General features: G+C 47.9%; 46 protein-coding genes and 7 pseudogenes (1 of these 53 running past the window's edge). 20 read left to right on the top strand and 33 right to left on the bottom strand.

Annotated features, from left to right (window positions below):
- Positions 1-219: 219 nt before the first annotated feature.
- A pseudogene (locus tag PT300_06735) lies at positions 220-873 on the bottom strand (Rpn family recombination-promoting nuclease/putative transposase).
- Positions 874-1111: 238 nt separating this feature from the next.
- Positions 1112-2122, bottom strand: coding sequence for a LacI family DNA-binding transcriptional regulator (locus tag PT300_06730; protein MDF7680307.1), 1011 nt, complete (start codon positions 2120-2122; stop codon positions 1112-1114).
- A 232-nt stretch (positions 2123-2354) separates the two neighbouring features.
- Between PT300_06730 and PT300_06725 the strand changes: the two genes are divergently transcribed.
- The 3 genes from PT300_06725 to galR all read left to right on the top strand — a co-directional run bounded on the left by PT300_06725 (position 2355) and on the right by galR (position 5893).
- Entirely contained in the window at positions 2355-3614 is a 1260-nt protein-coding gene (locus tag PT300_06725; GenBank protein MDF7680306.1) for an oligosaccharide MFS transporter, read from the top strand.
- Between the two features lie 15 nt (positions 3615-3629).
- Complete coding sequence (locus PT300_06720; GenBank protein MDF7680305.1) at positions 3630-4748, top strand: DUF2961 domain-containing protein; 1119 nt, start codon at positions 3630-3632, stop codon at positions 4746-4748.
- Positions 4749-4885: 137 nt separating this feature from the next.
- Positions 4886-5893: an HTH-type transcriptional regulator GalR gene (gene galR, locus PT300_06715; GenBank protein ID MDF7680304.1), complete on the top strand. Its 1008-nt coding sequence runs from the start codon at positions 4886-4888 to the stop codon at positions 5891-5893.
- A 15-nt stretch (positions 5894-5908) separates the two neighbouring features.
- Here galR and lysA read toward each other — a convergent pair whose 3' ends face one another.
- Positions 5909-7171, bottom strand: coding sequence for a diaminopimelate decarboxylase (gene lysA / locus PT300_06710; GenBank protein MDF7680303.1), 1263 nt, complete (start codon positions 7169-7171; stop codon positions 5909-5911).
- 131 nt (positions 7172-7302) lie between these two features.
- Here lysA and PT300_06705 point away from each other — a divergent pair, with 131 nt between their 5' ends.
- The gene (locus PT300_06705; protein ID MDF7680302.1) at positions 7303-8229 is read left to right on the top strand and encodes a LysR family transcriptional regulator; all 927 of its coding nucleotides are present in this window, start codon (positions 7303-7305) and stop codon (positions 8227-8229) included.
- Positions 8230-8264: 35 nt separating this feature from the next.
- On the opposite strand, the gene PT300_06700 is transcribed toward PT300_06705, so the two are convergent.
- The 3 genes and pseudogenes from PT300_06700 to PT300_06690 form a co-directional block, all read right to left on the bottom strand.
- Positions 8265-9647, bottom strand: coding sequence for a carbohydrate porin (locus PT300_06700; protein ID MDF7680301.1), 1383 nt, complete (start codon positions 9645-9647; stop codon positions 8265-8267).
- Between the two features lie 106 nt (positions 9648-9753).
- Positions 9754-11187, bottom strand: coding sequence for a glycoside hydrolase family 32 protein (locus PT300_06695; protein MDF7680300.1), 1434 nt, complete (start codon positions 11185-11187; stop codon positions 9754-9756).
- A gap of 18 nt (positions 11188-11205) precedes the next feature.
- Positions 11206-12452: pseudogene (locus tag PT300_06690) on the bottom strand (MFS transporter).
- Between the two features lie 421 nt (positions 12453-12873).
- On the opposite strand from PT300_06690, the gene PT300_06685 reads away from it, so the two are divergent.
- Positions 12874-13869 (top strand): LacI family DNA-binding transcriptional regulator, encoded by a 996-nt coding sequence (locus PT300_06685; GenBank protein MDF7680299.1) that lies wholly within the window; start codon positions 12874-12876, stop codon positions 13867-13869.
- Positions 13870-14036: 167 nt separating this feature from the next.
- Here the strand turns inward: PT300_06685 and PT300_06680 are convergent, their stop codons facing one another.
- Positions 14037-14438 (bottom strand): PTS sugar transporter subunit IIA, encoded by a 402-nt coding sequence (locus PT300_06680; GenBank protein MDF7680298.1) that lies wholly within the window; start codon positions 14436-14438, stop codon positions 14037-14039.
- A gap of 641 nt (positions 14439-15079) precedes the next feature.
- Between PT300_06680 and PT300_06675 the strand changes: the two genes are divergently transcribed.
- A complete protein-coding gene (locus PT300_06675) occupies positions 15080-15526 on the top strand; it encodes a DUF3290 domain-containing protein (GenBank protein ID MDF7680297.1) in 447 nt (148 codons plus the stop codon).
- 9 nt (positions 15527-15535) lie between these two features.
- The gene (locus tag PT300_06670) at positions 15536-16171 is read left to right on the top strand and encodes a DUF421 domain-containing protein (GenBank protein ID MDF7680296.1); all 636 of its coding nucleotides are present in this window, start codon (positions 15536-15538) and stop codon (positions 16169-16171) included.
- An 84-nt stretch (positions 16172-16255) separates the two neighbouring features.
- On the opposite strand, the gene PT300_06665 is transcribed toward PT300_06670, so the two are convergent.
- Positions 16256-18142, bottom strand: coding sequence for a hypothetical protein (locus PT300_06665; protein ID MDF7680295.1), 1887 nt, complete (start codon positions 18140-18142; stop codon positions 16256-16258).
- Positions 18143-18789: 647 nt separating this feature from the next.
- Here PT300_06665 and PT300_06660 point away from each other — a divergent pair.
- A pseudogene (locus PT300_06660) lies at positions 18790-19481 on the top strand (IS1 family transposase).
- Positions 19482-19602: 121 nt separating this feature from the next.
- Here the strand turns inward: PT300_06660 and PT300_06655 are convergent.
- The 8 genes from PT300_06655 to PT300_06620 form a co-directional block, all read right to left on the bottom strand.
- The gene (locus PT300_06655) at positions 19603-20442 is read right to left on the bottom strand and encodes a fimbrial protein (protein ID MDF7680294.1); all 840 of its coding nucleotides are present in this window, start codon (positions 20440-20442) and stop codon (positions 19603-19605) included.
- A gap of 826 nt (positions 20443-21268) precedes the next feature.
- Positions 21269-22228 carry a fimbrial protein gene (locus tag PT300_06650; protein MDF7680293.1) on the bottom strand — a complete coding sequence of 320 codons (960 nt, stop codon included), beginning with the start codon at positions 22226-22228 and terminating at the stop codon, positions 21269-21271.
- A gap of 184 nt (positions 22229-22412) precedes the next feature.
- Positions 22413-22919, bottom strand: coding sequence for a fimbrial protein (locus PT300_06645; protein MDF7680292.1), 507 nt, complete (start codon positions 22917-22919; stop codon positions 22413-22415).
- Positions 22920-22931: 12 nt separating this feature from the next.
- Complete coding sequence (locus PT300_06640) at positions 22932-23450, bottom strand: fimbrial protein (GenBank protein ID MDF7680291.1); 519 nt, start codon at positions 23448-23450, stop codon at positions 22932-22934.
- Between the two features lie 11 nt (positions 23451-23461).
- Positions 23462-26068 (bottom strand): fimbrial biogenesis usher protein, encoded by a 2607-nt coding sequence (locus tag PT300_06635; protein ID MDF7680290.1) that lies wholly within the window; start codon positions 26066-26068, stop codon positions 23462-23464.
- Positions 26069-26122: 54 nt separating this feature from the next.
- Positions 26123-26848 (bottom strand): fimbria/pilus periplasmic chaperone, encoded by a 726-nt coding sequence (locus tag PT300_06630; protein ID MDF7680289.1) that lies wholly within the window; start codon positions 26846-26848, stop codon positions 26123-26125.
- 62 nt (positions 26849-26910) lie between these two features.
- Positions 26911-27450, bottom strand: coding sequence for a fimbrial protein (locus tag PT300_06625; GenBank protein ID MDF7680288.1), 540 nt, complete (start codon positions 27448-27450; stop codon positions 26911-26913).
- Positions 27451-27526: 76 nt separating this feature from the next.
- The gene (locus PT300_06620; GenBank protein MDF7680287.1) at positions 27527-28072 is read right to left on the bottom strand and encodes a fimbrial protein; all 546 of its coding nucleotides are present in this window, start codon (positions 28070-28072) and stop codon (positions 27527-27529) included.
- A gap of 821 nt (positions 28073-28893) precedes the next feature.
- Between PT300_06620 and PT300_06615 the strand changes: the two genes are divergently transcribed.
- From PT300_06615 to mrcB, 8 genes are all read left to right on the top strand, one after another.
- Positions 28894-29588 (top strand): IS1 family transposase gene (locus PT300_06615; GenBank protein ID MDF7680286.1). Its coding sequence is split into 2 segments (ribosomal slippage): positions 28894-29152 and positions 29152-29588, totalling 696 coding nucleotides; the frame shifts between segments, so codons are not numbered across the junction.
- Between the two features lie 511 nt (positions 29589-30099).
- Positions 30100-30909, top strand: a complete 810-nt coding sequence (locus tag PT300_06610; GenBank protein ID MDF7680285.1) for an ABC transporter substrate-binding protein — start codon at positions 30100-30102, stop codon at positions 30907-30909.
- Between the two features lies 1 nt (position 30910).
- On the top strand, positions 30911-31729 hold the full coding sequence (locus PT300_06605; GenBank protein ID MDF7680284.1) for an amino acid ABC transporter ATP-binding protein: 819 nt from the start codon (positions 30911-30913) through the stop codon (positions 31727-31729).
- Complete coding sequence (locus PT300_06600) at positions 31726-32478, top strand: amino acid ABC transporter permease (GenBank protein ID MDF7680283.1); 753 nt, start codon at positions 31726-31728, stop codon at positions 32476-32478. The genes PT300_06605 and PT300_06600 overlap by 4 nt, the downstream gene beginning before the upstream one ends.
- Entirely contained in the window at positions 32468-33157 is a 690-nt protein-coding gene (locus tag PT300_06595; GenBank protein ID MDF7680282.1) for an amino acid ABC transporter permease, read from the top strand. Before PT300_06600 ends, PT300_06595 begins: the two co-directional genes overlap by 11 nt.
- 230 nt (positions 33158-33387) lie before the next feature.
- The gene (locus PT300_06590) at positions 33388-34587 is read left to right on the top strand and encodes an MFS transporter (GenBank protein MDF7680281.1); all 1200 of its coding nucleotides are present in this window, start codon (positions 33388-33390) and stop codon (positions 34585-34587) included.
- Positions 34588-34598: 11 nt separating this feature from the next.
- Entirely contained in the window at positions 34599-35780 is a 1182-nt protein-coding gene (locus PT300_06585; GenBank protein ID MDF7680280.1) for an amidohydrolase, read from the top strand.
- 314 nt (positions 35781-36094) lie between these two features.
- Positions 36095-38644: a bifunctional glycosyl transferase/transpeptidase gene (gene mrcB, locus PT300_06580; protein ID MDF7680279.1), complete on the top strand. Its 2550-nt coding sequence runs from the start codon at positions 36095-36097 to the stop codon at positions 38642-38644.
- A 50-nt stretch (positions 38645-38694) separates the two neighbouring features.
- On the opposite strand, the gene hemL is transcribed toward mrcB, so the two are convergent.
- Entirely contained in the window at positions 38695-39975 is a 1281-nt protein-coding gene (gene hemL / locus PT300_06575) for a glutamate-1-semialdehyde 2,1-aminomutase (GenBank protein ID MDF7680278.1), read from the bottom strand.
- 298 nt (positions 39976-40273) lie between these two features.
- On the opposite strand from hemL, the pseudogene clcA reads away from it, so the two are divergent.
- Together clcA and erpA are read left to right on the top strand one after the other, a co-directional pair.
- A pseudogene (clcA, locus tag PT300_06570) lies at positions 40274-41680 on the top strand (H(+)/Cl(-) exchange transporter ClcA).
- An 84-nt stretch (positions 41681-41764) separates the two neighbouring features.
- On the top strand, positions 41765-42109 hold the full coding sequence (gene erpA / locus PT300_06565) for an iron-sulfur cluster insertion protein ErpA (GenBank protein ID MDF7680277.1): 345 nt from the start codon (positions 41765-41767) through the stop codon (positions 42107-42109).
- 24 nt (positions 42110-42133) lie between these two features.
- Here the strand turns inward: erpA and btuF are convergent, their stop codons facing one another.
- A complete protein-coding gene (gene btuF / locus PT300_06560; protein ID MDF7680276.1) occupies positions 42134-42934 on the bottom strand; it encodes a vitamin B12 ABC transporter substrate-binding protein BtuF in 801 nt (266 codons plus the stop codon).
- A complete protein-coding gene (gene mtnN / locus PT300_06555; protein ID MDF7680275.1) occupies positions 42927-43625 on the bottom strand; it encodes a 5'-methylthioadenosine/S-adenosylhomocysteine nucleosidase in 699 nt (232 codons plus the stop codon). The genes btuF and mtnN overlap by 8 nt, the downstream gene beginning before the upstream one ends.
- An 83-nt stretch (positions 43626-43708) precedes the next feature.
- Between mtnN and dgt the strand changes: the two genes are divergently transcribed.
- Positions 43709-45220, top strand: a complete 1512-nt coding sequence (gene dgt, locus PT300_06550; GenBank protein MDF7680274.1) for a dGTPase — start codon at positions 43709-43711, stop codon at positions 45218-45220.
- A 160-nt stretch (positions 45221-45380) separates the two neighbouring features.
- Positions 45381-46802 carry a serine endoprotease DegP gene (gene degP / locus PT300_06545; protein ID MDF7680273.1) on the top strand — a complete coding sequence of 474 codons (1422 nt, stop codon included), beginning with the start codon at positions 45381-45383 and terminating at the stop codon, positions 46800-46802.
- 80 nt (positions 46803-46882) lie between these two features.
- Here the strand turns inward: degP and dapD are convergent, their stop codons facing one another.
- From dapD to vgrG, 14 genes and pseudogenes are all read right to left on the bottom strand, one after another.
- Positions 46883-47707 (bottom strand): 2,3,4,5-tetrahydropyridine-2,6-dicarboxylate N-succinyltransferase, encoded by an 825-nt coding sequence (gene dapD, locus PT300_06540; GenBank protein ID MDF7680272.1) that lies wholly within the window; start codon positions 47705-47707, stop codon positions 46883-46885.
- 3 nt (positions 47708-47710) lie between these two features.
- Positions 47711-50401, bottom strand: a complete 2691-nt coding sequence (gene glnD / locus PT300_06535; GenBank protein ID MDF7680271.1) for a bifunctional uridylyltransferase/uridylyl-removing protein GlnD — start codon at positions 50399-50401, stop codon at positions 47711-47713.
- Positions 50402-50463: 62 nt separating this feature from the next.
- Positions 50464-51258: a type I methionyl aminopeptidase gene (map, locus tag PT300_06530; GenBank protein ID MDF7680270.1), complete on the bottom strand. Its 795-nt coding sequence runs from the start codon at positions 51256-51258 to the stop codon at positions 50464-50466.
- Positions 51259-51570: 312 nt separating this feature from the next.
- A complete protein-coding gene (locus tag PT300_06525) occupies positions 51571-51855 on the bottom strand; it encodes a bacteriocin immunity protein (GenBank protein ID MDF7680269.1) in 285 nt (94 codons plus the stop codon).
- Positions 51842-52162, bottom strand: coding sequence for an HNH endonuclease (locus tag PT300_06520; protein MDF7680268.1), 321 nt, complete (start codon positions 52160-52162; stop codon positions 51842-51844). Before PT300_06520 ends, PT300_06525 begins: the two co-directional genes overlap by 14 nt.
- Before the next feature lie 106 nt (positions 52163-52268).
- Positions 52269-52532 (bottom strand): bacteriocin immunity protein, encoded by a 264-nt coding sequence (locus PT300_06515; protein MDF7680267.1) that lies wholly within the window; start codon positions 52530-52532, stop codon positions 52269-52271.
- Positions 52533-53173: pseudogene (locus tag PT300_06510) on the bottom strand (S-type pyocin domain-containing protein).
- A pseudogene (locus tag PT300_06505) lies at positions 53173-53925 on the bottom strand (contractile injection system protein, VgrG/Pvc8 family). The pseudogenes PT300_06510 and PT300_06505 overlap by 1 nt, the downstream one beginning before the upstream one ends.
- A complete protein-coding gene (locus tag PT300_06500) occupies positions 53924-54274 on the bottom strand; it encodes an Imm52 family immunity protein (GenBank protein ID MDF7680266.1) in 351 nt (116 codons plus the stop codon). Before PT300_06500 ends, PT300_06505 begins: the two are co-directional and overlap by 2 nt.
- 529 nt (positions 54275-54803) lie before the next feature.
- Positions 54804-55004, bottom strand: a complete 201-nt coding sequence (locus PT300_06495; GenBank protein MDF7680265.1) for a Tox-REase-5 domain-containing protein — start codon at positions 55002-55004, stop codon at positions 54804-54806.
- A gap of 82 nt (positions 55005-55086) precedes the next feature.
- Positions 55087-55449 (bottom strand): DUF6201 family protein, encoded by a 363-nt coding sequence (locus PT300_06490; GenBank protein ID MDF7680264.1) that lies wholly within the window; start codon positions 55447-55449, stop codon positions 55087-55089.
- Positions 55446-55628, bottom strand: coding sequence for a DUF6402 family protein (locus PT300_06485; GenBank protein MDF7680263.1), 183 nt, complete (start codon positions 55626-55628; stop codon positions 55446-55448). The genes PT300_06490 and PT300_06485 overlap by 4 nt, the downstream gene beginning before the upstream one ends.
- Before the next feature lie 105 nt (positions 55629-55733).
- Entirely contained in the window at positions 55734-56063 is a 330-nt protein-coding gene (locus PT300_06480) for a hypothetical protein (protein ID MDF7680262.1), read from the bottom strand.
- Positions 56060-57671: pseudogene (gene vgrG, locus PT300_06475) on the bottom strand (type VI secretion system tip protein VgrG) (it continues 1863 nt past the right edge of the window). Before vgrG ends, PT300_06480 begins: the two are co-directional and overlap by 4 nt.

The following is a 57671-nucleotide window of genomic DNA, read 5'->3' as shown; positions in this document are numbered from 1 at the left end:
GTTAACCTTGCCAGACAGCCAACTTTCTATCTGTGTGATGCTCACAAATAACAAACATACCTCACGGTTGTCCGCCATATTTACTGGAAAGCGATGTCTCTGAGGCTTATCCACCTTCCGTTACCAGAAAGAAGATCTCAGATAGGCTACTACTGATGGGACAGTAGGTTTTATAGAATTTACTCTTAAAACAATATGTTAAGCGACTTCTCGTCGCACCTGTACGATATAGTGTACCAGTGATACCACCTGCGATGAAGACAGATATCCGCTCAGTAAAACTGACACCAGCCGATCGACCAGTTCTGCCAGGTCACGCTGATGAATATGTTTCTGCGGCAGGGTCAGAGCCGCCATACTGCGATGACCCGCGATTTCATCATCCGGAATAACGGTAACATCAGCCAGCGGGAAGGCACTGCTATAGAGTTTGACTGCCAGCACGGGATCGTCAAAATCATCCAGCCATCGGGTTGAATAGGGATAGGGGCTGCGCTTACCGGTATAGAACAGAACCGGTATCACCAGCGGCAATTTTTTATGCCCTGCCGCCAGATGACGCTGCATAGTAGCCACCGCATAGCGGAGCAGGCGGAAAGCCATATGTTTGTCGGGCGTTGACTGGTGTTCGATCAGAACATGAATGTAGCCGTCGCCTGTTGTTGTTTTCAGACTATAGAGCACGTCACTGAAATACTGCCGAAGGTCATCCTCAACGAACGAGCCTGATTCCAGCTTCAGCGTACTGAGATCGCAGACGGCACGCAACTCTGCGGGTAAGTGAATTTCCATAAAATCACGGGCAACATCCGGCTGGCTCAGGAACTGCCTGAATGAGGCATTGTGGGGAGTGGGAGTACTTTTCATCATCATCCCTGGCGCTGAAAAAATAATACCCGCAGGCTACCACAACCTGGAAAAAACGAATACGGGCGGTGAACAGAATTATTATTTCTTCCACGAAGGGTTGCGTAGTGATTAAGAGCCTGGCCCAGTGGGCGTTATTGACGCAGCCAGTCTGGACACAGAGAGTGCGGAGAAACCGCAGCGTACAGGTAGTGCATGAGGATTTCGAGCACTGCCCAGGGCCAAAATGTCCAGTAAAATAGCGTTAATGGGAACAACGCTTATTCGCGGTAATCAGTTTTGGCTTAATTTTAAGATTGCGATCGCTGAGCTCCTGTTTATTAATAAGGCGCTGAATATTCTCCAGGCAATGTTTTGCCAGTAGATCATAATCCTGAGCAAGAATATCAACATCATAATTCAGAAAATCATGATAAAGATGATAATCATAAGAGCAAAGATAGACTTCATGGTGCGCAATTCGCTTATCTTTTAAATACAGTAACACACCTTCGAGTAAATTACCTGATGGTGTAAAAATAGCCTGCGGAACCCGACCGATATTTTTTACGATGTTATCCAGCAGAAAATAACCAAGATTTTCCCGATAGTTATCACAGCTAATCCATTGCGATTTTAACTGCAACCCTGCCTGTTTGAGCCCTTGTTTAAACCCTGCCAGGCGTTCGCTAATTGTCGATAATTCAACATCGCCAGCCAGAAACCAGAACTCAGTAAAATATTGTGCTTTACTGGCGATTAACTGCGATACCGAATAAATTGACTCACTGGTCACAAAAGGCAGTTCACTGCCAGTAATAAAACGATCATATAATAAAACCGGTGTCGTTTTATTTATTTTTTCATAAATATCAGGGATATCTAATGATGTTATCGCGATCATTCCGTCAACATGATGCTCCAGCAGATTATTAATAGCAATCATCTCCTGATGTTTATCATAATGGCTACAGGAGATAATTAACAGCATATCATAATCTCTGGCCAACGATTCCAGTTTATGCAAGAACAAAGCAAAACTAAAGTTAGAGATATCAGGAACAATAACACCCAGGGTTTTATTCCTGGTGGCTTTGATTATTGCCCGTTGTATATGCGGCTGATCAGCAAAGTGGCTAGCGATTGCCAGGATCTTTTTTTTAGTTATCGCGGAAATCCGCTGACGTTCCGCATTGCCATTAAATATATGGCTGACCGTAGTCGTTGACACCCCGGCCATTTCAGCAATATCACTAAATTTTATTTTTTTCATCATAACCGGACGCCTCAGTAATTTCTAATTAACACATTGATAATTAAAGAATTTTATCAGATACCTTGAGCCTGATGGGCCAGGATCGAAATAATCTTTTTCCTGCCGGGAAAGATATCCTGATGATTTAATCAGTCAGGAAGATTGATCGATATCACGTTTTTGGACATTGAACATTTTTGCTAAATTTTTAGCGATTCATGATTCATTCACCTTATATTGGTGGAGTAGCATCATGAATCGCGCTTTTTACCGTGACGCTAATTACTGGTTTTCTTCATGTTATAGCATGGTTTACTATGCCGCCGGAAGTCTGGTTTTTTCTTTCTATGCCATTTGGTTAAGCAACCAGATTGGCCTGAGTGCCAGGCAAACCGGGATCGTTTATTCGCTCAATTTCTTTATCGCATTGCTGATCATGTTTTTCTATGGCGTCGTGCAGGATAAGCTAGTTTTAAAGAAGAATCTGGTCTGGTTTCAGAGCATTATCATTACCGGGTCAGCACCTTTCCTTATTTATGTCTATGAACCTTTATTGCGCCACCATTTTTACCCTGGCGTCATCGCGGGTAGCATATATTTAGGCTTTGGCTGGATTGCCGGTATGGGGCTGATTGACTCTTACTGCGAAAAAATTAGCCGGGCATTTGGTTTTGAGTTTGGCCAGGTGCGCACCTGGGGTAGCATTGCTTATGCCTGTGGCACGTTGCTGGCTGGCGTTTTAATCGCCAGAAATCCACATCTGAATTTTTGGGCAGCATCGGTGGTTGGTGTCTTATTTATGATTCTCAATCTGACATTCAAACCTGACATGCACAAGGTGCGTAGCGAATCAATGAGGACACACAATCCTTTAACGACAAAAGAGATTATTACTGTGTTTAAACTCAGGGATTTTTGGATCTTTGTTGTCTATGTATTAGGCACATACAGCCTGTATAATATTTATGATCAGCAATTATTCCCGGTCTATTTTACTCACCTGTTTGGTGATGAAGGTGAAGGATATAAAATATATGGCATGCTGAATTCGTTACAGGTATTTCTGGAAGCGGGCGTGATGTTTACCGTACCGTTTATCGTCAATAAAGTTGGAGCCAAAAATGCACTGATCTTTGCCGCAGGTGTTTCTGCCGCAAGAATTTTAATGACCGGCTATACCAGCTCGCTGTTTTTTATCTCAGTGATTAAATTAATGCACTGTCTGGAAATTACGACGGTACTGGTAGCAGTGTTTAAATATATCGCCATCAATTTTGACTCTCGTTTATCGGCCACCGTATTTCTGGTTGGTTATCAGGTGGCGGGCTCGGTCGGCGTGATCCTGTTTTCCACGCTCGCGGGTCATTTTTATGATCGGGTCGGCCCGGCGACCACTTTTAAAGGACTGGGACTCATTGTTATTGCATTCATGCTGTTTGCGATTCGCTTTCTTAAGCATGGTAAAACGCTGCAATGCAGTATCACCGACAATGACCCATCGCTATCATCTTGAATCAGAGAGAATATTATGAGCCTGTTAAGTTCTGTTACTACCTTTCATCATGAACAAACCCGGACGATTTCACCTGAAAATCGCAGTGGTGAAAAAGGGCAATCCTGTATGGCCGCAAGCCATTTAGGACGCGGGCGAAAAGGCAGCGGTTTTATCCGCCTTCCGGCGGGGAAAACGGTGACGATTGCTGAAATAAAAGGGCCAGCGGAAATCCGCCATATCTGGTTGACGTTAACCGATAAAACCGCTCGTGGTAGCTTTGTGCTGCGTGATGTGGTTATTCGTATTTACTGGGATGGCGAAACGATACCCTCCGTAGAGTCACCGATTGGTGATTTTTTCTGTAATGGTTTTGGTGCCCGCTGCGAGATTAATTCAGTGCCAATCGCGGTCAACCCGACCGGAGGATTTAACTGCTATTTCCGTATGCCATTTAATCAATGTGCAAGAATAGAGATCACTAATCAGCATGAGGCTGATATTGAACACTTCTTTTTTACTATTAATTATGCGTTGGTCACAGAACCTTTTCATGACCCGCTCTATTTCCACGCCCAGTGGCGTCGGCAATGGGTGACTGTCGCCGGCGAAGATTATACTTTGCTGGATAATATTAAGGGATATGGTTATTACGTCGGTACTTATCTGGCACTGACCGCCCTGGAGCGTTACTGGTGGGGTGAGGGCGAATTTAAGTTTTACCTCGATGGTGATACCGATTACCCGACTCAGCACTCGACCGGTTCAGAAGATTATTTTGGCGGTGCCTGGGCTTTCCATCATCGCGATGAGTCCGGTCACGCTTCAGCAACCTGTTTTCAAAGTTTATATGTCGGTTATCCGTGGCAGTCAAAGCGTGATCATACCCGTGATTTTTTTCAGACCGGTGATGCTAACCCGGTACACGGTTTTGGTGACGACGCATTACCGATGCACGGGCTATATCGCTGGCATTTACCGGATCCGATCGCTTTTCATCAGGCTATTAAAGTGACGTTTCAGCAGATCGGTAATGATGATATCCGCTTGTATGAACGTCAGGATGATATCGCCACCGTCGCCTACTGGTATCAAAGCCCCGGCAATAATCAGAATCCTGAATTTCCTGATCAGCAACAGCGCCGCCCGCGTTAATCGCCTTTATCTTATACGCCGCGCTTATCCACGCGGCGTATTTTCCTTTGCATGACAACAGCGGCCAGATAGCTTGAATCTATGGCTCTTTTCCGTAACATAGCCATCATGTAACCGTTTACCTGAAAAGAGCGCTTATGGCGACGATAAAGGATGTGGCCCGCCTCGCGGGTGTTTCCGTCGCGACGGTGTCCCGGGTGATTAACCACTCCCCTAAAGCCAGTGATGCCGCCCGGCAATCGGTCACTGCGGCAATGGAAATACTCCATTATTATCCCAATGCCAACGCTCGTGCGCTGGCGCAGAAATCAACCGAGACGATGGGACTGGTGGTCAGCGATGTTGCTGATCCCTTTTTTGGTGCGATGGCTAAAGCGGTGGAACACGTCGCTGATCACACCGGTCATTTTTTACTGATTGGGAATGGTTATCATCAAATCGATAAAGAGCGTCAGGCTATCGGGCAATTAATGCGCCATCGCTGTGCTGCACTGGTGGTCCATGCCAAAATGATCCCGGATGATGAGCTCACCGGATTAATGAAACAGATGCCGGGCATGATATTAATTAACCGCGTCCTGGCAGGCTTTGAACAGCGCTGTGTGGCGCTGGACGACCACTATGGGGCGAAAATAGCCACCCGTTATTTGATTCAGCACGGACATACGCAAATTGGTTATTTATGCTCCAGTCATGCCATTTCCGATGCGCAGGAACGACTGCAAGGCTACTATTGCGCCCTGAAAGAGCATAATTTAACCGCTCATCCGAGGCTGGTCACGTTTGCGCAACCCGATGAACGGGGGGGTGAGCAAGCCATTACCGAACTGCTGGAGCGAGGCCGGAATTTTACTGCCCTCGCCTGTTATAATGACGCGATGGCTGCTGGTGCAATGCGGGTTCTGAATGATAATCGTATTGCGGTGCCAGGGGAGATATCGCTGATCGGTTTCGATGACGCACTGATCTCCCGTTATATATATCCCCGGCTGACCACAGTCCACTATCCGATTGTCACGATGGCGACTCAGGCGGCAGAGCTTGCCCTCGCGCTGGCAGCACAGCTTCCGGCACCGGAGATCACGCATCTGTTTACCCCAACCCTGGTATGCCGTCACTCGGTGATGGCGCGCCAGCCAGTGTGATGAGGCTGACAGGAATTACAGCTGTTCCAGCGCCAGTAAATCAGCGATAGTCTGACGACGCCGAATGAGCCGCGCGTGGCCTTTGTCGCATAAAACTTCCGGTAGTAACGGGCGGCTGTTGTAGTTGGAGGACATGGACGCGCCATAAGCACCGGTATCGTGCAATACCAGATAATCTCCCGGCACCACCTCTGGCAGCAGGCGGGTTTCCACTTTACCGCCATCCTGCTGAGTAAAGACATCGCCGGATTCACACAATGGCCCGGCGACCACCGTCGGCATTAGCGGACCCTGGCTGAGATCACGCCCTTCTGCCGCCAGTGCGTTGATATGGTGATAACTGCCATACATCGCCGGGCGCATTAAATCATTAAAACCGGCGTCAATCAGCACAAAATGGCGACTTCCCATCTCTTTGACACTGCGCACCTGGGAGATCAGGACGCCGGATTCAGCCACCAGAAAGCGTCCTGGCTCAATTTCCAGTTTTACCGGATGGCCCAGATGCTGTTCGATTTGCTCACGGGCGGCATGCCACAGGGCGTAGTAGTGGTGAATGTCGATCGTTTCGTCTCCATCGCGATAAGGGATCGATAACCCACCGCCTGCGGAGATCGCCTGTAAATCCTGGTCGAATGCCATCACCTGACGTACCATTGCGCCACAAACCTGCGCCAGATGAGCGTAATCTGCGCCGGAACCGATGTGCATATGCAACCCAACCAGTTGTAACTGATAATGGCGCAGGATCTCCAGTACCGCAGGCAGGTGGCTGTGCCAGATACCATGCTTACTGTTTTCGCCACCGGTGTTAGTTTTCTGGCTGTGACCGTGGCCAAAGCCGGGGTTGATACGTAGCCAGACGCGATGGCCGGGCGAGACTTCTCCTAGCTGGCTGAGCATATCCAGCGAACCGACATTCACCGGAATTTGCAATGCCTTGACACGTTGCAGGGTCGCCTCATCAATGACATCAGCAGTAAACACCAGATCATCGGGATGATGTTGTGGATCGTACCCTGCTGCCAGCGCGCGCTCAATTTCCCCCAACGAGACGGCATCCACTTTCACCCCTTGTTCGCGCATCAAAGCTAAAATATGGATATTTGAGCAGGCTTTTTGCGCAAAGCGTATGACATCAAACTGTCTCAGCCGGGCGATTTGCTGACGAATAATTTGCGCATCATACACCCATAGCGGGCTGCCCGATTCCCTCACCAGACGTAATAAATTGGCGGCATTCAGATCAGTATCGGTGGTGTCAAGAGGACGTGGCATCAGGGGCTCCATGCGTGATCGATATCGTTTGTTGTGATCATTACGCCATAGGTTCAGGAGAATAAAAAATATCGTTTTATCACTCGTCTATGCAAAAATGATATAGGTATCCGTAGCCGATCGAGAGTCACATGCCAGAGATTAATTTGCGCCATATTGAAATTTTTCATGCCGTAATGACCACCGGCAATCTGACTGAGGCAGCACGTTTGCTGCGTACCTCACAGCCTACCGTCAGCCGTGAACTGGCGCGTTTTGAGAAAATCATCGGCCTGAGCTTGTTTGCGCGTACCCGTGGCCGTTTACAGCCAACCATACAGGGACTGCGTCTGTTCGAAGAGGTTCAGCGTTCATGGTATGGTCTGGCGCGCATCAGCCGGGCGGCGGAAAGCCTGCGCCAGTTTCATCAGGGAGAGTTATCCATTGCCTGCCTGCCGGTTTTTTCTCAGTCTTTTCTGCCGCTGCTGTTACAACCTTTTCTGGCACGTCATCCCGGCGTTAGTATGCAGATTGTGCCACAGGAGTCACCGTTACTGGAGGAGTGGCTGTCGGCACAACGTTATGATTTGGGGCTGACCGAAACCCTGTATCCGCCCGCCGGAACCGAACATATCCCGCTGTTAACACTTAATGAGGTCTGTGTGCTGCCACAGAGCCATCCACTGAGCCGTCACGCCGTCCTGACACCAGGCGATTTCGCTGGCGAAAACTATATCAGTCTCTCCCCAACGGATAATTATCGTCAGTTACTGGATGCCCTGTTTACTGAATATCAGGTGCCGCGACGGATGATTATCGAGACCCATAGCGCGGCTTCAGTTTGTGCGCTGGTGCGTTCCGGTACGGGCATCTCAATCGTCAACCCGTTAACCGCTCTCGACTACGCCGCGAGCGGGGTTATCGTTCGGCGCTTTAGTATTGATGTACCGTTTATTGTCAATCTGATCCGCCCGCAACACCGCCCTGACTCGGCACTGGTCACGGCATTTATTGCCCATCTGCAAAACAACCTGGCCGCTATTCAGCACTCACTGGAGGCGGTGCTTAATCAGACTTAGAGCCTGTCGGCCAGGCTTTTCGCGTGACCGCTTAATCAGAAGAAATATTTAAAGCGAACACGCGCACCATAACGTCGATCTGCTTCACCGCTATTCTCCGCTGACGAGTCCAGCCAGGAGGCATAAGCGCCAAGATAAATATTAAAGTTGTTCATATCCATGATATTGGGTAATTGCCAGGAGGTATGGATCGTATGGATGTTATATCGACCGGGCGTCAGGATCGCACAGTTGTTACCACATACCACATTGATACCCGAGATATTGAACCGATCGATTTTGTTATGTGCATAGATATAGCCCAGTTCGACCCGCTGCCACAGAGCATTAATACCGGCGCTGAAATTCTTCTCATCATTAGCATCAAGATAAGCGGTATTCAGGTTAACAATGGCGCCATTTTCGCTATCTGCCTGCAGGGTATTCCAGCTCATGGTCATTCCGTAACCTGTGCGATCGGATTGATCAATCCAGTGACCGCTGGCATTTTCATAACCATAGGCGTTATTCACCAGGTTTTTTTCCATCGCTGCCGCCACCGACCAGGCCCCCGATTGCCAGGCGATAACCGGACGCGCGTAAATGACGTTTTTACGGTTATCGAGGGCATTACCGTGATAATTTTTATCCACAAACAGCGTACTGCCATCTTCTACCAGCATGTTCAGTTCAGCATACCAGTCACCCAGTGTTTTACTTAACAGGAAATTACCCCCGCTATTGCTCCGCCCTCGTCCCTCTTTCATCATGTAAATATAACCATAACCATCACTGTAGAGGTCGTTGGCGGTATTACCAGAATATTCAATAAAGGTATCCTGATTGAGCGGAAACATATCATAGGCCTCAAAGCGACCTGTTTTTATTTTCCAGTCATTTTCACGGCCAAAGAAAAATACCGCATCATCCAGATTCATTTTGCCGGTCATATCGGCCAGCGGCTGAGCGCTGAATCCGGCATAATTGCCGTCAGCACCTTTACGTAAGCCATCAATGCCCAACAGAATACGACCATTAATATCCCAGCGCTCTTTATCGCCCGGTGCCCAGTTTTTATTCGCGCTGGTTTTGACTGATGTCAGGCTACCGGTACGACTGGCACCATCCATATTAAATTCAACGTCACCATAGAATTTTAATTCGCCATAATCATTGAGCTGTAATACGGGCTGAGTGGTGGGAGCGGGCGGGTTGAGTGCGACGGTTTGTGGTGGTGGATCACCGACCGATACCACAGGATCGGTGGCAGACTGCTTCAGGGCGCGGATTTCAGCCTCTGCTTTGGCCGCGCGCTCTTCTGTTGCTTTCAGCCGCTGCTCCATTTGTGCCAGCCGGGCTTCCAGCGAAAGCGGCTCCTGGGCATATCCTTCAGAGAGTAATAACGATATGAATAAACATCCTAACCATATTCTTTTCATCGACACATCCCTTTTAGCAGATATTGTTCATTAATAACTGTCGATCATGCGTGAAAATCTCATCCGTCGATTACAGTAGACGGATGAGTGGGCAGATACTAATTATTTATTCTAATTGCCAGCTACTGGCCTGCGTTAACTCCGCCGTTCCGCCCCAGGCGAAGAGCGCTATCTCACGGTGATCATCATCCGGATAAATACGGCTACTCAAGCAGGCTTGCCCCTCGTTAACAAAAACCTCGACAGAGGAGCTATCAAAAAACAGGCGTAATTTCAGTAACTGCCTGAGATCAATCGGCACGCTTCGCGTTCCGCACAACGCGTATTGTGGATAGTGACGTTCGACCACCAGACGTTGCATCTGCGCATCGACATATATTCGCAGTCCTTCCCCCAAACTCAGGCCATACTGCTCGGCGCTACTGTTAGCACAGTCCCAGTGCAGGCTCACCTCCAGCGCCGCGGCCTTTTCCAGCACCATTATCTGCTGATCTTTCAGCACGCTTACCGGCCAGGACAACTCGCTACCGCGCAGCGTCTCCACCTCTTTTGCCGGACGCATCAACACACGGTTATCGTCACTTAGCGTCAGCTCCCTCGGCAAAGAGAGCATGCCAGACCAGCCATCCTGCTGTTCTGGCATTGGCGATTGCCACATATCCAGCCAGCCAATGATTATTCGTCGGCCATCGGGGGTGGTAAAACTCTGGGGCGCATAAAAATCATGGCCGTGATCCAGTTCGCGAAAGTGACTTTCGCGCACAAAACGTTGACCTGGCCGCCAGTCACCCACCAGATAACCACTCTGAAATAAATTGCGATTTTGATAACCTTCGGCAACCAGTCCTTGTGGCGAGAACATCAACACATATTTATCGCCCAGTGGGAAAAAATCCGGGCACTCCCACATATAGCCCATATGCTCTTCAGCCTGATCAAGTATCCCTTCATCATGCCACTGGCGCAGATCATTTGAGCGATACAGACGCACTTGTCCCTGATCGCCAACACGCGCACCGACCACCATGTACCAGTTATCCCCTTCGCGCCACACCTTGGGATCGCGGAAATGGTGTAATCCCGGCGGCGTATTGATGATCATTCCCTGGCGTGTAAAATGGATACCATCACGGCTGGTCGCCAGGCATTGCACCTGATACAGGTTATCGTCATCACCCGGATCGCCGTGGAATTTATGCCCGGTATAAATCAGCGCCAGCGTGTCACCATCCACCACCGCCGAGCCGGAGAAACAGCCCTCTTTATCTTCCGGTCCCTGGGGTGCCAGTGCTATCGGCAGGTGCTGCCAGTGTACTAAATCCCGACTCCGCGCATGCCCCCAGTGCATTGGCCCCCATTGCGTGGAGTACGGGTGATGCTGATAAAAGGTGTGATACCAGCCATCAAACCACACCAGACCATTCGGATCATTAATCCAGTTAGCACGTGCAGCAAGATGGTAACGTGGATACCAGCGCCGATTCAGAGTCGGCTGTTTCGCTTCAATTTCCTGCTCAGCTTTAGCGATTAAGTCAGTCATTATTTTCACTCTTTGTCTTCAGATAGTGGTCGATTGTGGTATCAGCGGTTCGGCTGATGGTGGGGTGGGGTGGGACGAAGTAAGAATACAGAGATAAATGTCGTGCAGAACACCATCACACCCATCACCAGATAAGTGTGAGCAAAGCCATATATTCCATAGCAATCCCCGGCAACTTTTGACAACACCGAAGAAATCGCAGAACTGGTGCAGGCAAAACCGACCAGATACAGGGTTGAGGAGAGACGTTTATCGAAATTTAAGCTGTTGTATTTAAAGATCGAAACCAGCAATACGGGCAGCTCCACGGCATGTAATAGTTTGGCGAAAGAGATCAATACTGGCCCTTCGACCAGTCCGGAAGCGACCATGCGCAACGACATTACCATGCCAGCAAAAATCAGGCCATTTTTCGCCCCGATACGATTCACCAGCCACGGAGCACAGAACATTCCCGCGGCCTCAAGGATCACCTGGAAAGAGTTGAGGTAGCCATACATCTCATTCCCTTTTTGCGGCGTAGAGAATTGCTGAGCAAAATAGACCGGGAACTGCTGGTCGTAGACACCGTAGATACAGGTTCCGACCACGAAAAAGATCAGTGCCCAGAAGCGCGGCAACATCAGCAAGCGCAACGCATCCTCAAAGGTGATTTTGCCACCTGATATCGCTTCCTGCATTGCCTGTGGCGCAGAAGAGACATGCAGTCGCGCTAACAGAATAAAAAACAACAAACCAGAGCAACTGGCAACCATAAAGTTAAGGTTCGGATTAATATTAAAGAGTTTCCCGGCAAAGAAGGTCGCTACCGCCCAGCCCATCGATCCCCACATCCGCGCTTTACCAAACTCAAACTGACTCTGGCGCGCTACACGTTCGGTATAAGATTCCAGTACGCCAATGCCACCGTTGAAGGTTAAGCCAATATAGATACCGCCAAACAGGCTACCGACCAGGACGTTGATTTTTAACAGATAGCCAAATAATAAGTACGCGGGGCCGGAAAGGATTAATAGTACCGTGATATACCACAACAGGTTTTTCCGCAGCCCCAGTTTATCCTGAATAAAACCGTAACAAATTTGTGCAAACAGGGCGGAAACAGAGAGTACCGAAAAGATCATGCCGGTCTCCCCCGGATCAAGATTGACTTTCTGTTGCAGCCAGATAGAGAGCAACGAACCGGACGAAGACCAGGTCACGAAGAAGAAAAATAATAAGGCACTGAGTAACGGGTAACTACGAGCAGGGCGAGCTTTCATCATTACGTTCTCATCGAGGGGAGGATTAATGAACGTATGTTAACGTTAACAAAAAACATAAATCATGTCGTTTGTCCGTGATATATGATGTTAATCACATAAAGTTAATGTTAACATAGTGAGGGTGCGATCAAGATCAATATTTTATCCACTGCAACGATATTGCCGTGGATAGCGCAGAATATGTACCTTTTACATCAGTATGTCACATTGCCCCGTTACTGTTTTCGCCCCTGTTTTAGCGCTACAATAACCAGCGAACAGATTGTTAGCTATGATATAATATGATGATTTTTATCAGAAATACCGTAATGCAGCATGGTCAGTTATTTTCATCAGCAGGAGAACGCGATTTGCTTCCACGATTCGTCATCTGCCCGGGTGGGTTTTATGTCACCAGCGTCGTCATAATGGAATATCAACGATGGCATCACTGAAAGATGTCGCCAGGCGGGCAAATGTCTCTTTGATGACGGTTTCACGCGCCCTGAACACACCACAACTGCTGAAACCGGAAACCCTGGCGCGCGTACAGGCCGCTATTGCCGAGACCCAGTACATTCCCAATCTTTCCGCTAAAAAAGTCCGTGGCGCTCACGCCACACCGAATACAATTGGCGTACTGGCGCTGGATACGGTGACGACCCCCTTTTCGGTAGAGATAACGTTATCCATTGAAGAGACCGCCCGTGCACATGGCTGGAACAGCTTCGTAGTGAATCTATTTTCCGACGATCAGGCGGAAGATATCGTCGATTTACTGCTTTCTCATCGTCCGGATGGCATCATTTACACCACAATGGGCTTACGTCAGGTTCCACTGCCGGATAAATTACTGACCCTGCCTTGTGTGCTGGCTAACTGCGAAAGCCTAAATCACCCGGTTGCCAGCTATATTCCTGATGATGAACAAGGGCAGTATACGGCCACACGCGCCCTGCTGACCGCGGGTTATCGTCATCCGCTGTGCTTACACTTACCCGCCGATCATCCCGCTACCCGTCGCCGTCGCCAGGGACTGGAGCGAGCCTGTCGGGAAGCGGGGATCAATCCGGATAACTTCAGTACCTTCTACCTGAACTATGGCGACCAGCACTACCTTGATATCCCTGGCATGGTTCTTTCCACGATGCGCGAGGGTATTCCCCTGTTTGACTCGGTGATCTGTGGCAATGATCGTATCGCATTGCTGGTCTATCAGACACTGCTGGCACAAGGATTAAGCATTCCGCGGGATGTCGCAGTGGTGGGATATGATAATATGGTCGGTATTGGCGATCTTTTTCTGCCACCACTGTCAACGGTACAGCTTCCTCATTATGAGATCGGGCGGCTGAGCGCCCTTCATATTATCAACGGCGAAAATCATCAGCAAACCATTAAAGTCGCCAGCCCGTGGCTACCGAGGACCTCGCACTGAAGGCCTGACCCATAAGACTATTTGACTTGCCATTTTAGCCCTGAGCAATGCCCGAAATCCTCACGTACGACCTGTACGCTGCGGTTTCTCCGCGCTGTCCGTGTCCAGACTGCCGCGTCAATAACGCCTGATGGGCCAGGCGCGAAGAAAACATGTTCTGAAATTAATTACTGATTGAGTTCAGACAAGACATCTTTACTGCTTGTTGATACCACATCAAGACAATACTTAATCAGCTCTGATAATGGATATTCATTACGCACATCATTTAATTCCAGCAACATCGGGAGATTGACACCGGATACAATCTGCAAATCATAATGTTGTGAAAGTCTGATACATTGATTACAGGGCATTCCTCCGATTAAATCAACAAGGCATAAAACGGGTCCGGGAGCCTGCTGTAATTTATATTCAATCTGACGGCTAAAATATTCTGGCTCAGAATCCGGGAAACATGAAAAGGGATAAAAATCATCCAATTTATTCACGATCATTTCTGCAGAATCAATGAGTGCAGTGCTCAGATCACCATGCGTACAAATAAAGACCCATAGATTTTTACTCATAAAAATAAATACTCACCATTTAATAATCAGAACAATCAAGCCGGCACCATTAATACAACACAAAATGATTCAATCGTTATACATTATATTGCCAGTGATTGTTATTGCTTCCTTTGCGTTATTCGTATATCTATCGTGCTTTATTCATATATATGACTATTGCATGCTATTTCCTGTCGGATGCGTAGCATCCTTTGACCTCGGATATGTTACCGTTTCCTGATGTTATGCTGGCTACGCTTACCATAGCGTATCAGCAAGGATCACAATATAACCTTCTTTTTAACACACAACAAGGTATCCAGAGAAAGATTATGCCGACAAGCTGATGATTTTATTCCTGGTAATCGATCCTGTATTGATGTCAGACAAAATAATAATTATCGATGATATTAATAGTGGCTAACCGCCTGGCTCTTCAGACTATTTTAGCTCTGGGCAGTGGCCGAAATCCTCACCCATGCGGGTAGACTACCGTTTCTCTGTGCTGTTCTCCGCCAGCCTCGGACTGCCTGGCGCTTATTTATCATATTGATATGTTCGCGTATACAAAAAAATCAACTTCTGGCACACAATCCGTAACATTATTTACTATGCTTATAATTATTCACAGCATTATATAATTGAGAATGGTGGTTTTAATGAATTTTTATGGCATAAGTTATCTGCAAACTCAGTCGAACCTCAATGACTATTTAAAATACATTGTTATTTTCAGTACGTTGTTTGTCCTGATTACCGCTTTTATTTTATATATGCGTCATCGTCTGCAAACCAAATATCGCGATCTCACTATTATTGCTTTCTTATTCTTACTATTTGTTTCTGGGGTACAGTATGCCGATTATACAAATAGTCAAAATATGCACTCAAAATCTTCACAAATGGTGAATTTTGTCAGGTTACTGGCGAAAGAGAAAAATGTCAGTGTCGATGACATCTTTTCCAGCTCCGTACAGCTGGTTGATGGCATCATTATTAAGATTAATGAGAAATATTACCGGGTCAATTTGAGTGCTGACCAGCGCACCTATAATCTAATGGAAACATGGCTCATTAATCCCACTATCAGCATTATCAAACAATGAGGAAATAAAATGCTCATTTATACCCCCATTATTATCAAGCTTGGGCTGGGCATCCTGTGCCTGATAATACAAATAAACCTGATGGGAAAAGGTAACTTAGCTCCCTCTTCAGCGATGGATCAAATTCAGAACTACGTACTGGGTGGCATTATTGGCGGCGTAATCTACAATGAATCGATTACTGTATTGCAATTCGTGCTGGTACTCATCATCTGGACCTTACTGGTATTTATTCTTAAGTTTTTAAAAGAAAATAATCGTCTGGTGAAACGAATTGTCGATGGCCAGCCGATTACTTTAATCTATAACGGTAATGTTGATGTCAAAGAGTGCTTAAGTAATGGCGTTTCTGCCAGCGATCTGATGTTTAAATTAAGAGCTAATGGCGTTTACGAGGTCGAACATCTCAAACGTGTAGTGCTTGAACAAAACGGGCAACTTACTATTATTGAAAGTGGTGATGAAAACATTCGTTATCCGATTATTGTTGATGGTTTAGCCAACAATGACGTACTGGAAATTATCAATAAAGATTGTGAATGGTTAGAAGGAGAAATTTCGCAACAAGGTTTTCATAAAATCAATGAGATTTACTTGGGCGAATACTTATCTGGCAAACTTAATTTATATGGATATAAAAAATAAACCGCTGTCAGCTTTTTACTCATTAACAGGGCATTCTGACCGCGAATGCCCTGGATGAGTTATCTCAGTCCCCAAGGCTTATATTCAGCTATTCAACTCATCAGCATTGATAAAGTGAGTATTTGGCTGGGAGTTATTACTAATTGTCATCAATATATCAAGCAGATCCTTATAATTATCAGCGAAATAGACATTCTTAGTACAGTTATCGCGCCACAGCTGTAGCACCTTCTTCTGGTTCGTTGAGTTAATATAGATAAAATAGATATCTGCTTCTTTCGTGGGTCCGGCAGAATAAACTTTTAGTCCATCTCTTATTTTATCGCATACCTGATAGTCAACGAATAATTTTTGCGATAATTTTTTACCGATATTATCGCGACCATCACTGATAACAATAATCGCTTTTCTTGGATTTTTACCCTTTGCGATAAGAGGCACTGCGCGTAACAGACCCGATGTCACATAAGTCAACCCCTGATTGGAGATAGTCATATCCTGGAATTTATCAATCTCAGAAGGATTATTAGTTAATTCAATAAGATAATGATAGGGTAAATCTTTCGATACTAACCACCGTTGCGCTCTCTTGCGGGTAATTGAGCCAAATGCTGCCCGACAATCATAAGGAAATGGTCTTCTGCTGACATAATCATGATGATATTGATATCTTGTTACACCTTTATCTGAGAAGATATAACCATCTTTAAACATACCGTCAAAATCGATGGTATTAGCATTAAAAAGTGTCTTTTTCGTTCTTGTATAATACATCAGCCGATGTGCTGCCAGCCGCGTTCTCTTAAATTCGCCATAATGCCTCGACATCCTGGAGCGGGGGTCGGCATCACAGCTATAATAACGTGCTTTACCGGCTTTTCTCGCTTCTGTCGTATTTTTAAAATCATTTTTTTCACACCAGCCTCTGGCGACCATGTCATCCATTGCAGTTTTTGTTGCCAGGCCATGGGCAGGAGCGACAACATATTTATACCAGTTATATAAGGAAGTGTCATAACGATAAGCCTGAGTAAACTCATCTATTTCCTCAAGCTGTTCATTGTCTTCATCTTCACTATCATCCTCATCCTCTCCATCATCTTCGCCATCATCATCTTCATCACCCCCTGCAACCGGTCTGGTCGCGATACGCGCTTTGTTATACCAGAATTTCATATCGACATGGTTATATTCATCCAGCAACTTACCGCCATAAGAACAGGTTGTCATTGTGCCACCAAATATATTTTCTCCCGGCAGAACTTCAGGAACGCCAACAGAAAAAGGTACGATACCAATCGCATCAGTACCTGATGGGTTATCTTTTAAGATATTTTTATTAAAGTCATTAATAACACGGTGTAACATATCAATACGACGTTTTTCTGGTGCAAATTTTGATGCCCGGTTCTTCATCGATAATGAAAAATCGACCACAAAGGCAAAATCTGTCCCCATTTTTCGTTCTTCCAGGCCACCTTTTCTGATAATCCCTGCCGAGCTATCAGCAGATATATCGACTATCGATGTAAAGCTGGCTACTTTATCTTCCGAGTTAAAATCAGCCTGTTGGTCCCTGATTAATGATCGCATCCTGATTGTACCACGTGCGATATAATCTACTGACGATAACTGATTTTTACTATTATAATTCTGTTTTACTGTTACTGCCAGATTATCGTTCTTAACAATGGCTTCAGATACATAATAAGAGATATAATTGTTAATAGCCGTAAGATTGTCGTCAACATTCTCTGTCGTTTCATTACGATTGTCGGTCACCGCAACAGACAGCACCCCTTGATTAAGTGCATCAATTAATCTTGCACGACCACTTTGAAAATTTGCGCCATCAAATGCCACTGAGTAAAATAATATTAATACAGGAAGCATCATAGCGAACATCACACTGACTGCCCCTGAATCCCACGGCCTGAAAAAGCTGAACAACCAGATCTGCCTCTTTTTCATATCTTATACCTTCATTTTATCAATAAACGAATATCACCATCATCACGAATATCTGTTGCCAACCATTATCTGTTCAATTTTATCGGGCCTGTAATCCAACCCGCGAATGAAAGAGCATTATTAACGATAGATATTAATACTGAAAAGATAACCCTATCATAGCTTACGGCTAACGTGTTATTTTTATATGAGATCATTAACGTTAAAGGTACATAGAGACCCAGGATTGCGGGATTGTCAGCCGATACTGATGGAAATGCAGAAGTAATTAACTGACGTTAATATTACAATAATCAGTTTCTGAGTTATCAGCTCTTAAGTTAAGAGACAAAATTCCTGCCGCCGCAATATCTCTATTACCGTGCTCTTAACAATACATATCAAATAAGATAACGGTTTTTTAATATCATAGTTTGCATAGCATGATTATCTTAACTGTCTCTGTTTTAATTATCAATAAAACAATATACTATTATTAGCTATGTTTTTTGTTATACAGATCGCGATTATTTTACAGTTAAATAACTTAATAGCGATATTTGAATAACTTAGAGCCAGGCCCACTTGGTTATTGATGCAGCCATTTTGGTCATGTATTCAACATATTGATCATGTTATATAATCGCTCTTTTTATCAGAGACACCAGATGGCTAAAATTGACGTAGCATGCCCGTTTTGTAAACAAACTGAACCCGTTAAAAAGCATGGCCTGGGTAAGTCCGGATTTCAGCGCTATCGTTGTCAGTCATGCTGTCGTACTTTCCAGACCGATTACGCTTATCGAGCCTGCCACCCCGGCATGAAAGAACAAATTGTTGACCTTGCTATGAATAATGCCGGTATCCGTGATACCGCACGGACTCTGCATATCAGCATCTGCCGTTGTCCGCACTTTAAAAACTCGCGCCACGATGTGTAACCACATTGCCGCTGGATAATCTGCAAATCCAGCTTATCTGTGAAGTGGATGAGATGTGGTCTTTTGCTGGCAGTAAAAAGCAGCAACGCTGGCTGTGGTATGCGTGGGAGCCTCGTCTCAAACGTATTATTGCGCCTACTTTTGGGCGCAGGAGCAAAAAGACACTGCGCAGGTTACTGAGATTACTGTCAGGTTTTCATGTCGCCTTCTGGTGTACCGATAACTTCAGCGCATATGACATACTGCCGGATAAAAAACATATCAGGGGTAAGCTTTACACGCAGCGGATTGAACGGGAAAACCTGAATCTGCGTAACCGCTTAAAGCGACTGAATCGTAAGACCCTGGGGTACTCAAAATCTGTTGAGATGCATGACAGGATCATCGGTACTTTTATTGAGCGCGAATATTATGTTTGAAACAATATAAACATATTGAATACACCACCCAGAAAACCTGCGACGCACAGGTGGAACACGAAAATTTCGGGCACTGTCCAGAACCAGAATAACAAGTAAACCAACCTAACGGGCCAGGCCCTTAGTCATATTTAAATGTAACGCCAACAATAGATTGTACCTGCCCAGCGACCACCGGACCACCTGTGCGTTCATAGTTTACAGCCAGTCCGATATCAACAGGTGAAGTACCCACTGTCCCCAGCGGGACATCGCTATTCGCCGATATTGGTGTGTTATTATGAAAAAACTGGATCCCCATCCCACGGGCCGCTACCGAGGAGGATGCCGTATTGGTAAATATCATTCCATTACTCCCCGCTGCAGTGGTTCCGGAAAGCACAAAGTGTAAATTCTGATTTCTCGCACAATGCACCATCAATGGGATGGACTGTTTCGCATTGATACTGGAATATTCGGGGAGATTAACCGTGATATCACGCGCAGAGACATCGCAACTCCCGGTAGGGATAATCACCGCGTTCTGGGAATAGATATTCCATGTAAAATCAACAACACGAATATTACCACCTCCCACCAGGTTCGAACCAGTCTGATGTAAAACAAACGTGCCGATCATCTCTCCGCTGTTGATCTTAATCCCCCCCGCTGCATCAACCGGTGTGAGCAGCAACTTGAGTCTCCACGGCTCCATAACTCCCCCCACGACAGCATCGGCTGTCTCTGTGGTTAACGGGATAGGGTGTCTGTTACCGTAGTATTCTACCGTACCGGTAAAATTTGATAATCGGCCACTGAATGTGCCACGTTTTAATCTCACCACATCACGTCGTTGGGTTGGGTTATCGTTTCTGCATGTAATCGACTGTCCAAGATCAACCACTAAGTTTTCATTATGTAATATCGTCGGTTGTAGATTGATAAAAAGGCTGACTTCCGATGCGGAATTAGATACCAGCACATGTCCTGCGGAGTCCTGACACGTGAAAGCATAAGCGTAATTAACTGAAGTTAATATCGCGATTAAAAGAATTAGTTTTTTTCTCATTATTTTTTAGATTAAAAATAATCTTCCTATTAGTTTTGTGCCTTTGCGATAAAATATTTATAGATATGTATAAAATCTGTTAATTAATATTATATATTACTCAGGTAATCCCATTATTTTAATCGCCCGAATTATGATTCGCAATAACAAATAAAAAAAATCAATCATATGATACGTTACCATTTCATTACCAATGCAATCAATTATTAAACATTTTAATCACTTATAAATTACAAAATAAAATTAAAATACATTTTATCAACAAAATATCAATTAAAAAGCAACAAATATTTATCTGAAAAATATAATTAAGAGAAATGATAAAAATAAATGATAGTAAACATGAAATATCGTTAATTAATACCAACGGATAATTAGGCCATTTTAGGATTATTCTGTTATTCGTGCCGAAATATAACAATCAGAATAACTGGCGCACAGTAATAACGTAAAAATAGTCATGTTCAGCAATCGTTAAACCGTCTGAACCGTGTCTGGGGGAATAAGAGCCTGGCTCATCAGGCGTTATTGGCGCAGCCAGTCTGGAAAAAGCGTAGCATATGAGGATTCAGAGCCAGGATGGCAAGTAAATTAGCCTGACAGGGAGGTATACAGCGCTGAAATATAAGCGCCCATACCGGAGTATGGGACGGAGAGAGCCGCGATCCTGTAGCGAAGAATCACGCGCTAAGCTGGAAAACAGATAACGCTGTCAGATAAACAACTTGTTATCTCACTATTACTGGTAAACAAATGTTACACCAATAATGGACTGAACATTCCCGGCCGTCACCTTACCGCCGGTATAGACGTAATTTGCCCTTAGTTTGAGGTCTACTGGCGACCTGCCGACTACCCCCAGTGGGATGATACTATTGTTAGCAATCGCACCATTCAGATTAAAAATCTGAATCCCCACTCCCGCTGCCGGATTGGCGGCGTTATTGGTGAATATTGTCTGATCACTCCCTTCTGACTTACCGAAAATATAATATCCCAGATTCTGGTTTGCGGTACAACGCACTGTCAGTGGGATATCGACCGGATTAGAGCGTGTCGTCACTAACCCCTGATTGATAACAGCAGAGTAAGGCTCCAGCTCTACCGCTATATTACGGGCGGAGACATCGCAGCTACCCACAGGTATCGCGACACTATTCCTGGCAATCACTTTCCATGTAAAAACAGCGGTCTTAACATCTCCTCCATCCGATATATTCGAACCCGTTTGCTCTAAAACAAACGACGCAATATGGTCGCCAGCATTGATCACAATACCGCTCGCATTCGTCACCGGCGAGAGAGTTAATTTTGTTTTCCAGTCGCTCATTGAACCGGGGATATCTACCTGTTGTGTCTGGTAGTTCAACGGGAAGGGATAACGACTGCCATAATAGTCGACGATACCAGAAAGCTTGTTTAACGGCGTACCGCTTGACACCGCCCGTAATCGAACTTGATCACGTCGACCGCCGGGATCAATATTTCTGCATTTAATAAAACTTGCCATATCAATGACAACATTTTCATTAGGTAATATGGTGGATGGTAAGTCGATATGAAGATCGACCGTCCTGATTTCTGTCACGCTGGTTTCAGGAACCTCGATATCATTATTTTCCGGGTCCTGACAAAGAAAGGCGCTGGCATGATTCGTCAGGGTTAATAGTGCTATGCAAAGAATAACGTTTTTATTCATAATGTCTTAGATTTAAAAAAATCTTCCTTTCATCAGAGCCTGGCAGGCAGGCATTGTTGAGGACAGCCAGATAGAGCTACAGACAGTGCACAAAAACTGAAGGACATGCACCAGGCACGCTTTCCGCGCCAGACAGCAGGAGGAACAGCGAGGTGAGACAGATTTTTATCTGCCTCACGCCGCTTTAAGCATAGGTATAAATCACACTAATGACAGTCTCTATCGTACCCTGAGTCGGACGACCATTAACCGTCACCACTCTGGCCCATAATGAAAACACGGCGTCCATATTGGGATCATTAACATTGACCGTCATCCGGCTACCCTTACCGAGCGGACCACTGTTTCTGTTCTCCAGCAGTTCAATCGCAACGTTGGTCGCCGTTCCCTGATTTTGGAAATAGTGGGTACCGTTATACATCGTGCCATCAAACGTCGCCGTGACCCGCGACGTGCCAACAGGGCAACCACTCATAGAAAACACAATCGGATGGGATAGCGAAAAATCCCCCACATTGACTTGATTAAAGGCATAGAAATCACCCAGATTGATTTGTTGATTTACTACACTTCCTACACAAGGTTTGGCCACCACCTGGCCATTCACGGTGATCGTCACATCAGCCGCTGGCAGGGAGAAAGCGACGCTGAGTAACCCCGCCAGCAACCATCCCGCATAAGCCTTTTTCATACCCGCCTCCGCTTATTGAAATTCGAGAGTGAACGTCGCTGTTGCCTGCACTATACCGGCCACTACCGGTGATCGGCTTGCCTTCAAACGAGCATAAAAATTCACAATATTAGACTGACCAGGCCGTAATGGTGTCCATCTGATCGAGGTTTGCAGCGCATTGAGTGGCTGAATATTTTTATCGCTATCAAGAATCTCTACCCCCAGCCCGCTGGCACTACCATCATTTTTTAACAAATGTGGATCGTCGCCATCGGCAGTGCCTGTGAAACCGATGCGGACATTTGTTGTTGAAGCACCACAGGAAGAGAACACAATCTTAAATGGCACCATGACAGTGGTTGCCCCAACAATATTCAGCTGTTTTGTCGCGTGATGCAGCAGATCGACTCCAAAGTTGACCGACTGACTATCCACCTCGCAGGAATTATCATGCATATAACCATTAAGGGTAATGGTGCTTTCCGCAGCGATAGTATGGGTCGCGACCAGTGTCAGCAAAATGCAAGGCAGACAAAGTAATTTTCTCATGTATTGCCTCCTTAGCGACATTCAACCGATAGCTGGCTTAACGCTTGCTGCTGGCTCTCAGCTGGCAAGTGATAATCCGCCACACAATGGGTATCAGTTTGATTACCCCATTGCACCTGTACGCTACCTGTCAAAGGCATACCGCTGAGATAAACCTGTCCGTTATCGGCGACAATGCCGCTGCTTTGACTGTTGTCAGCGGTCACTTGCGCCCCAAAGGGTGCCGGTTTACCATTGTGAATCAGCGTCATAAGAATTTTTATCCCAACGTGGGGTTTAAAATCAGCACGAACAATCGCGCCACGGGTCGGAACCACACTGACGACAGCATCATCCAGATCGACATTATCCGCCAGGCTGTTGGTATTAAGCGCAATACGGTTTTCCCGGTACTCGCTCGCGTAAGGGATCACGGCATAGCCCCGCCAGTCAGTGTATACCCCGGTCTGGTTTTCAACTTTTACGTTACCTGCCCCAGGTGCTTTGACCAGCACAGCGGTATCGTTCAGTGGCTGGCTTAACGTGATGCCATTAGCATGTACCAGCATACCGCCCGTAACACCATAATAGAGTTGTTTAAAACCATTACTGCGGCTGTAACCGACATTCGCGTTGCCATAGCCACCGCGATAATTCAATGCGGTATACCCCGTCGAACCACTATTGCCATCACCACCATCATTACGTCCTGCCTGGACACTGTAGCTGAGGTTATTATCTTCCAGTAAGGTGCCGTAAAGCCCGGCCATATTGGTCATGCGGCCGTTAAGATCATGTGACATGCTGTAGCTGGCGTTGGCTCTCTGCCAGATAGATTGCGTGTCGGAACGCAGCCAGTGACTAAAGGGAATATTAACATTGAGAGACAACATCTGGTCGTTCCCTTGCTGCCAGGCATTTTTTGATAAACTATAACTCAGCGTCCAGCTGATATCGCCGGTTGCCGCATTAAGCCCAGCCTGCAGCTGTTTGTCGACATGACTGGTGCTCCAGTAGGTTTGGTGGCTGCCCGTCAGATAGAGACTGGCCATATCGGTCAGCTGCTGGCTGACACTGACCTGGGTCTTACCGCGTCGGTTATAAGTCAGATTGTAGTAGTCCGTGTATTTGGGCTTAGTGTGAACGATACCATTCGCTGTTTCTATACTATAACCACTCATTCGACTGTACGTGGTATCAGCAAAATTATAATAGCCACTGGTGGAATAACGATATCCCACTAACTGGATATTGGTTCCTGTTTCATTCAACGACTTGTTATATAAGAAACGTATCGATTGGCCGTGATGATCGCTGTCATCAGGCAGTGTGGCGTTAGCCTGAGTCACATCCAGTGACATCGCTCCCAGATAACCCATATTTTTACCGACACCTAAATTAAAGGCGCGATAGCGATCCGCCGCCTGAGTACCACCATACAATGTCCAGCCAGCTGGCAGCCCTTGCATCAGAATACCCTGGAAAAACTTCGGTTTTTCCTGTTGTTTATTGCCATTGCGGTATTCACCGGCATTGACGGCATAACGTGTATGGCCTTCACGCTGTAACATCGGCACAGTGGACCACGGAACACTGAATACCTGGCTACTACCATCTGCTTCTTTTATCGTGACCTGAAGATCACCGCCATTACCTGCGGTGTAAATATCGTCGATGGTAAAGGGGCCTGGAGGCACTGTATTCTGATAGATTTCATAACCATTTTGTTTAATGGATACCTGCGCCGTACCACGCGCAATCCCGTGAATAACCGGAGCAAATCCCCGCAAACTATCCGGTAACATATTGTCGTCAGAAGCTAACTGCACACCACGGAAGTTAATTCCATCAAAGATATCACCATTGGTATAGCTATCACCAATCGTCAATCGCGAACGTAACGCGACAATATCCCGTTCAAGCCAGGTATTAACGTGCTGCCATTCGTTGATATTATTCGATGAATTACCACTACTATAACTCCAGGTACTGTTATCCCGCAGGCGCCAGGCATCAAAATTCAGCCCACTTTGCAGGTTCAGATAGGCATAATTGCTGCTACCAGAATCGTTATGAACATTATTCCCGGTAAAGTTATAGTTAATTAAGGCCGCGGTAATACCATTATCCCATTGTTCCGGAGGGATATAACCACGGGCATGATTATTCATAAAATCTTGTGGAACCGTGATATACAGATGCTGTTTACCCACATCAAAACGAGAAGTGGCGTCACTTATCAGCGTTGTTAACGGCTGGCATGTTTCGTTGTCCAGCGTTTCGCTCACAGGTAGTTTGGCGATATTGACCCCTATGTTTGACAACTGATTACGTGTCAGACAAGGCACCAGATCACTCCCCTGTTCATTACTATGAAATACAACATCCTGAGTGGTAATCAAATTATCATTCAGATAAAGGTCGACATGATAGGTCCCAGGTGGTATTTCCTGACCTTTTTCAAATCCCGATAAATCGACTTCGGCAGTCTGATCATCGGTTAAAAAACGTGGATTAAAATAGATTTCAGCCTGCACAGGAAATAACCTTGCACAAAACAGCAGTACCAGCGTCGATAGTAAAGTACGCCGGATACATCGGGAACCTAAATCATCCAGTTCATCTTGGCGATACAACATAATCCCTCCGGTTTAATAATATCCGGCTATTTATTTTTGCTGTTGTGTTCCCGATTATTTCACGACTGCTTTCTGTGGCGTAGTCAATGCACCATAATCATTAATTGTCTGGTATGTAATATTACTACCAGCATCAGCAGGTAATTTCACTGAGGTTTTACCCATTGGTGGCACCAGCGCGTTTTCCAGCTCTTTATTTCCTGCTTTGAGCTCCGTCACGGTCAGATAATAAGGGGTGGGATTGGTCAAGACCAGCGATGCCCCTTCACGAGTGAAAGAGAGTTTTTCTGCCGCCTGTTCCGGTGGAAGTGCGAGCCTGGCTGGGCGATAGTATAGTTTGATGCGGCTGATAATCGCCAGTTGTAAAGTATTTTCGCTCAGTTTAGCCTTATCCATTGCTGGAATCGCTTTGACATTCATCCAGAACAGACTCTCGCGATCCTGCGGCAATTGATTATTAGTCGCATCAATAATGCGCAGTGTATTCTCTTTTTTGCCTTGCATCGAAAACAGCGGTGGAGTAACAACGAAACGGCCATCTTTTTTCCCGTCGGCATTTTCTACCCATGACTGAATTAAATAAGCACTTTTATTATCGCTGTTAGTCACAGCTAACTGGACCTGTTTTTGTCCGGCTGGATAGATAACCCGAGTGGCACCCAGCGCAACGCCTGCTTCAGCATGGCGACTTACGCCATAAGTCGCCAAAAGTAAAACGCCTGCCAGTATGGCATGAGTTATCTTGTGCGATTTTCTTATATTCTGCCCTTGTTTATTCACTATATGTTCCTGTTTTATAATTATTGCAGGTGAATTCCATTGTAATATTATTTTTAATTGACTTACTGATAGGTCAATGAGAACCAGGCCTGAGAATTAACAACCCCACCAACAACCTGATTTTCAGTTGCCCTGTATTTCGCGACAAAGTGAAGCGTTGTCGGGCCATCATGAATAAGTGTCTTGCTTTCGGATGGTTCACTCAGCAGGATCTGTTTACCGTCTTTGTCAAACAGAACGATACCCACTCCTCTGGCAACCCCCGGTGCATCACCCGCTGAAAGTACATCGGTATATTTATAGTCAGTCACACCGTGAAAAGTCACACTAACGCGCTGACTGATGGCTGTGCTGCAATCCTGTAAATGAATATCAAAAGCCACCGGATTGCTGTCTTCACCAACAGTATGAAACCTGTTACTACTGATCTGCCCCATGTTAACAGTCATTTGCTGATCACCCGCTTCAACGCGACAGGCCTCCGCGATAATGATCCCCTGAAAACGCAAGGCACCTTCTGCCTGAGTCGTGGCTGACTGTACACTCGCTGTGGCCAGACCGGGTAACAAAATAAGTAACAGCCCAGATTTTATTAGTTTCATCAATAAGTTATCCTGGTCCGCTATAAAATATTGTGAGCCCTCCTGGCTCTTATTGCTTCCCTGCCGAATTCAGATCTTATTGATACTGCACTTTAAAGGTGACATCTGCATTAGCGATACCTGCAGTTGCCACACCGGTAGCAATATAATGAGCCTGCAGTGGAATAATATTAGTCCCTGCGTTCAGCATAGTTGATGCACCAAAATCAGTACCATCCAGTACCAGCGCAGTACCTGTTCTGTCTGTAATCTGAATACCGACATTGACGGCGCTGCCTGCAGCAGAATTTTGCAGTGCCAGAATCTTAGGCTGGCCACTCACTGTTGTGCCGATGAAAGCGACAGCGGCTTTTGTCGCTACACTCACATCACAATCATCTAACTGAATCGTAAAACCAACATTCGTGCTGATATTACCTGTTGTACCCAGTTGGTCAGAACGCACCTGACCTAACTGGACAGTTTGATCAAGTGAGGCAGCGTTGATGGCACAAGCCGCAGAAACAACTTCACCTCTAAAATGTATCTCACCACCATTAACTATTGTTGACGCAGCTAAAGCAGATACTGAACTCAGTGATAATGCAGACATTGCGATGATTGCTAATGATTTGATCTTCACAGTGGTACTCCTTAATTGATATAAATTACCGTACTTCAAGTTATCCAGGTTATTTAGTTTAGATGCACTTAATCTGGCATTATATGCAAACACCATGCCCGCAGACTGGCCTGCTTACCATTTTTCACCTGTAACAAATACTCAGAATATGTATTATGCCATTATCAAACGATGTTATTCGTACACATTTACAGCGCGCATATAATACGGAAAAAAAACTTTTTTTTAATGACTATGAATATAACCAAAAATAATCACATCAAAGTTTAACACCTTACATAATATAACATAGATGATGGTTATCAATTTGTCGATACAGAAACGGCTTTGTTGAATAAATAGATATTATGCTGCGTGCCTACAAAAACATCGGTCTTCCTCAACGTAAAATCAGAAGGTTAAGGTCAGGGTCGGAAGCTTCTCGCAGTAGAGACCAGCATTTATGACCAAAACAGGTGTGATAAAACAGCATGGTTCACTATTATTCAACAAAGCCTACAGAAACATGTTGACATATCGCAACACCACACCAGACACCGGCCTGGTGTCATATCAGACTATTGGTTTGGCTCATCTGTCATTAACAAATTCGCTAAAAAATATTTATAAAAATCAACTTATTAATTTTACCACTCACTTTTTAAAAGTAAAATGATACTTTCCCTACCCGTTTCCACCCTCACTAATCGTGATATTTTCTCTCTAAAATATTTTTTGTTATCGCATGGTTTCTTAGCGTTAATCTCTATGTAACAATTTTGGGTCATGTATTCAACATATTGATCACGTTGTATCATCGCTCTTTTTATCAGAGACACCAGATGGCTAAAATTGACGTAACATGCCCGTTTTGTCAACAAACTGAACCCGTTAAAAAGCATGGCCTGGGTAAGTCCGGTTTTCAGCGCTATCGTTGTCAGTCATGCTGTCGTACTTTCCAGACCGATTATGCTTATCGTGCCTGCCGCCCCGGCATGAAAGAACAAATTGTTGACCTTGCTATAAATAATGCCGGTATCCGTGATACCGCACGGACTCTGCATATCAGCATCAATGCCGTTGTCCGCACTTTAAAAAACCCGCGCCACGATGTGTAACCACATTGCCGCTGGATAATCTGCAAATCCAGCTTATCTGTGAAGTGGATGAGATGTGGTCTTTTGCTGGCAGTAAAAAGCAGCAACGCTGGCTGTGGTATGCGTGGGAGCCTCGTCTCAAACGTATTATTGCGCCTACTTTTGGGCGCAGGAGCAAAAAGACACTGCGCAGGTTACTGAGATTATTATCAGGTTTTCATGTCGCCTTCTGGTGTACCGATAACTTCAGCGCATATGACATACTGCCGGATGAAAAACATATCAGGGGTAAGCTTTACACGCAGCGGATTGAACGGGACAACCTGAATCTGCGTAACCGGTTAAAGCGACTGAATCGTAAGACACTGGGGTACTCAAAATCTTTTGAGATGCATGACAGGATCATCGGTACTTTTATTGAGCGCGAATATTATGTTTGAGACAATATAAACATATTGAATATACCACCAGCAATACGGGCTAACGCCCGCAAACCGGGACGAAGCGATTACAGTTTAATAGTCTGCCCCTCTGTTAAAAACCGCAGTTTAAAATCAACCAGAAAACTCTTATTTTCATGACGCATTTAATATTACACACTTTTTATTCTGGCATTTAATCCTTTGAAGTAAAATTCAAACAAGTCTTTAAAAATTTAACTTATAATATTTTTAACAAATTGTGCGATATTTTTTCTAAATAACATTAAGCTATCGTTTTCTCTCCCTTTGAGTGATAAGCATACTGATGAGCGATAGTCGTCATTCATGCAGGATCAGATTTCTGCGCCTGTAACAATGCCGCCTGATGCACAACTCTGGCAAAGCATGATGGCTCGCGATTAAATATCTTTCTGTTATAGATAAGAACTTTTTCTTCCTTGCCGGATAGCATCGGTTTATGGGAGCGTGGCAGGTATGAAATACAAAATAAAATTTTAAGGGAAATATCATGCGGATAACAGACATAGCATCGCAATTGGTATTCGGTATATTGATACTGACGACCCAGGCGCAGGCCGACCAGTTAGCCGATATTAAAGCGGCTGGTGTGATAAAAATCGCCACTTTTGATGCTAATCCCCCTTTTGGTTCGATTGATCCTGAAAGCCATCAACTGGTAGGGTACGATGTCGATTTTGCACAGGCACTCGCGCAATCACTGGGTGTCGGCCTCAAACTGGTCGCGACGAATCCGGCAAATCGAATTCCGCTATTACAATCAAGTAAAGTGGATCTGATCATCGCAGATATGACGATTACCCCGGAACGTGCTCAGGTGATTGATTTTTCTCTCCCCTATTTTGTCACCGGTCAGCAATTCCTTGTGCCGGCAACTTCCGCTGACACGCTGCAAAGTTACCAGAAATCACGTATTGGAGCAGTAAAAGGCACGACGGGCGAACAGACATTACATCAACGTTTCCCGCAATCACGGGTTCTCTCCTATGATGATATTCCACTGGCACTGACTGCACTACGTCACGGTAATGTCCAGGCGATTACTCAGGACAGCACGATTCTGGCTGGCTTGCTGGCCGCCGCACCCGATAAACAAAAATTTAAGATTATTCCTGAACTGCTCAGCAAAGAAGAGATTGGCGTAGGGGTAAAGAAAGGCCAGCCCGCATTGCTGAACGCGGTGAATCAAGGGTTGCTGGAGCTCGAAAAATCAGGCCAGGCAACCAAAATATACGATCTCTGGTTTGGCCCGACCACTCAGACACCGCAACCACGCACATTTACTATCGAAGCGAAATAGTATGTTATCCGCTCTGTTTTCATCCGCCACAGCGGCGTCTGCGGATTTTTCGCATTTACAACGCGCCAGCATTGAATTTCGTCAGGTTGCCAAAAGTTACGGTAATCATCAGGTATTGAACAATATTAATCTGCAGGTTGAGCCGGGCGAGGTCGTCGCGATCCTCGGCCCCTCCGGTTCCGGGAAATCGACATTGATTCGCCTGATCAATCAACTTGAATCACTCAGTGAGGGTGAAATTCTGATCGATGGCAAGCCCACCCATCAACTGACTGCCCGCGCTTTACGCCAGTTACGCAGTCGGGTCGGTTTTGTTTTTCAGCAATTCAATCTCTATGCCCATCTGACAGCACTACAGAATATTACTCTGGCCCTGGAGCGTGTGCACGGCTGGAAGAGCGATGCCGCTCGTCATCGCGCACTGGCACTGCTGCAACAGGTCGGGCTGGAGGATAAAGCGCAATTTATGTCTGCTCAGCTCTCTGGTGGTCAGCAACAGCGTGTTGCGATTGCCCGCGCCCTCGCCTCTTCACCACAAATTATTCTTTTCGATGAACCGACATCCGCCCTCGATCCTGAAATGATCGGTGAAGTATTACAGGTGATGAAAACACTGGCCCACAGTGGCATCACGATGCTTGTGGTCACCCATGAGATGCAGTTTGCCCGCGAGATCGCTGACCGGGTGGTCTTTATCGATAAAGGTGAGATCCTCGAAGTCGCGCCTCCAGCGACGTTTTTTGTACATCCACAACATGTCCGCACGCATCGTTTTCTACAAAAAGTCCTCAATCCGTTACACCAGGAGCGCCCCGATTGACTCCTGTTTTTGACTGGCACGGCATACTTAGCGGACAACCTCTCCAGTGGCTGATCTCCGGTTTTCTGACCACCGTAGGGATCAGTATCGCCGGGATCGTACTGGCGACTATTCTGGCTATTCTGTTGCTGGCCTTGCGGTTAGGGGGTGGCAAGGCAGGACGCGGGCTGGTGGCCTGCTGGGTTTCATTATTTCGCAACACACCGCTGCTGGTACAACTGCTGTTCTGGTATTTTGCCGCCTGGAACGGCTTGCCATTGGGCCTGCGTGATTTTATCAATGCCGATCATCAATGGGCCGTTCTGCCGGAAAACGTCTGGTGGTTCACCCCTGAATTTCTCTGCTCTATGTGGGGATTAAGCGTATTTACGTCGGCATTTCTGGTAGAAGAGGTCACTGCCGGGATACACGCTATTAGCCTCGGTCAACGGGAGGCCGCATGTAGCCAGGGATTGAGCGCATGGCAAACCCTGCTTTATATCCTGCTGCCCCAGGCAGTGGCAAACGCCTGGCAACCCATCGTCGGTCAGTATCTGAATCTCATCAAACTCTCTTCGCTAGCCAGCGGCATCGGCCTTGCCGAACTGACTTATCAGGTTCGGCAAATCGAAAGTTATAACGCTCATGCCCTCGAGGCATTCGGTGCCGGAACCCTGTTATACCTGGCGTTTGGCATGATAGCGGGAACACTACTTTCCTGCTTCGGCCCGGCTAAAAAACGAAATGGAAGCGTATCCTGTGAACGTTAATCTGGCGGTTATCATCGATAATCTTGATTATCTGCTATGGGGGCGACTGGCGGAAGGTATTCCAGGCGGTGTCGTGCTGACACTGATGATGGCGACTGGCGCAGCCATACTGGCCCTCCCTGGCGGGATTTTACTGGCTGGCGTCGCCTGGCGCTATCATGGCCTGGTTCGTCGATTGCTGTTTCTGTGGGCAGAACTCATTCGCGGTATTCCACTGATTTTCGTTATTTTCTGGCTCTGGTATCTGCTACCGATGCTCACCGGCAGCGATCTACCTGGGGCGGTTACGGTCACTCTCGCGCTGGCGTGGTTCACCAGTGCGTCGGTGATGCATTCAGTGCTGGCGGGCTTGCAGGCATTGCCAGCCGGACAATATCAGGCGGCTCGCGCCCAGGGTTTCTCCGCCTGGCAGGCATTACATTTGATTTTATTGCCACAAGCGTTGCGTCATATACAACCTTCTCTGGTGGGCATTTTTATCAATCTGCTTAAAGATACCTCGCTGGCATTTATCGTCAACGTCCCGGAACTGACCACCGTTGCCGGTCAGGTTAATAACCGGGTACAGATCTACCCATTAGCCATTTTTCTTTTTACTGGCGCTGTTTATTACCTGCTATGCTGCGGCCTGAATCAGCTGGCAAATCGCTATTTAGCCAGACGCGCCCCCCGCGGCTAACAAACGGTGACATCTGAGTTGACTGGCGGATCGCAAAACAGACATCGCCGCCCTATACCATTGACCTTAATGCTTGCAACTAACTCATTTTTATGAGATATCTTTTTCGTTCTTATTATATAAAGAGCATTATCTGTAGAGAGTTAATCTCTTCTTCCACATATCATTACCCCCCAATATTGATGTGGATAACGCCAGCACGCACTTATGGATTACAGGCGGAAATAAAAATGAAAAGTCAGTACCAAATGATCTTTTTGCTGTTTATTGGCTATGTCTTCGTTTATATCGATAAAACCGTCATCGGCTTCGCGATGTTGCCGATAGAGCAGGAGTTTAGCCTCGATAGTAAACAACTGGGCTATATCACCGGTGTTTTTTTCCTCGCTTATTCGCTATTCCAGATCCCCTCCGGCTGGCTGAATGACCGAATTGGCTATAAACCGATGCTCATCATGTCACTCTTAGCGCTGGGGGGGTGTGCCCTCTGCTTCGGTGGTCTGGGTTTCAGTTTCGCGCTTCTGCTACTGTTTCGTTTCCTTTCCGGCGTCGGCCATTCCGGCTACCCTTGTTCATGTGCCAAAGCGGTGGTCAGTAATTTCAGCGTCGAAAAACGCACTTTCGCCCAGTCTATTTTGCTGTCATCGGCAGGACTGGCGATGACTATCGGGCCGATTATTGCGACTAAGGCCATATCCGCTCTTGGATGGCATTACTCCTTTGTTGTACTTGGGCTAATGGTCTGTGTGGTTGCAGCTCTCATCGCCTGGCAGGTGCCACGCCAACAGCCAGCGGCAACGGTAGCCGCAAAAAAAGAGGCCACTCATCATGCATTATGGCGTAACCCCACCGTTATTCTGCTGTTTATCGCGATATTCTGTATCAATATTCCTACCTATGGTCTGATGGCATGGCTACCCAAATTTTTCGTACAAAACATGGGAATGTCGCTGACTGGCTCTGGCTACGTCGTCGCCGCGGGTGGCCTTGGTATGTGGATATCTTCGCTGGGCACTGGCTGGCTGGTAGGAAAATATTTTCTCAATCGTGAATCACAGGTGATCGCTGTCAGTGCGCTGATCAGTGGCGCGGCTATTTTTGCCATTTTTTATGCCCCGGACCCACTGATTGCCAGCCTGCTGTTATTCATCGGCGACATCTTTTTAATGACCGCCTTCGTCACGGCCTTTACGCTGCCGATGAAACGCCTACCGGAAAACATTATGGGGTCGGCTATCGGTCTGATTAATACCGGGGGAACGCTGGGAGGCTTTGTCGCACCGATCGTGATTGGTTATCTGGTGGCGACGACTCACGGTTATGCCAGTACGTTCCTGTTTCTGTCACTGGCGATGGTCTGCTCGGCAATTGCGGTGCTGCCATTGATGCGCCGCAAAGCCATCGTCGCTGCTTCGTCTGCTGCTGATTGAAGGAAAAATTTATGAATCACGCTACTGAACTGTTGGTTTCCGCTGCTGCCGAAGAGGCTCTGCGCTGGCGTCGTCATATCCATGCTCATCCTGATCTCTCTTTTCAGGAAAAACCGACGGCCGATTATATTGCCAGTGAACTGGCTTCTTTCAGCGAACTGGAAATCAGCCGCCCGCTGGAAAACTGCGTTATTGCCGTACTGCGCGGCGCCCATCCAGGGCCGATGTGGGCATTACGTGCCGATATTGACGCGTTGCCCTTGCAGGAAGAGAGCGGTGAACATTTCTGTTCCACCGTACCAGGGGTCATGCACGCCTGCGGTCACGATGCGCACGCGGCGATGCTGATGGGTGCAGCGAAGGTACTCAGCCAGCTAGGTGACAAACTGCACGGCAGTATTAAATTTATTTTCCAGCCAGCAGAGGAAGTCCCACCAGGGGGTGCCCGCGAACTGGTGAAGATCGGCATACTGGATGATGTAGAACATATTTTTGGCCTGCACGTTTTACCGGCGATACCAACAGGTAAACTTTCGCTGAAAGAGGGCGTCTACGTCGCATCCAGTGATAACTTCGATATTACTATCCAGGGCAAAGGCGGTCATGGTTCGATGCCGCAACACTGTATTGATCCCATCACCATCGGTGCGGAAGTTGTCACCGCCCTGCAACAGATTGTCGCGCGGAATGTCGACCCGGCAACCGCCCCGGTGCTGACTATCGCCACCTTTCAGTCGGGTGACAGCTATAACGTGATCCCCAATAGCACTAAGCTGGCGGGGACGTTACGCACCCATAATCAGCAAGTGCGTGAAGAGGTGCCAAAGCTGATGTCACGGATCATCAACGGCATCACCGCCGCCCACGGCGCAAGCAGTGAGATCCGCTGGCAGCAAGGTTATGCCGTGGGTTATAACCATCCCAGCACCAACGCTATCGCGATGGCGGCTATCGAACGCCACTTTCCGGCCGGTACACTGAAGCGGGAAGAGCGGCCACTGTTCGGCAGTGAAGATTTTTCCTCCTATCAGGAAAAAATTCCCGGTACTTTCCTGTTCATCGGCTGTGGCAATAAGGAAAAAGGCGCAACATGGAGCGTACATAATCCCCATTTCCGTATCGATGAAGATGTTCTGGCGGCGGGTATCAAAACCCACATCGCGCTGGTGAGCCAGTTACTGAACATTGATTAGCACTTTTTTGCGCCCGGCGGTCACCGTTTTGTTGACTATCGCCGGGCTCACTCATAAGCATCAGTGACCGGAAAATCATATCTGCCTGTTAATTGCGTCGCGTCACAGTATATTTGTCAGCCATCCGCCAACGTTTTGCCCGCTAAAATAACGCTTAATGCACAGGATCCTGTGCCGGAAATCCTCATCACCCTTCTTTGTCAACAACCTGATTGATGCTATTCTCTGCAGCCAGAGATAATTGATGGTATATCCAGCAAACAATAAAAAAAGAGCGAATAAGAGCCTGTCGCTACAAGAGATGGAGAATGAGCATGGCGGGAAATCACCGCGAGCCGATCGGGCGTCAAGTGAAATCCTCACGTCCGGAAAAACAACACGCCTCCCGTCGTCGCAACCAGGGTGAAGATTACGACGATGATGACAATGACTATGATGATAATGAATATGATGAAGATGACTATGATGATGAGCCGATGCCGAAGCCGAAATTAAAGAAAGCACGCCGTCGGGGGAAATCCCCGCGCCGTAAAGGGTTTCGCTGGTGGTGGATCATCAGGCTGGTGATCGTTTTTGCTGTACTGATCGCTGCCTATGGTGTCTATCTTGATCAGAAAATCCGTAGTCGTATCGATGGTAAAGTCTGGGATCTTCCCGCTGCGGTATATGGCCGAATGGTCAATCTCGAACCCGATATGCCAATCAGTAAAAACGAGATGATCAATCTGCTCAATGCCACACAGTATCGCCAGGTCAGTGCGATGACACGCCCTGGGGAGTATACCGTGCAGGGCAATCGTATTGAGATGATTCGTCGGCCATTTGATTTTCCGGATAGTAAAGAAGGACAGGTTCGTGCCCGTTTGAATTTTGACGGCGATCGTCTGCAATCGATTGAAAATATGGAAAACAACCGTCAGTTTGGCTTCTTCCGTCTCGATCCCCGCTTGATTACCATGCTGCAATCGGCCAATGGCGAACAGCGTCTGTTTGTCAAACGGAGCGGCTTCCCCGATTTACTGGTAGAGACCCTACAGGTGACCGAAGATCGCCACTTTTACCAGCATGATGGCATTAGCCTGTACTCAATCGGTCGTGCGGTACTGGCGAACCTGATCGCCGGGCGGGCGGTACAAGGTGCCAGTACGCTGACGCAACAACTGGTCAAGAACCTGTTTCTTTCCAGCGAACGTTCCTACTGGCGTAAAGTGAATGAAGCCTATATGGCGCTGATCGTCGATGCCCGCTATAGCAAGGATCGTATCCTTGAGCTGTATATGAATGAGGTCTACCTCGGCCAGAGTGGCGGCAACGAAATCCGGGGGTTCCCGCTGGCAAGCCTCTACTATTTTGGTCGCCCGGTAGAAGAACTCAGCCTTGATCAGCAGGCTTTGCTGGTGGGAATGGTAAAAGGCGCGTCAGTATACAACCCGTGGCGTAATCCAAAGCTGGCGCTTGAACGGCGCAATCTGGTGCTGCGTTTATTGCAGACCCAGAAAGTGATCGACCAGGAGCTCTACACCCTGCTGAGCGCCCGTCCGCTGGGCGTACAACCGCGAGGTGGCGTCATCTCTCCTCAACCGGCATTTATGCAGCTGGTACGTCAGGAATTACAGGATAAGCTCGGCGATAAGGTGAAAGACCTTTCCGGCGTGAAAATTTTTACCACTTTTGATCCTGTCTCGCAGGATGCCGCCGAAAAAGCGGTGCTTGAAGGTATCCCGTTACTGAAGAAACAGCGTAAGTTGCCCGATCTGGAAACCGCAATGGTCGTCGTTGATCGTTTGAGCGGCGAAGTCCGGGCGATGATTGGCGGTGCCGATCCACAATTCGCTGGTTATAACCGGGCGATGCAGGCGCGTCGCTCCATTGGTTCACTGGCGAAACCCGCCACTTATCTCACGGCGTTAAGTCAACCAAATCAGTATCGTCTGAATACCCTGATTGCTGATGCGCCGATCACCCTGCGTTTAGCGAATGGCCAGACCTGGTCGCCCCAGAATGATGATCGGCGTTTCAGTGAACAGGTGATGCTGGTGGACGCACTCACCCGATCGATGAATGTACCGACCGTGAATCTCGGAATGACGCTGGGTTTACCGGCCGTCAGCGAAACCTGGCAGAAACTGGGCATCCCGAAAGCACAGATTGACATGGTTCCTGCGATGCTACTGGGGGCACTGAATTTCACGCCTGTGGAGGTCGCACAAGCCTTCCAGACGATTGCCAGCGGTGGTAACCGCGCCACCCTGTCGGCACTGCGTTCGGTGATCGCCGAAGATGGCAAGATACTTTATCAGAGCTACCCGCAGGCACAACGAGAAGTCCCGGCACAGGCGGCGTATATGACCCTATGGACGATGCAGCAGGTGATACAGCGCGGTACAGGACGTCAGTTGGGTGCCCGATATCCCGATTTGCATCTGGCGGGGAAAACCGGGACCACCAACAATAATGTGGATACCTGGTTTGCCGGTATTGATGGCAATCAGGTGACGATCACATGGGTCGGTCGTGATAATAACCAGCCAACCAAGCTGTATGGCGCGAGTGGTGCGATGTCTATTTATCAACGTTATCTGGATAACCAGACGCCGACACCCCTGCTGCTGACTGCGCCGGAAAATGTGGTGGAGATGGCGGTGGACAGCAATGGTAATTTTGTCTGCGCCGGTGATGGCGTGCGTTCTCTGCCCGTCTGGGCAACCTCGCCTGATACCTTGTGTCAGCAAGACGAATTGTTGCAACAGCAAAATAATCCGTTTAATCAACCTGATCGCCAGCCATCATCTGCGCCACCGCCAGCACCGGAAAAGAGCGACGGCGTTGCTGGCTGGATCAAGGAGATGTTCGGTAGCAATTAATGTTCAGACACAACGAGCGATAACCATCGGGGAGCACTCCCCGATGGCACTTACAGTTGTGCGAATGCCTTACGTGCCGCAGCAATGGTGGCATTGATATCATCATCGCTATGCGCCACCGACATAAATCCGGCCTCAAATGCGGAAGGAGCCAGATAGACGCCCTCGTTGAGCATCAGATGGAAGAAGCGCTTAAAGCGTTCCACATCGCACTTCAGGACATCCTGGTAGCAGGTCACTTGTGGCGCGGAGGTAAAGAACAGACCAAACATGCCGCCGACATGATTGACTACCAGCGGAATTTCAGCATCACCAGCCGCATCCAGCAATCCCTGAGCCAGCTGGTCGGTCAGATCGGTTAATGTTTCCTGCACACCGGGCTGAGCGACTTCGTTCAGGCAGGCGAGTCCCGCAGCCATTGCAATCGGATTGCCGGAGAGCGTACCCGCCTGATACACCGGGCCATCCGGTGCCAGCGCCTGCATCACATCACGGCGCCCACCAAAAGCACCGACCGGCATTCCACCGCCAATGATTTTGCCCAGACAGGTCAGATCCGGCACCACACCATAGTAAGACTGCGCACCGGCCAACGCCACGCGAAAGCCGGTCATCACCTCATCGATAATCAGCAACGCACCGAACTCATCACACAAGGCACGCAGACCAGGCAGAAAATCAGGCAGTGGCGGAATACAGTTCATATTACCGGCCACCGGCTCGACAATAATACAGGCGATCTCTTGTGGATACTGGCTGAATGCGGCACGCACGGAGGCCAGATCGTTATAGGTGCAGGTCAGGGTATGTTTAGCAAAGTCAGCGGGAACGCCTGGCGAGTTCGGCTGGCCCAGTGTCAACGCCCCGGAACCCGCTTTAACCAGCAGACAGTCAGCATGACCGTGATAACAACCTTCAAATTTGATAATTTTATCCCGCCCGGTAAAGCCCCGCGCCAGGCGGATAGCGCTCATCGTCGCTTCCGTGCCGGAATTGACCATCCGCACCATATCCATCGTCGGCACCAGCTCAGTCACCCGCTGCGCCATCGCGACTTCCATCTCGGTGGGGGCACCAAAACTCAGGCCACGTTTTGCGGCATCGATGACGGCATTGCGGATCACCGGATGGTTATGGCCTAATACCATCGGCCCCCAGGAACCGATATAATCAATGTAGGCTTTACCATCAACATCATAGAGATAAGCGCCATCGGCACGTTCGATAAACAGGGGCGTGCCACCAACACCGCTAAAAGCCCGTACAGGAGAATTGACACCGCCGGGGATAAGTTCACGTGCGGCGTGATAAAGAGTTTCCGATTTGCTCATTACTATGATCCTGATTGGTATTAAATATCTGACTGCTTATTCTAAGTGATTACGCTGGAGTTATATACCATCATCCGGCAGGCGCTAAGAGCCTGGCCCACCAGGCGTTATTGGCGCAGCCAGTCTGGACACGAACAGCGCGGAGAAACCGCAGCATACAGGTCGTACCTGAGGATTTCGAGCACTGTCCAGGGCCAAAATGGCAAGTAAAATAGCCTGATGAGCCAGGTGCTAAGCAGAGAAAAAGCTTAACACAGGGTGTCTTCCCCTGATCCTAAATTGAAAATAAAGAAAAAACATGAAAAGAGTCCCTTCCTCCTCTGAAGCAAAACAGATCGAACGCTTGCGCCGTATGGCGGTGGTACATCGCCTGATCCAGCGTGATAAAACACCGCTAACGGTGTTGTTGATGGCCGCCGTCGTCGGAACCCTGACCGGCGTGGCTGGCGTCGCTTTTGAAAAAGGGGTGACGGGGGTACAAAATCTGCGGCTCATGACCCTGGTACAGTTCGCTGACCGACCATTCCTGTTCTGGCCGCTAGCCTTTCTCTGTTCTGCTTTTCTGGCAATGACGGGCTACTATCTGGTGCGACGTTTTGCCCCGGAGGCAGGTGGTTCCGGCATCCCGTAAATAGAGGGCGCGCTGGAAGATCTGCGCCCGGTGCGCTGGTGGCGAGTGTTGCCGGTCAAGTTTATCGGCGGCATGGGGACACTGGGAGCGGGCATGGTGCTTGGACGTGAGGGCCCCACGGTACAGCTGGGGGGGAATATCGGGCGCATGATGCTGGATATGTTTCATTTGCGCAGTCCCGAAGCCCGTCACACCTTACTGGCAACAGGAGCGGCGGCCGGGCTTTCAGCAGCCTTTAACGCACCCCTGGCGGGAATTTTATTTATCCTCGAAGAGATGCGCCCACAGTTTCGCTACAATCTGATCTCGATCAAAGCGGTTTTTACCGGGGTGATTATGTCGGCGATTGTGTTTCAACTCTTTAATGGTCAATCGGCGATCATCGACATCGGTAAATCGGGCGATGCACCGGTAAAGACGCTGTGGTTATATCTGATCCTCGGGATGATTTTTGGCTGTATCGGGCCGTTGTTTAATCGCCTGGTGCTGGCAACCCAGGATCTGTTCCAGCGTATTTATGGCGCTAGTCGCAAAAAAGCGGTGATGATCGGCGCGTTGATTGGCGGATTATGCGGCGTGCTGGCGCTGATCGAACCCGCAGTAACAGGCGGTGGTTTTAGCCTGATCCCGCTTGCGGCAACAGGAAATTTCCCGGTCAGCTGGTTACTGTGGATCTTTGCCGCTCGGGTATTGATGACATTACTGTGTTTCTCTTCCGGTGCGCCCGGGGGTATTTTTGCTCCGATGCTGGCGCTGGGAACCTTACTGGGTACGGCGTTTGGTATGGCCATGATACCGATGTTACCCGACTGGCATCTGCAAGCGGGCACATTTGCTATCGCCGGAATGGGCGCGCTGATGGCGGCCTCTGTTCGTGCGCCTTTAACCGGCATTATCCTTGTGCTGGAGATGACCGATAATTATCAACTTATTTTACCGATGATCATCACCTGTCTTGGCGCAACCCTGCTGGCGCAATTCCTCGGCGGTAAACCGTTATATTCGACTATTCTTGAACGTACCCTGGCGAAACAGGCCGCCAGCACGCCGTCGACGTCAGGGGCCAGCACTTGAACGATTTCATTGCCTGTTAGATAATGATGCCAGAGGTCAGGTTATTCTTTAACCTACCATAAGTCTCAATGGGAGCGTAATAAAATGAGTGATGATATAGCGTTACCGCTGGAATTTACCGATGCTGCAGCAAAAAAAGTCAAACTGCTGATTGCCGATGAAGAGAATCCCAATCTCAAGTTGCGCGTCTATATTACCGGCGGAGGATGCAGTGGCTTCCAGTACGGCTTCACCTTTGATGATCAGGTGAACGAAGGTGATATGACCATCGAGAAACAGGGGGTTGAACTGGTGGTTGACCCGATGAGCCTGCAATATCTGGTCGGTGGTTCTGTCGATTACAGCGAAGGTCTGGAAGGTTCCCGCTTTATTGTGATCAACCCCAATGCGAAGAGCACCTGCGGTTGTGGATCGTCATTCAGCATCTAATTCTGGCATCCGCAGTCACCCCCTTTACCCCTCCTGCGCCAGTGCGCGGCAGAGTTGCTGAGCCGCTAACAGAATACGCGGGCCAGCACGTTCAAACCAGTCATGATTGAGGGCAATAACGCGCACACCTGGCTGATCATGCCAGTAGCGCTCGACCGCGCGTGCTTTGCTGATATCACCAGCGATAACAATAACCTGTGGCTTTCCGGCCAGTACCTGCTCGCGACCGACCTGAGGCCACGGTGCAGGACTGGCGGCAAAAATATTTTCTCCCCCACACAGTGTCAGGATCTGATGCTGAATCGAGTGGTGATTGGTGGTAAAAAGCGGCTGTGTACCGAATTGTAAAAAGACCCGCTGGCGGGCGACATTGGCGTAGCGTGTCTGGAGCGTCGCATAACTGTTTTGCATCTTCTGAGCGGCCTGGCGGGCTTTTTCCGGCTGAGGGCTCCACGCGGCCAGCTGTTGCAGGGTGGCGATAATATCTGCGATGGTCGTCGTCTCGACCCATATCACTTTGATCCCCAGCCGACTGAGCTGATTCACCTGACGTTCGCTGTTTCCGCCCCGCCATGCCAGAATCAGATCCGGTTGCAACGCCACAATACGCTCCAGATTAAGACCCTGCCAGTTAGCGACCTGTTCGATATCACGGGCGGCGGGCGGATAATCGGAATAGCTACTGACCGCAATCGGGGTGATCCCGGCGGCAAATGCCAGCTCGGTATTGGCCGGTGACAGCGAGATAACCCGCGGTGTGGCAAAGAGCGATAGCGGGATCAGCAGCCACACCGCGCACAGCAGTCGTTTCAGCAGCTTAACCATGGGTCAGATGCTGCACCATTTTCTCCACCATCAATGAAGATTGTTTCGCGGCAGTGGCCAGAAACTCATCGAAGCTCAGGTGAGATTGCTTATCTGCCACGTCGGAAATCGCCCGTACCACCACAAAGGGGACGCCGAAGTTATGGCAAACATGTGCAATAGCAGTGGCTTCCATCTCGACCGCGACGGCCTGCGGGAAATGATGGCGGATTTTCTCCAGCCCATCAGCGCCGTTGATGAACGCATCGCCGCTGACGATAAGACCCCGTACCGCATGCAGTCCCAGCGCGGTAATACAACGCTGGGCGGTGGCGATAAGCTTATCGTCGGCTTTAAAACCTGCCGGGCAGTCCGGTAACTGACCATATTCATAACCGAAGGCGGTGACATCAGCATCGTGATAGCGTGTTTCGTCAGAAATAACGATATCACCGACCTGCAGGGTCGACGCCAGGCCACCAGCGGAACCGGTATTGATCACCACATCGGGCTGGCAGTGTTCCAGCAGGAGTACCGCACCCATCGCAGCCGCCACTTTACCAATTCCCGACTTTAACAACGCGACATCACAGCCCCCAAGCTGACCGGTGTAAATTTCACTGCCACCGAGGGTGAATGTCTGACAATGGTTGATTTTATCGCGCAGGAGAGTAACTTCTTCTTCCATAGCGCCAATGATACCAATTTTCATAGAGTTACTCGCGTTCTGTCCATTTTGTAACATAGTCTATCATGTCCTTAAAAGGAAACGTTATTGTTCGTGCAGGAGAAGCTATGGCAAAAATTGATTTTCGCAACAAAATTAGCTGGCAACGCTGCTATGGTTCACCACAAAGTAGCGAAACAGAACATGACATTCTGCGTATTTTTGAAAGTGATCGCGGGCGAATTATCAACTCACCGGCGATCCGTCGTTTACAGCAAAAGACGCAGGTCTTTCCTCTGGAGCGCAATGCTGCTGTACGTACCCGTCTGACGCACTCTCTGGAGGTTCAGCAGACAGGACGTTACATTGCCCGAGAGATCCTCAGTCATCTGAAACAGCAGAATTTGCTGCAAACCTATGGCTTAGATCATTTAACGGCCCCCTTTGAGAGTGTTGTCGAAATGGCTTGTCTGATGCATGATATCGGCAACCCGCCATTTGGTCATTTTGGTGAAGCGGCGATCAATGACTGGTTCCGTCAGCGGCTGGCACCGGAAGAGGCTGACCACGAAGCCACTGATGATCGCTGTCGCGTCGATGTGCTACGCGGGCAAGCGGGCCGTGGCAGACTGAATGAACTGCGCAGTAAAATCCGTCAGGATCTGTGCTGTTTTGACGGTAACGCTCAGGGGATCCGTTTAGTGCATACCCTGATGCGGATGAATCTGACTTCCGCACAGGTGGGCTGTATCCTGAAATATACCCGCCCGGCCTGGTGGCGGGGAGAACTGCCCGCCAGCCACAGCTATTTAATGAAGAAACCCGGTTATTATTTATCCGAAGAGGAGTATGTCGCGCAATTACGTCAGGAGCTGGATCTCGGCCCTTACAGCCGCTTCCCGCTGACATGGATAACAGAAGCGGCAGACGATATCTCTTATTGTGTCGCTGACCTTGAAGATGCGGTAGAAAAACGCATTTTCAGTGTCGAACAGTTATATCAGCGGCTGTCTGAGGCATGGGGGCCGGTCAAAAAGGGATCGCTATTTGCGCTGGTGGTGGAAAATGCGTGGCAGAAATCACGGACTAATTCACTTCATCAGAGTGCGGCCGATCAGTTCTTTATGTATTTACGGGTTAATACCTTGAATAAACTGGTGCCCTACGCCGCGAATCAATTTATTGATCATTTAGCCGAAATCTTTACCGGTGATTTTAATCAGGCGTTGCTTGAAGATGAGAGCGATTGTAGCCAGCTGCTGAAACTTTATAAAAATATAGCTATAAAACATGTATTTAGCCATGAATCTGTCGAGCAGCTTGAGCTGCAAGGCTATCGTGTTATCCGTGGGCTGCTCGATATCTATGAGCCGTTGTTAACCTTATCGCCGCAACAGTTTAGTTTACTGGTAGAGCACGGACGAACCGCCGATTTACCGATTGCTTCACGCTTGTATCAGAAACTCTCAACCCGTCACCGGCTGGCTTATATCGAAGCGATAAATAAAATCTCGCCTCAGGCCGAAGAATATCCTCTCATGGAGTATTATTACCGTTGTCGTTTGATTCAGGACTACATCAGCGGAATGACCGATTTATATGCGTGGGATGAATACCGGCGGTTGATGGCTGTAGAATAATGACCGGAGATCGCGGCGTACTATCAACGTCCACTTTTGTAAATATCGACAATAAATTTTTACTTTTCCCCGTGGTTTAATCAGGGAACTTAGTATGATAGAACGACTCTGACAGCCATAACCTGACAATTTGCATTATCAAAATTGAGATTGAGATATGATGAAAAAAACCACGTTAGCAATGAGCGCTCTGGCGCTAAGTTTAGGCCTGGCGTTATCCCCGCTCTCGGCGAGCGCGGCAGAAACATCCTCTTCTTCTGTGCAGCAAATGCCAAGCCTGGCACCGATGCTGGAAAAAGTGATGCCGTCAGTCGTCAGCATCAATGTTGAGGGGAGTGCTACGGTTAATACACAACGTGTCCCGCGTAACTTACAGCCATTTTTTGGTGATAACTCGCCCTTCTGTCAGCAGGACTCCCCATTCCAGGACTCACCGTTCTGCCAGGGCGGTGGTAATCCGGGCGGCAATGCGAAACAGCGGAAATTTGTTGCCCAGGGTTCCGGGGTGATTATTGATGCCGGGAAAGGTTATGTTGTGACCAATAACCACGTTGTTGATAATGCGACGACAATAAAAGTCCTGCTCAACGATGGGCGTAAATTTGACGCCAAAGTGGTGGGCAAAGATCCGCGCTCTGATATTGCGCTGATTCAGATCCAGAACCCGAAGAACCTGACAGCGGTGATGCTGGCAGATTCTGACACCCTGCGGGTGGGCGATTATGCCGTTGCCATCGGTAACCCTTTTGGACTCGGTGAAACGGTCACTTCAGGGATTGTCTCCGCGCTGGGTCGTAGCGGCCTTAACGCCGAAAACTATGAAAACTTTATCCAGACCGATGCGGCGATTAACCGCGGTAACTCAGGGGGAGCACTGGTCAATCTCAACGGTGAACTGATTGGTATTAATACCGCGATCCTCGCGCCGGATGGCGGCAATATCGGTATCGGTTTTGCCATTCCAAGTAATATGGTGAAAAACCTCGCAGAACAGATGGTGAAATATGGCCAGGTGAAACGTGGCGAGCTGGGAATTATGGGAACCGAGCTCAATTCCGAACTGGCGAAAGCCATGAAAGTGGATACCCAGCGTGGGGCGTTTGTCAGTCAGGTACTCCCCGGTTCGACAGCGATGAAAGCGGGCATTCAGGCCGGTGATGTGATCGTTTCCCTCAATGGTAAAGCGATTAATAGCTTTGCTGCACTACGTGCCCAGATTGGTACAATGCCGATTGGCAGTAAAATTGACCTCGGATTGATACGTAACGGTAAAACAGTCAACGTCACCCTGGAATTGCAGCAAAGTAGCCAGAATCAAGTGGACTCCAGCACTCTCTTCAATGGCATTGAAGGGGCAGAGATGAGCAATAAAGGCCAGGATAAAGGGGTGATCGTGAATAACGTGAAGCCCGGTACCCCCGCAGCACAAATTGGCCTGAAGAAAGGCGATCTGATCGTCGGCGTGAACCAGCAAGCGGTAAAAAATATCGCTGATTTGCGCAAGATTTTTGAAACCAAGCCATCGGTGCTGGCGTTGAATATTCAGCGTGGTGATAGCACGATCTATCTGCTGATGCAGTGATCAGTAAAGCCCCTTTTTCTGATTGCGAAAAAGGGGCTTTTGAGTGCTAAAGCCCGCTGGCACTGCCGAGAGCCGGGTGTTTAGTCGATACTACGCAGCAGCTCATTAATACCGACTTTACCACGGGTTTTGGCATCCACTTTTTTAACAATAACGGCACAGTACAGACTATACCGTCCATCTTTTGACGGCAGATTACCGGAAACCACGACAGAGCCAGCCGGTACGCGACCATAATGGACTTCGCCGGTTTCACGATCATAAATTTTGGTACTCTGGCCGAGATAGACGCCCATAGAGATAACCGATCCCTCTTCGACGATAACCCCTTCCACAACCTCAGAGCGGGCACCGATAAAACAGTTATCCTCAATGATCGTCGGATTCGCCTGTAATGGTTCGAGGACGCCGCCAATGCCTACCCCTCCGGACAGATGGACATTTTTACCAATCTGAGCACAGGAGCCGACCGTCGCCCAGGTATCCACCATCGTCCCTTCATCGACATAAGCACCAATGTTAACGTAGGAGGGCATCAGTACGGTATTGCGGGCAATAAACGCCCCTTGACGCACGGCAGCGGGCGGTACGACACGAAAGCCCTCCTGGCGAAAACGTTCAGCACTATAATCGGCGAATTTCATCGGTACTTTGTCGTAATAGCGGCTTTCCGCGCCTTCGATCAGCTGATTATCATGAATACGAAAAGAGAGCAGAACCGCTTTTTTCAGCCACTGATGAGTGACCCATTGATCATTCATTTTTTCTGCAACACGTAATGCACCGGAGTCAAGGAGAGAAATCACCTGAAGAATCGCTTCACGGGTGGGGGTATCGACATTATCCGGCGTGATGTCGGCACGGCGTTCAAAGGCAGATTCAATAATATTTTGTAGTTGTTGCATAGCTTACTCTTTTTTCTCGTGGCTTATAAAAATGGGTGACTCTTTATCGTTTGGATTGAGGGCTTCTGTCAACCGCTGTTGCACTTCTTGTTGCAAAGCATGATCCAGCTCATGCCCGTCGGCAGTGGCGATGATAAACAAGTCCTCGACACGTTCACCAATGGTGGTAATTCTCGCACCGTGCAGTGAAAGAGTGAGATCAGCCAGAATTTGGCCGATCCGTGCCAGCAGACCGGGCCTGTCGAGAGCGACCAGCTCGAGGAATGATTTTCTGTCAGTATGCGTCGGCAGGAATCTGACCTCGGTGGCAACCGAAAAATGACGCAACTTCGCTGCCAGCCGACGTGGCGCAGGGGGATGCCAGCGACGCTGGGTAATCGTCTGTTCCAGCCCAGCACGAATAGACGCATGGCGATCTGCGGACAGTGGCCTGCCATCAGGTTCCAGCATAATAAAGGTATCCATCGCCATACCATCGCGGGTGGTAAAGATCTGCGCATCATGGACACTCAGGTTGCGGCGATCCAGTTCACCACAAACAGCAGCAAACAGATAGGGGCGATCCGGACTCCAGATAAAAATTTCCGTACCGCCACGAGAAGCTTGTGTACTGAGTAAAATCATCGGCTGGCAGAGATCGTGGCGCAACAAATGGCGGGCATGCCAGGCGAGCTGATGAGGCGTATGACGCATAAAGTAGCTGGTACGACAGCGTTTCCAGATTTGCTGTAATCGCGGTTCGTCGATATTTTCTATTCGTAGTAATGCCAGCGCCTGTGACTGATGATGGCGCACCCGTTCCTGTATGTCAGGGGTATTCTGCATCCCAAGGCGTAGCTGTTTTTCGGTGGCGAAATACAGTTCACGCAACAGGCTCTGTTTCCAGCTATTCCATAAGGTTTCATTGGTGGCGCAGATGTCAGCGACCGTCAAACAGAGCAGATAACGCAGCCGCTCTTCAGTCTGAACTTCCTGCGCAAATTGTTTAATTACTTGTGGGTCCTGAATATCACGACGCTGCGCGGTGACGGACATTAACAGATGCTGGCGTACCAGCCAGCAAATCAGTTGCGTTTCCCGCTCACTCAGCGCATGTAGCTTGGCAAATTGCCGTACATCTTCAGCGCCGAGAATAGAGTGATCGCCACCGCGACCTTTCGCGATATCATGGAACAGCGCCGCAATCAGAATCAGCTGTTGACTGGCCAGGCGCGGCCACAATTCACCACACAAGGGATGGCGGCGACGGATCTCATCGCTGGCGAATCTCTCCAGATTCAACATGACGCGAATCGTATGCTCATCAACGGTATAGACATGAAAAAGATCGAACTGCATCTGTCCGACGATATGCGACCACTGAGGCATATAGGCCGATAAGACACCGTGGCGATGCATGGGTAATAGCCCCCGGCTGACCGCATCGGGTAAGCTCAGGATATGAATAAAAATTGACCGCACCTGGGGAATATCACACAACGGCTGCGTCTGATGGCGACGGGCATGACGCAGATGGCGCAGTGTTGTTGAGTAGATACCGGTAATGTTACGGTGACTGACCATTAGCAGGAACATACGCAGAATAGCCTGCGGCTGGCGCATAAACAACGTCTCATCACGCAGGTCAATCAATGAGCCACGTAGCTGAAAATCCTGATCAATGGGTCGCGGTTTCTCATCTTCACTCAGGGCGAGAATCGCCTCCTCAAAGAGCTGTAACAACATGTGATTCAGCTCACTGACCTGATGAGTGACGCGGAATAGATCCTTCATCATGTCTTCGATCGGTTGATTGCCCGCGCCATCATACCCCAGGCGGCGGGCAACACTGAGCTGGCGATCAAACAGCAGCCGGTTATCGTAGCGTGTCAACTCCAGATGCAGAGCAAAGCGAATACGCCACAGTTGATGCAGACAAGTGTTAAGCTCATCGCGTTCTGCGGCGGTCAGGAAACCAAAATCGACCATTTCATCCAGTGACGTGGCACCAAAATGGCGGCGCGCGACCCACTGAAGCGTATGGATATCGCGCAGGCCACCGGGGCTGCTTTTCACGTCTGGCTCAAGGTTATAACTGGTGTCGTGATAGCGTTGATGACGGAGATGTTGTTCTTCTACTTTGGCGGCAAAGAATTGCGCTGAAGGCCAGAAATGATCACTAAAAAGCGCTTTTTGCAGATCCAGAAAGAGAGCCATATTCCCCGTTAAGCAGCGGGATTCAATCAGGTTAGTCGCGACACTCAAATCGGCCAGCCCTTCCTGCAGGCACTCCCTCAGGGTGCGAACACTGTGCCCTACTTCGAGTTTGATATCCCATAACAGCGTCAGAAACTCCCCCACTTTCTGCGCCAGTTGATCCGCAAGCGTATCGTGACTCAAGATCAACAGATCGATATCGGAGAGCGGGTGTAATTCACTACGACCATACCCTCCGACAGCGATTAGCGCCAGATCAGGCTCACGATCAAATCCGTAGTGACGCCACAGGCGCTGAAGTAGCTGATCGATAAACTGACTACGTGCTTTGACTAAAACTTCCGCTGCGATACCGTTATCAAACGCTTCACGCTGGCAGCGCTGAAAAATATCCATCTGTGCCTTAATAGCGGCACAATGCAACGCTTCTGGTGGCCAGTTTTCGGGCGATTCAGGCGCAGGATAAGAGGTCGCTGGGTCAGGCAAAGCGCGGGTCACGGGAGCCCTCCTGATAACGAGGTGAATATTGATAAAAAGGCCGACGCGGGTCGGCCTGGTGATTATGCATCGTGCGTGATTATCGCCGGGATAGTGTCATCCTGGCGTAGGGTCAGAATTTCACAACCGTTATCGGTCACCGCAATCGTATGCTCATACTGGGCAGATAAACTACGATCCCGGGTTTTCACTGTCCAGCCATCTTTCATCGTGCGGATCTCTTTTTTGCCCGCATTGACCATCGGCTCAATCGTAAACGTCATTCCGGGCTGAAGCACGACATCGGTTTCCGGGGAGTCGTAGTGCAATACCTGTGGCTCTTCATGGAAACCCCGGCCAATACCATGACCGCAGTATTCACGCACCACGGAAAAATTTTCCGCCTCGACAAATTTCTGGATCGCGGCACCGATAGTGCGCAGATTGACACCCGGTTTGACCATTTTCAGCGCCAGATAGAGGCTCTCCTGCGTGATACGACACAGGCGTTCACCCAGAATCGTCGGTTTACCGACGATAAACATTTTTGACGTATCGCCGTGAAAGCCATCTTTAATGACCGTGACATCAATATTGACGATATCACCGTTCTTCAGGTGTTTTGCATCATCGGGGATGCCATGGCAAACGACTTCGTTAATCGAAATACATACCGATTTGGGGTAGCCGTGATAGCCCAGACAGGCGGAGATGGCTTTTTGCTGATTAACGATATAGTCATTGCAGAGACGATCCAGCTCTCCCGTACTCACGCCTGGTTTGACATAAGGTGCGATCATCTCCAGCACTTCAGCGGCCAGACGCCCGGCAACGCGCATTTTTTCGATGTCCTGAGAGGTTTTAATAGATATAGCCATAGCATGTGTCCATCTGTATCAATTTTTCGACAAATAGTAGAGTAAGTCCGCTGATTAGTCGCTATTTTTTTCATCTCCATCATCCGGCCTTGCTCCACACGCCCAATCTGCAGCATGAGAAGTCACCTGATTCCATCATGGTGTGGTTCCTGCCGTCAACCCTGCCCTCTGTCTGGCAGGAGCTGGGGCGGTTACGCCACGGGTGAATTACCGCAAGGGAGCAGAGCCGCCGTCAGGAGGGTTACAATGAAGATATCAAACGCAGGCAGATACACAATTTAAATTACAGGCTCTTATCGCCCGCCAGACAGATTATTTAGAGTCTTTAAATAACTTTAATTCCTGAGATGTTCTCCATTTTTTAATTTCTCCGAATATTCCCAATGGTGAGCATTCAATTTCATCAGGCGCATTAAAAATTAGTCCATTACCGAGTGGGTGCTGGGTGATTTTAACTACGTGCATTTGTAAGTCATCAATAAATTTCCTAAAATCCTTTTGCATTAATCCGTTTTTATTCTCAAAAAAATTAGATGGCAGTTCAATAAACTCTGACTCAGTATAATCGCTTATTGTTTTCTCATTATCTATTAGCATTTTTATGTATTCCTGTATGTAAGCGAGGAGTAGTAACGTTGATATTATCCACATTAAACACATCTCCGCCATGCTGGATTTCTTCTAAATGATGAAGTTCAAAAGTTATTCTGCCACCCACCTGTTCTGAAGGGACAGGATAAGGCGCTAGCCCCATGCTTATTAGGGTTTGGTTGGAAGGTTTAAAATCCTTCATAAGTTCTGGACACTCTGCCACAGCAAGCCAAAACGCCCCCCTGAAATGGTTAAAGTTGCGGAAGGATTTTCCTCTAAGTTTATCAGCAATTTGCGCTGGTACAGGAGCCACCAGCTCAGACCAGAGCTGGCGGCCTCAAGCCATTTTTCAGAACCTGATAGCACCTCACCTTTCCCTGTTGCCACACCAGGCTCATCTCTCGCGAAATTCTATTGAGTTATGAATCTTTAAATAATGGGAGCCTTTTTGACTTTCTCCATGCTTTGATTGTCTGGACAATTCCCTCGGGAGAATCATCTTCACCATCTTCTGGATAATAAATAAGGCCATTACCTCTTGGGTGTTGCACTAGCTCTTCGAACTTTGATACTAATGCATGATGTTTTTCCTCCGAATTTGAATTAACCTCCACAATGTCGGTTACGAATTGGATAAATTCGTTTTCAGTATAATCACTAAGTTTTTTATATGAGGCTGTCATTCACTTTTTCCTCCTGTGAATATCAATATTCCTTCTCGGGGTGGTGACTGATAAATTATCCATATCAAATACCTTCCCTCCATCTATTATTCTCTTATTATGATGGATTTCAAATGTTTTGCGACCTCCAGCCTGCTCTTCTGGAATCGTAAATGGTGCATATCCCTTCTTGATTAACGCCTGATTACTCCTCGTAAATTGAGAAAGCAATTCTGGACACTCAGCCACAGCAAGCCAAAACGCCTCCCTGAAATGGTCAAATCCTGGTCTATCGGCCTGATGTCGCTGCCGGTATGTGAGGGAAGGTCACTGCCCTCTGGCCTCTCCGGTGTCCAGGTAATCAGTGGGCCATCAACACTGTGAGCCGGTGTGAACTCATAGCGGTTATTTTCACTATTCCACACCATGTTTGCCGTGCGCACACCTTCATACGGCGTCCCTTCACCGGTATGGACGCCACAGACCCGCAGGTTGCCCTGCTCATCCTGGCGCCAGAAGAATCTTACCCGGGTTGTTGCTTTTGCTCCGGTAAGGGCTTTCTGCCTCAGCTCTTCTTCGTACCAGAATTCATCCCGTCCAGGAACCCGGTCACTCCCTTCACCCGCAGACGGAATGTAAAGCGCAGACATCAGTGCTCCCATACCCGATAGCGCCCCTGGTCATCCAGGTGGGCGTATATGTCGTTCTTTTCCCGGCTTTCAATCCGCGCTGGCAGCGTGCCCGCAATCACCGGACGCGGGATTTCTGCCGGACGGTAACAGTAACGTTCGGTATAAGGCATACCCCATACCGAGACATGGAGACGGGAGTCACGGCTGCCCCGGAAGGTTACCAGCGTCAGAATGACTCCGTCCTTCAGCGCCCTGATGATGTTGCCCTGTGGCTCCAGCACCTGCCCGGGCGTGAGGTGTGAGGCATTGCTGAACAGGTGAACACGGGCGGTTTTGTTCAGCGCACGCTCATGGTGAAGCCGGGCGTAGAATGCCCCGCTTTCGGTTTCCGGTTCTGGCTCTGTGTCGTCGCCCGCTTCGCGATACGGCGCGGCGTAGCGGTAATGCTCCCCGGTCGTTACTGCGTCATTACGTACACTGACCGTCGTATCCATCGGCATGGAGGCGGTGCGATAGTTGTAGTCACGGCTCATGACCGTGCCGGTGGCCAGGTTATACCAGCTGCGCACGTCCCAGACTGACTCCGCTGCGCCATCAAACAGGCCAGATGGCTCGCAGTACGGCAGGCGCACATCAAACTGATAGTTGAGCGGGCTGTCGGCAAAAATGAACGTATCCAGCTCGCGGGTATTGTCCATTTCGGTGCGCCAGTAAATCCCCACCTCCGACAGGATACGCTGGATAAACTGCAAATCCGTTTCCTGCCATTGGGTGATTAGATCAAAGTTCCGTCAGTAACGGAAGAAGGCCCAGATCCAGAAGTCTTATTTCAATATCATTAGCCTTGCCGATATGTTCTTTATTATTTCCATCAAATATCTCTTCAGTTGAAACAACTATCGTTCCAGTTTTTTTACTATCCTTCAGAACAGGGACAACTCTGGCAGCACATGGAATCAGGTCAGGTGAAATAATAGCTGGAATGAATAGCATCCATCCGCAAGATATTCTGTCGGGGAATACTTTTTTATACACTTCATCATATCCATTTTCTTTAGGAATAATTTCAGGAAAACTATACCCTCCTGACTCAACATTAAGATATGTGCAATTTTCATTCAGACTAAGCATATGGTGCATAAATTCCAGCATTCGGTCAGATGACAATTTTGTGCTTATAAGGGAAACTGGAAACTCAATAACAAGCGACATAGGATTTTTTCGCCGATTAGAGCTTGAGTAAGATGATGTTAAATCAATTCCAGCACTGCTATCATCTTCTTCACCATCCCAAATACCCTCTCCAAAAAAAGGATAATTTTTCTGATATCTTTTTTCCCATTTTGATAAGATTTCTTTTGGAACCATCATGTCATCAACAAATACCTGATATTGTAATGCCTGTTTTCTTGAATATCCTTTTAAAAACCATTTTTTGTGTTTACCAAGCATTTGTTCAAAATGCAAACTAACATCGCGAAAAATGCTGGTAGCATGAGAGATTTCAATTGGTGAACTTACTCCAAATTCTTGTTCAACTCTGATGTTTAAAGTTACGGTTGCCATCTTGTGATAATATCCTTATATCGCAAAAAAATTTTCGAAAAGTAACGATAGCTGACAGGTTGCATAAATATCCAAACGATTTTCAACGGTTGATTTACTGTTGCGACAGCCTGATGCCGGGCTGCCTGGTTAATCGCACTGTTATTGCCAGTCCACCAGTTTTTTTCTGGCCATCAGCCTTAAAAAACTGATCATACCGCGCCTTCGCCTCCTGGAACTGACATAGTTTATCTTTCCAGCTATCAAACGACACGCCGCAGTATTTAAACCCGAATTCTGCACACTCTCGTGCCATTCCTTTTTTGAGCACATTACTGGAATGTGCACAGAATTTATAGCATTCTCTGATAACCAGCACAACCGTCTGTTAATAGCCGTTATTTATCTAATTCATATGACTCGTAACCGTATTTCTCCGGATAGAAAAGATAATGCTTTTCATTATAAACATACATAATTGAATCATATGCTCCAATATTCGCAGTACCATAAAAAAGTGATGGTCTGAATATAACACGATGATCTTTATCATAGAGAATAAAATAATAATCTCTCCCTTGCAGGAATTTATAAAATGAATATGGAGATATTATTTTTGTTCTATACACTACTACTGTATATTTTTTATCAGGACTGACACGTGAGAAAATCACATCATGATCACTCACGAATAATGTTGAGGGTAAAAAAAACCAGGCTACAAAAAAGATAATCAATATAATAATTGTTCTTATTTTCATAATTTTATTATCCTTTTTTGAACTAATGGTTCTGTCCAGTATACATCTGAGAAAATCATAAAATCCCCTCCCGTGTTATGCTTGTTTTGCCATTTACGAAAATCAGCATTAAACACCGGAACAAAGCCTGAAAATTTACGAGCCAGATCGCCACAGTCCGCATACAAGTAAGATGACATATATAATGTTGCCCCCTGTCTGGAGGAGCCTGTGATTTAAATTGTGTATCCACCTTGTTTTTATGAATGGCTATAATGTGATACCTGTTTTTACTTATCATAGCTCTATGATGATGAACAATTAATTAAAGCTTCACTTATTTTCATGATTAGTTCATTTTTATCCCACTTTGATGATGTTCTGAATGTCGGTTCGTCCCAGTTCTCATCAGATATAACCTGAACAATAAATTCCCCACTCTCTTCAAATCCTGGATACCAGCCAATGTCGACGATATTCCCATTTGTGAATGATAATTGAAACAGGTCTTCATCAAGTTTATTTACTTGTTCATATATACTTTTAGTAAAGTCCAGGGTTGAAAGTTCATCATAAACGCTCGCCACATTGTCCAGCTGATAAACTTTATCCAGAAAACGATAGCTTTTTTTCATTTTATTAACTTCCCAGCCTCTTGAGGCCCTATTGGATGAGAGTGAATAGTTCCTTTTGATTCTTTAGTTACTACCCAATTGGTTTCTTTACCTTTGTAAGCGCCTTGCACGCTATCGAACTTTTTGACCTTCCAATTCTGACCATTTGTTGTAGAAGTGCCATTTTCCCAAACATCGTGATCTATAGACTCAATATTAACTTCGGGCTTAAATTTCGCAGGACCAGACTTTGTGTTTTTCACTACTTCATTCCAGGGCTTATTTTTAGGTGGGTAGTGCTTGTAGCCATGAGTATAAGATGTTTTGACCTCATTGAGATACACATAAATTGGCTTAATCCCTGAATCCGCCGGGAACACCAGAATATAATCATTCAGATCGCGCTCTGCCGGCACCGGGAATGGTGGAGTCGTGTATTCATCTTTACCGTCAGGGATTGGTGTAACCAGTATTGTTTCCTGGTCTATCGGCCTGATGTCGCTGCCGGTATGTGAGGGAAGGTCACTGCCTTCTGGCCTCTCCGGCGTCCAGGTAATCAGCGGGCCATCGACACTGTGAGCCGGTGTGAACTCATAGCGGTTATTTTCACTATTCCACACCATGTTTGCCGTGCGCACACCTTCATACGGCGTCCCTTCACCGGTATGGACACCATAGACCCGCATATTGCCCTGCTCATCCTGGCGCCAGAAGAATCTTACCCGGGTTGTCGCTTTTGCTCCGGTAAGGGCTTTCTGCCGCAGTTCTCCCTCATACCAGAATTCATCCCGTCCAGGAACCCGGTCACTCCCTTCACCCGCAGACGGAATGTAGAGCGCAGACATCAGTGCTCCCACATACGGAATGCCCCGGGCCGCGCCCAGGACGCCGGTCAGGGACCATTTCCCCCACACCGGAATCATAACGCCAGTGCCGGTTCCCTGAGCAAACGGTACAGCCAATGCCCGAACAGGAAGCATTGCTCCACCGACGTCAGGCTTCCATTTTTGGGCTGTTCGGGGAGGCTGAACGACTTCATCCTCTTCATACTCATGGCCGTAGCCGCAGCAGTCGTCCCCGACAGGCTGAGCAAAAATAACCATCTGGCCAAAGTTACCCGCGGGCTCTTGCGCTGTACCGGCATCAGTACAGCCTTTCTCCTTCAGGCAGGATTTTGCATACACCGGCGTCACCCACGGGGTGCGGGTTTCGGGGTTAAACTCCCGCATCGTTACCGGAGGCGGCATGGATACGGACTCCACAGGTCGGGTGCTGGCTGATGCCGCCATCGATCTTTTCAACCTTCCGCATATACGTTGCCGTTGTGCCGTACTCCACCTTCCCGGCCTCCAGCCGCAGATAACTGCCGCCGCCGATGAGCGTGATGCGCTTCTTTCCGGCAAAGGAGATGTCGCTCTCCGAGCTCAGCGTCAGCTTCTTTTCCGCAAACAACCGCAGGCTGTCATTTTGCGCCTGCATCTCCACCGGCCCTTCTCCGGATTTCAGGCTCAGCGGGCCGGTGTGGGCAAACAGTCCCGGCTTCTCCCCGGCCAGGGCCGTCATATTGCCCATCACTCCGATGCTGATATCCCCTCCGGCGTTGACAGCCACGTTTTGCGCGGCGGTCAG

It is taken from the genome of Enterobacteriaceae bacterium ESL0689 (assembly GCA_029433525.1).
Taxonomy (GTDB): domain Bacteria; phylum Pseudomonadota; class Gammaproteobacteria; order Enterobacterales; family Enterobacteriaceae; genus JAQTIF01.
The sequence above is the reverse complement of the archived record's forward strand: the minus strand, read 5'-3'. Positions and strand labels throughout refer to the sequence as shown.

Excerpts from the sequence above, each read along its gene's own strand:
- PT300_06640 (MDF7680291.1), bottom strand. The coding sequence starts at position 23,450 with ATGAGAAAATTACTTTGTCTGCCTTGCATTTTGCTGACACTGGTCGCG.
- PT300_06480 (MDF7680262.1), bottom strand. The coding sequence starts at position 56,063 with ATGAAAAAAAGCTATCGTTTTCTGGATAAAGTTTATCAGCTGGACAAT.
- dapD (MDF7680272.1), bottom strand. The coding sequence starts at position 47,707 with ATGCAACAACTACAAAATATTATTGAATCTGCCTTTGAACGCCGTGCC.
- PT300_06515 (MDF7680267.1), bottom strand. The coding sequence starts at position 52,532 with ATGACAGCCTCATATAAAAAACTTAGTGATTATACTGAAAACGAATTT.
- PT300_06670 (MDF7680296.1), top strand. The coding sequence starts at position 15,536 with ATGCTCATTTATACCCCCATTATTATCAAGCTTGGGCTGGGCATCCTG.
- PT300_06625 (MDF7680288.1), bottom strand. The coding sequence starts at position 27,450 with ATGAAACTAATAAAATCTGGGCTGTTACTTATTTTGTTACCCGGTCTG.
- PT300_06730 (MDF7680307.1), bottom strand. The coding sequence starts at position 2,122 with ATGATGAAAAAAATAAAATTTAGTGATATTGCTGAAATGGCCGGGGTG.
- hemL (MDF7680278.1), bottom strand. The coding sequence starts at position 39,975 with ATGAGCAAATCGGAAACTCTTTATCACGCCGCACGTGAACTTATCCCC.
- PT300_06720 (MDF7680305.1), top strand. The coding sequence starts at position 3,630 with ATGAGCCTGTTAAGTTCTGTTACTACCTTTCATCATGAACAAACCCGG.
- PT300_06680 (MDF7680298.1), bottom strand. The coding sequence starts at position 14,438 with ATGAGTAAAAATCTATGGGTCTTTATTTGTACGCATGGTGATCTGAGC.
- PT300_06725 (MDF7680306.1), top strand. The coding sequence starts at position 2,355 with ATGAATCGCGCTTTTTACCGTGACGCTAATTACTGGTTTTCTTCATGT.
- PT300_06490 (MDF7680264.1), bottom strand. The coding sequence starts at position 55,449 with ATGAAAATAAGAACAATTATTATATTGATTATCTTTTTTGTAGCCTGG.
- PT300_06665 (MDF7680295.1), bottom strand. The coding sequence starts at position 18,142 with ATGAAAAAGAGGCAGATCTGGTTGTTCAGCTTTTTCAGGCCGTGGGAT.
- dgt (MDF7680274.1), top strand. The coding sequence starts at position 43,709 with ATGGCAAAAATTGATTTTCGCAACAAAATTAGCTGGCAACGCTGCTAT.
- PT300_06695 (MDF7680300.1), bottom strand. The coding sequence starts at position 11,187 with ATGACTGACTTAATCGCTAAAGCTGAGCAGGAAATTGAAGCGAAACAG.
- PT300_06675 (MDF7680297.1), top strand. The coding sequence starts at position 15,080 with ATGAATTTTTATGGCATAAGTTATCTGCAAACTCAGTCGAACCTCAAT.
- btuF (MDF7680276.1), bottom strand. The coding sequence starts at position 42,934 with ATGGTTAAGCTGCTGAAACGACTGCTGTGCGCGGTGTGGCTGCTGATC.
- PT300_06610 (MDF7680285.1), top strand. The coding sequence starts at position 30,100 with ATGCGGATAACAGACATAGCATCGCAATTGGTATTCGGTATATTGATA.
- PT300_06500 (MDF7680266.1), bottom strand. The coding sequence starts at position 54,274 with ATGCTTAGTCTGAATGAAAATTGCACATATCTTAATGTTGAGTCAGGA.
- PT300_06645 (MDF7680292.1), bottom strand. The coding sequence starts at position 22,919 with ATGAAAAAGGCTTATGCGGGATGGTTGCTGGCGGGGTTACTCAGCGTC.
- PT300_06485 (MDF7680263.1), bottom strand. The coding sequence starts at position 55,628 with ATGTCATCTTACTTGTATGCGGACTGTGGCGATCTGGCTCGTAAATTT.
- PT300_06590 (MDF7680281.1), top strand. The coding sequence starts at position 33,388 with ATGAAAAGTCAGTACCAAATGATCTTTTTGCTGTTTATTGGCTATGTC.
- PT300_06585 (MDF7680280.1), top strand. The coding sequence starts at position 34,599 with ATGAATCACGCTACTGAACTGTTGGTTTCCGCTGCTGCCGAAGAGGCT.
- PT300_06525 (MDF7680269.1), bottom strand. The coding sequence starts at position 51,855 with ATGCTAATAGATAATGAGAAAACAATAAGCGATTATACTGAGTCAGAG.
- PT300_06700 (MDF7680301.1), bottom strand. The coding sequence starts at position 9,647 with ATGAAAAGAATATGGTTAGGATGTTTATTCATATCGTTATTACTCTCT.
- PT300_06650 (MDF7680293.1), bottom strand. The coding sequence starts at position 22,228 with ATGAATAAAAACGTTATTCTTTGCATAGCACTATTAACCCTGACGAAT.
- galR (MDF7680304.1), top strand. The coding sequence starts at position 4,886 with ATGGCGACGATAAAGGATGTGGCCCGCCTCGCGGGTGTTTCCGTCGCG.
- PT300_06495 (MDF7680265.1), bottom strand. The coding sequence starts at position 55,004 with ATGGCACGAGAGTGTGCAGAATTCGGGTTTAAATACTGCGGCGTGTCG.
- PT300_06605 (MDF7680284.1), top strand. The coding sequence starts at position 30,911 with ATGTTATCCGCTCTGTTTTCATCCGCCACAGCGGCGTCTGCGGATTTT.
- degP (MDF7680273.1), top strand. The coding sequence starts at position 45,381 with ATGAAAAAAACCACGTTAGCAATGAGCGCTCTGGCGCTAAGTTTAGGC.
- lysA (MDF7680303.1), bottom strand. The coding sequence starts at position 7,171 with ATGCCACGTCCTCTTGACACCACCGATACTGATCTGAATGCCGCCAAT.
- mrcB (MDF7680279.1), top strand. The coding sequence starts at position 36,095 with ATGGCGGGAAATCACCGCGAGCCGATCGGGCGTCAAGTGAAATCCTCA.
- PT300_06705 (MDF7680302.1), top strand. The coding sequence starts at position 7,303 with ATGCCAGAGATTAATTTGCGCCATATTGAAATTTTTCATGCCGTAATG.
- mtnN (MDF7680275.1), bottom strand. The coding sequence starts at position 43,625 with ATGAAAATTGGTATCATTGGCGCTATGGAAGAAGAAGTTACTCTCCTG.
- PT300_06635 (MDF7680290.1), bottom strand. The coding sequence starts at position 26,068 with ATGTTGTATCGCCAAGATGAACTGGATGATTTAGGTTCCCGATGTATC.
- map (MDF7680270.1), bottom strand. The coding sequence starts at position 51,258 with ATGGCTATATCTATTAAAACCTCTCAGGACATCGAAAAAATGCGCGTT.
- erpA (MDF7680277.1), top strand. The coding sequence starts at position 41,765 with ATGAGTGATGATATAGCGTTACCGCTGGAATTTACCGATGCTGCAGCA.
- PT300_06685 (MDF7680299.1), top strand. The coding sequence starts at position 12,874 with ATGGCATCACTGAAAGATGTCGCCAGGCGGGCAAATGTCTCTTTGATG.